The 56,903-nt window shown below is 62.7% G+C and carries 52 protein-coding genes and 2 pseudogenes (1 of these 54 running past the window's edge); 27 read left to right on the top strand and 27 right to left on the bottom strand.

The window, feature by feature from the left end; all coding sequences use genetic code 11:
* The 3 genes from repC to repA all read right to left on the bottom strand — a co-directional run.
* Window positions 1–1,084: the 5' portion of a plasmid replication protein RepC gene (gene repC, locus GTK01_RS17010; protein ID WP_252928237.1), read on the bottom strand. The gene continues 233 nt to the left of window position 1, outside the view; only the first 1,084 of its 1,317 coding nucleotides appear in the window; the start codon lies at window positions 1,082–1,084; the stop codon falls past the left edge of the window.
* Window positions 1,085–1,249: 165 nt separating this feature from the next.
* The gene (gene repB, locus GTK01_RS17005; protein WP_252928235.1) at window positions 1,250–2,260 is read right to left on the bottom strand and encodes a plasmid partitioning protein RepB; all 1,011 of its coding nucleotides are present in this window, start codon (window positions 2,258–2,260) and stop codon (window positions 1,250–1,252) included.
* A gap of 75 nt (window positions 2,261–2,335) precedes the next feature.
* Entirely contained in the window at window positions 2,336–3,523 is a 1,188-nt protein-coding gene (gene repA, locus GTK01_RS17000) for a plasmid partitioning protein RepA (protein ID WP_252928233.1), read from the bottom strand.
* 480 nt (window positions 3,524–4,003) lie between these two features.
* Between repA and trbB the strand changes: the two genes are divergently transcribed.
* The 12 genes from trbB (at window position 4,004) to GTK01_RS16940 (ending at window position 14,276) form a co-directional block, all read left to right on the top strand.
* Window positions 4,004–4,975: a P-type conjugative transfer ATPase TrbB gene (trbB, locus tag GTK01_RS16995; RefSeq protein ID WP_252928232.1), complete on the top strand. Its 972-nt coding sequence runs from the start codon at window positions 4,004–4,006 to the stop codon at window positions 4,973–4,975.
* Entirely contained in the window at window positions 4,965–5,342 is a 378-nt protein-coding gene (locus tag GTK01_RS16990; protein WP_252928231.1) for a TrbC/VirB2 family protein, read from the top strand. The genes trbB and GTK01_RS16990 overlap by 11 nt, the downstream gene beginning before the upstream one ends.
* Window positions 5,335–5,634 carry a conjugal transfer protein TrbD gene (locus GTK01_RS16985; RefSeq protein WP_252928229.1) on the top strand — a complete coding sequence of 100 codons (300 nt, stop codon included), beginning with the start codon at window positions 5,335–5,337 and terminating at the stop codon, window positions 5,632–5,634. Before GTK01_RS16990 ends, GTK01_RS16985 begins: the two co-directional genes overlap by 8 nt.
* Before the next feature lie 5 nt (window positions 5,635–5,639).
* Entirely contained in the window at window positions 5,640–8,087 is a 2,448-nt protein-coding gene (locus tag GTK01_RS16980) for a conjugal transfer protein TrbE (protein WP_252928227.1), read from the top strand.
* Window positions 8,059–8,859 carry a P-type conjugative transfer protein TrbJ gene (trbJ, locus tag GTK01_RS16975; RefSeq protein ID WP_252928225.1) on the top strand — a complete coding sequence of 267 codons (801 nt, stop codon included), beginning with the start codon at window positions 8,059–8,061 and terminating at the stop codon, window positions 8,857–8,859. Before GTK01_RS16980 ends, trbJ begins: the two co-directional genes overlap by 29 nt.
* The gene (trbK, locus tag GTK01_RS16970; RefSeq protein WP_252928222.1) at window positions 8,856–9,065 is read left to right on the top strand and encodes an entry exclusion protein TrbK; all 210 of its coding nucleotides are present in this window, start codon (window positions 8,856–8,858) and stop codon (window positions 9,063–9,065) included. Before trbJ ends, trbK begins: the two co-directional genes overlap by 4 nt.
* Complete coding sequence (trbL, locus tag GTK01_RS16965) at window positions 9,046–10,212, top strand: P-type conjugative transfer protein TrbL (protein ID WP_252928221.1); 1,167 nt, start codon at window positions 9,046–9,048, stop codon at window positions 10,210–10,212. Before trbK ends, trbL begins: the two co-directional genes overlap by 20 nt.
* Window positions 10,213–10,214: 2 nt before the next feature.
* Complete coding sequence (locus tag GTK01_RS16960; protein WP_252928259.1) at window positions 10,215–10,877, top strand: conjugal transfer protein TrbF; 663 nt, start codon at window positions 10,215–10,217, stop codon at window positions 10,875–10,877.
* A gap of 20 nt (window positions 10,878–10,897) precedes the next feature.
* Window positions 10,898–11,722: a P-type conjugative transfer protein TrbG gene (gene trbG, locus GTK01_RS16955; RefSeq protein ID WP_252928217.1), complete on the top strand. Its 825-nt coding sequence runs from the start codon at window positions 10,898–10,900 to the stop codon at window positions 11,720–11,722.
* Between the two features lie 3 nt (window positions 11,723–11,725).
* Window positions 11,726–12,193, top strand: coding sequence for a conjugal transfer protein TrbH (gene trbH, locus GTK01_RS16950; protein ID WP_223006676.1), 468 nt, complete (start codon window positions 11,726–11,728; stop codon window positions 12,191–12,193).
* Window positions 12,190–13,491 (top strand): IncP-type conjugal transfer protein TrbI, encoded by a 1,302-nt coding sequence (gene trbI / locus GTK01_RS16945; protein WP_252928215.1) that lies wholly within the window; start codon window positions 12,190–12,192, stop codon window positions 13,489–13,491. The genes trbH and trbI overlap by 4 nt, the downstream gene beginning before the upstream one ends.
* A gap of 80 nt (window positions 13,492–13,571) precedes the next feature.
* A complete protein-coding gene (locus tag GTK01_RS16940) occupies window positions 13,572–14,276 on the top strand; it encodes an autoinducer binding domain-containing protein (RefSeq protein WP_252928213.1) in 705 nt (234 codons plus the stop codon).
* A gap of 15 nt (window positions 14,277–14,291) precedes the next feature.
* Here GTK01_RS16940 and GTK01_RS16935 read toward each other — a convergent pair whose 3' ends face one another.
* The 6 genes from GTK01_RS16935 to traA all read right to left on the bottom strand — a co-directional run bounded on the left by GTK01_RS16935 (window position 14,292) and on the right by traA (window position 22,220).
* A complete protein-coding gene (locus GTK01_RS16935; RefSeq protein WP_256483922.1) occupies window positions 14,292–14,684 on the bottom strand; it encodes a transcriptional repressor TraM in 393 nt (130 codons plus the stop codon).
* A gap of 291 nt (window positions 14,685–14,975) precedes the next feature.
* Window positions 14,976–15,635, bottom strand: a complete 660-nt coding sequence (locus tag GTK01_RS16930; RefSeq protein WP_252928210.1) for an acyl-homoserine-lactone synthase — start codon at window positions 15,633–15,635, stop codon at window positions 14,976–14,978.
* Between the two features lie 83 nt (window positions 15,636–15,718).
* A complete protein-coding gene (locus GTK01_RS16925; RefSeq protein WP_252928209.1) occupies window positions 15,719–16,468 on the bottom strand; it encodes a LuxR family transcriptional regulator in 750 nt (249 codons plus the stop codon).
* A gap of 760 nt (window positions 16,469–17,228) precedes the next feature.
* Window positions 17,229–18,395, bottom strand: coding sequence for a carbon-nitrogen hydrolase family protein (locus tag GTK01_RS16920; protein WP_252928207.1), 1,167 nt, complete (start codon window positions 18,393–18,395; stop codon window positions 17,229–17,231).
* On the bottom strand, window positions 18,385–18,918 hold the full coding sequence (gene traF / locus GTK01_RS16915; RefSeq protein WP_252928206.1) for a conjugative transfer signal peptidase TraF: 534 nt from the start codon (window positions 18,916–18,918) through the stop codon (window positions 18,385–18,387). The genes GTK01_RS16920 and traF overlap by 11 nt, the downstream gene beginning before the upstream one ends.
* Window positions 18,915–22,220, bottom strand: a complete 3,306-nt coding sequence (gene traA / locus GTK01_RS16910; RefSeq protein WP_252928204.1) for a Ti-type conjugative transfer relaxase TraA — start codon at window positions 22,218–22,220, stop codon at window positions 18,915–18,917. The genes traF and traA overlap by 4 nt, the downstream gene beginning before the upstream one ends.
* A 253-nt stretch (window positions 22,221–22,473) precedes the next feature.
* Here traA and traC point away from each other — a divergent pair, with 253 nt between their 5' ends.
* The 4 genes from traC to GTK01_RS16890 all read left to right on the top strand — a co-directional run bounded on the left by traC (window position 22,474) and on the right by GTK01_RS16890 (window position 25,237).
* On the top strand, window positions 22,474–22,737 hold the full coding sequence (gene traC, locus GTK01_RS16905) for a conjugal transfer protein TraC (protein ID WP_252928202.1): 264 nt from the start codon (window positions 22,474–22,476) through the stop codon (window positions 22,735–22,737).
* Window positions 22,738–22,741: 4 nt separating this feature from the next.
* A complete protein-coding gene (traD, locus tag GTK01_RS16900) occupies window positions 22,742–22,957 on the top strand; it encodes a conjugal transfer protein TraD (RefSeq protein WP_252928200.1) in 216 nt (71 codons plus the stop codon).
* Entirely contained in the window at window positions 22,944–24,857 is a 1,914-nt protein-coding gene (gene traG / locus GTK01_RS16895; RefSeq protein WP_252928198.1) for a Ti-type conjugative transfer system protein TraG, read from the top strand. The genes traD and traG overlap by 14 nt, the downstream gene beginning before the upstream one ends.
* Window positions 24,858–24,970: 113 nt before the next feature.
* Complete coding sequence (locus GTK01_RS16890) at window positions 24,971–25,237, top strand: WGR domain-containing protein (protein WP_252928197.1); 267 nt, start codon at window positions 24,971–24,973, stop codon at window positions 25,235–25,237.
* Window positions 25,238–25,325: 88 nt separating this feature from the next.
* Here the strand turns inward: GTK01_RS16890 and GTK01_RS16885 are convergent, their stop codons facing one another.
* From GTK01_RS16885 to GTK01_RS16870, 4 genes are all read right to left on the bottom strand, one after another.
* Entirely contained in the window at window positions 25,326–25,643 is a 318-nt protein-coding gene (locus GTK01_RS16885; protein WP_119396933.1) for a DUF736 domain-containing protein, read from the bottom strand.
* Window positions 25,644–26,232: 589 nt separating this feature from the next.
* Complete coding sequence (locus GTK01_RS16880) at window positions 26,233–27,174, bottom strand: hypothetical protein (protein WP_252928195.1); 942 nt, start codon at window positions 27,172–27,174, stop codon at window positions 26,233–26,235.
* Window positions 27,174–28,106: an ArdC family protein gene (locus GTK01_RS16875; protein WP_252928192.1), complete on the bottom strand. Its 933-nt coding sequence runs from the start codon at window positions 28,104–28,106 to the stop codon at window positions 27,174–27,176. The genes GTK01_RS16880 and GTK01_RS16875 overlap by 1 nt, the downstream gene beginning before the upstream one ends.
* Window positions 28,107–28,339: 233 nt before the next feature.
* A complete protein-coding gene (locus GTK01_RS16870; protein ID WP_252928180.1) occupies window positions 28,340–28,525 on the bottom strand; it encodes a hypothetical protein in 186 nt (61 codons plus the stop codon).
* Between the two features lie 867 nt (window positions 28,526–29,392).
* On the opposite strand from GTK01_RS16870, the gene GTK01_RS16865 reads away from it, so the two are divergent.
* Together GTK01_RS16865 and GTK01_RS16860 are read left to right on the top strand one after the other, a co-directional pair.
* A complete protein-coding gene (locus GTK01_RS16865; RefSeq protein ID WP_252928178.1) occupies window positions 29,393–30,370 on the top strand; it encodes an AAA family ATPase in 978 nt (325 codons plus the stop codon).
* Window positions 30,371–30,378: 8 nt separating this feature from the next.
* Window positions 30,379–32,865, top strand: coding sequence for a S8 family peptidase (locus GTK01_RS16860; RefSeq protein ID WP_252928176.1), 2,487 nt, complete (start codon window positions 30,379–30,381; stop codon window positions 32,863–32,865).
* A gap of 264 nt (window positions 32,866–33,129) precedes the next feature.
* Here the strand turns inward: GTK01_RS16860 and GTK01_RS16855 are convergent, their stop codons facing one another.
* The 4 genes and pseudogenes from GTK01_RS16855 to GTK01_RS16840 form a co-directional block, all read right to left on the bottom strand.
* Entirely contained in the window at window positions 33,130–33,717 is a 588-nt protein-coding gene (locus GTK01_RS16855; RefSeq protein WP_252928174.1) for a hypothetical protein, read from the bottom strand.
* Between the two features lie 503 nt (window positions 33,718–34,220).
* Complete coding sequence (locus GTK01_RS16850) at window positions 34,221–34,538, bottom strand: hypothetical protein (RefSeq protein ID WP_223006695.1); 318 nt, start codon at window positions 34,536–34,538, stop codon at window positions 34,221–34,223.
* Entirely contained in the window at window positions 34,535–34,735 is a 201-nt protein-coding gene (locus GTK01_RS16845) for a hypothetical protein (RefSeq protein ID WP_252928172.1), read from the bottom strand. The genes GTK01_RS16850 and GTK01_RS16845 overlap by 4 nt, the downstream gene beginning before the upstream one ends.
* Window positions 34,735–35,049 (bottom strand): annotated as a pseudogene (locus GTK01_RS16840) (hypothetical protein); the annotation flags it as partial. The pseudogene GTK01_RS16840 and the gene GTK01_RS16845, both read right to left, overlap by 1 nt.
* Window position 35,050: 1 nt before the next feature.
* Between GTK01_RS16840 and GTK01_RS21115 the strand changes: the two are divergent.
* Entirely contained in the window at window positions 35,051–35,362 is a 312-nt protein-coding gene (locus GTK01_RS21115; protein WP_371924383.1) for a hypothetical protein, read from the top strand.
* 133 nt (window positions 35,363–35,495) lie between these two features.
* Here GTK01_RS21115 and GTK01_RS16830 read toward each other — a convergent pair whose 3' ends face one another.
* Window positions 35,496–37,163, bottom strand: coding sequence for a ParB N-terminal domain-containing protein (locus GTK01_RS16830; protein ID WP_252928170.1), 1,668 nt, complete (start codon window positions 37,161–37,163; stop codon window positions 35,496–35,498).
* A 283-nt stretch (window positions 37,164–37,446) separates the two neighbouring features.
* A complete protein-coding gene (locus tag GTK01_RS16825; RefSeq protein ID WP_252928257.1) occupies window positions 37,447–38,181 on the bottom strand; it encodes a competence protein CoiA in 735 nt (244 codons plus the stop codon).
* A gap of 522 nt (window positions 38,182–38,703) precedes the next feature.
* On the opposite strand from GTK01_RS16825, the gene GTK01_RS16820 reads away from it, so the two are divergent.
* Window positions 38,704–39,054 carry an MbcA/ParS/Xre antitoxin family protein gene (locus GTK01_RS16820; protein ID WP_223006698.1) on the top strand — a complete coding sequence of 117 codons (351 nt, stop codon included), beginning with the start codon at window positions 38,704–38,706 and terminating at the stop codon, window positions 39,052–39,054.
* 2 nt (window positions 39,055–39,056) lie between these two features.
* Window positions 39,057–39,557: an RES family NAD+ phosphorylase gene (locus GTK01_RS16815; protein WP_223006699.1), complete on the top strand. Its 501-nt coding sequence runs from the start codon at window positions 39,057–39,059 to the stop codon at window positions 39,555–39,557.
* Window positions 39,558–39,569: 12 nt separating this feature from the next.
* Here GTK01_RS16815 and GTK01_RS16810 read toward each other — a convergent pair whose 3' ends face one another.
* From GTK01_RS16810 to GTK01_RS16790, 5 genes are all read right to left on the bottom strand, one after another.
* A complete protein-coding gene (locus GTK01_RS16810; protein ID WP_252928168.1) occupies window positions 39,570–44,657 on the bottom strand; it encodes an N-6 DNA methylase in 5,088 nt (1,695 codons plus the stop codon).
* A gap of 86 nt (window positions 44,658–44,743) precedes the next feature.
* Window positions 44,744–45,142, bottom strand: a complete 399-nt coding sequence (locus GTK01_RS16805; protein ID WP_252928165.1) for a DUF3085 domain-containing protein — start codon at window positions 45,140–45,142, stop codon at window positions 44,744–44,746.
* A gap of 7 nt (window positions 45,143–45,149) precedes the next feature.
* Window positions 45,150–45,749, bottom strand: coding sequence for a DUF1419 domain-containing protein (locus GTK01_RS16800; protein ID WP_252928163.1), 600 nt, complete (start codon window positions 45,747–45,749; stop codon window positions 45,150–45,152).
* A 123-nt stretch (window positions 45,750–45,872) separates the two neighbouring features.
* Window positions 45,873–47,108 (bottom strand): DUF3991 and toprim domain-containing protein, encoded by a 1,236-nt coding sequence (locus GTK01_RS16795; protein WP_252928161.1) that lies wholly within the window; start codon window positions 47,106–47,108, stop codon window positions 45,873–45,875.
* A 300-nt stretch (window positions 47,109–47,408) separates the two neighbouring features.
* The gene (locus tag GTK01_RS16790; protein ID WP_252928159.1) at window positions 47,409–47,822 is read right to left on the bottom strand and encodes a helix-turn-helix domain-containing protein; all 414 of its coding nucleotides are present in this window, start codon (window positions 47,820–47,822) and stop codon (window positions 47,409–47,411) included.
* 80 nt (window positions 47,823–47,902) lie between these two features.
* Here GTK01_RS16790 and GTK01_RS16785 point away from each other — a divergent pair, with 80 nt between their 5' ends.
* The 4 genes from GTK01_RS16785 (at window position 47,903) to GTK01_RS16770 (ending at window position 51,923) form a co-directional block, all read left to right on the top strand.
* On the top strand, window positions 47,903–48,340 hold the full coding sequence (locus GTK01_RS16785) for a mercuric transporter MerT family protein (RefSeq protein ID WP_371924382.1): 438 nt from the start codon (window positions 47,903–47,905) through the stop codon (window positions 48,338–48,340).
* Window positions 48,341–48,355: 15 nt separating this feature from the next.
* Window positions 48,356–48,694: a cation transporter gene (locus tag GTK01_RS16780; protein WP_252928157.1), complete on the top strand. Its 339-nt coding sequence runs from the start codon at window positions 48,356–48,358 to the stop codon at window positions 48,692–48,694.
* Window positions 48,695–48,924: 230 nt separating this feature from the next.
* A complete protein-coding gene (merA, locus tag GTK01_RS16775; RefSeq protein ID WP_223006707.1) occupies window positions 48,925–50,349 on the top strand; it encodes a mercury(II) reductase in 1,425 nt (474 codons plus the stop codon).
* A 218-nt stretch (window positions 50,350–50,567) separates the two neighbouring features.
* Window positions 50,568–51,923, top strand: a complete 1,356-nt coding sequence (locus tag GTK01_RS16770) for an NAD(P)/FAD-dependent oxidoreductase (protein WP_252928155.1) — start codon at window positions 50,568–50,570, stop codon at window positions 51,921–51,923.
* A gap of 704 nt (window positions 51,924–52,627) precedes the next feature.
* Here GTK01_RS16770 and GTK01_RS16765 read toward each other — a convergent pair.
* Window positions 52,628–53,371, bottom strand: a complete 744-nt coding sequence (locus GTK01_RS16765) for a Bax inhibitor-1/YccA family protein (protein ID WP_223006709.1) — start codon at window positions 53,369–53,371, stop codon at window positions 52,628–52,630.
* A 438-nt stretch (window positions 53,372–53,809) separates the two neighbouring features.
* Here GTK01_RS16765 and GTK01_RS16760 point away from each other — a divergent pair, with 438 nt between their 5' ends.
* Window positions 53,810–54,439 (top strand): carboxymuconolactone decarboxylase family protein, encoded by a 630-nt coding sequence (locus tag GTK01_RS16760; RefSeq protein WP_371924381.1) that lies wholly within the window; start codon window positions 53,810–53,812, stop codon window positions 54,437–54,439.
* Between the two features lie 141 nt (window positions 54,440–54,580).
* Window positions 54,581–55,465: an MBL fold metallo-hydrolase gene (locus GTK01_RS16755; protein ID WP_252928153.1), complete on the top strand. Its 885-nt coding sequence runs from the start codon at window positions 54,581–54,583 to the stop codon at window positions 55,463–55,465.
* A 523-nt stretch (window positions 55,466–55,988) separates the two neighbouring features.
* Here the strand turns inward: GTK01_RS16755 and GTK01_RS16750 are convergent.
* Together GTK01_RS16750 and GTK01_RS16745 are read right to left on the bottom strand one after the other, a co-directional pair.
* The gene (locus GTK01_RS16750) at window positions 55,989–56,420 is read right to left on the bottom strand and encodes a plasmid pRiA4b ORF-3 family protein (protein ID WP_252928150.1); all 432 of its coding nucleotides are present in this window, start codon (window positions 56,418–56,420) and stop codon (window positions 55,989–55,991) included.
* Window positions 56,417–56,635 (bottom strand): annotated as a pseudogene (locus GTK01_RS16745) (transposase domain-containing protein); the annotation flags it as partial. The pseudogene GTK01_RS16745 and the gene GTK01_RS16750, both read right to left, overlap by 4 nt.
* Window positions 56,636–56,903: the final 268 nt, after the last annotated feature.

Raw genomic sequence — 56,903 nt, 5'->3', positions numbered from 1 at the left:
GCTGCAGGATCGCCGCGAGCGTAATCGCGGCCTGAACCTCGCCCATGGCCTCGCAGGCTTCTCGCCAGGCGCTGGGGCTGACCCCAAGCAGTGGCCGGGCCACCTCCGCGGCCGCCAGAAAGTCCCGCCAGTGGCGTATCTCGCCCCCTGGCACCAAATCCTTCACGTCCGGGCAAGCATCAAGCACGATCCCCAAGGGCAACTCTCGCTTCGGCAAGCTCCGCAGGTTGTCGTTTTCCGCGGCGCTGCCGCCCGCTTCATTCTCTTTTCGAGAGCCCTCTTCAGATTCAGATATGGAGTCTGGGTTTGAATTCTGTATGTGGCGACCAGAATGGGACTCATTGGCATCCGGATTCTGTGTTTTTGCGAATGATTCCAGTATCTCGAGGATCTCCGTGTAGAGACCGTGGAGATCGCAGCAGATATCCTCAATGAGTTGCCGGGGGGCCGATCGCGGCAAGCGGCTGACAATCGCCTGGTAGGTCTGCTGTACCCTGCCCCAATTGCCCGGAACGTTCTCCTCGATGCCCGTCTCGATGAGCTTGACGACGTCGCGGCGCAGCAGCGTGAGACGTTCCTTGGCAAGCCGAAAGGCATTCTTTTCGGCCCGAACCGCGTCCGCCAGTTCCTCGAACTCCTCCGCTCGGGCAACGATCGGGGACAGATCGAACCCATATGCCTGCTCGACCTGCCCTCCTCTGCCCTTGCGGGCATAGCGTTTGCCGTTCGGACTATCGCGACGAATGATCAGCCCGCAGTCGACCAGGACGGCCAGGTGCCGCCGCAGCGTTGTCGCCGGCATTCCGTTTGCACGGGCCATGAGCTGCTCGTTCGACGGCCAGACAATCAGTTCACCGTCGCCCGAGAGCTCCGCTTCCGGATGGAACGAGAGCAGGGCGTTGAGAATGGCGAGTCCGCGGTCCGTGGCGCCGATCAGATCGCGTGCCTCCCGGATCGAATGGAACACTTTCCATTTCTGGACCTGCGCGCCTTCCGGCACGGTCTTCGCCACAGCCTGGCTTGCCATCATGCCAAGCGACATCGTTCGCCGCCCAAAGGGTGTCGTTGGGGTATGCGTCTGCATTTCTCTTCACCTATCGCTAGGCAAAAGAAACCTGCTCGCCGAATTGGCGCTCAAACCGACCTGAATGGTCTTGACTATGATTCGCGGAAGTGGGATTCTCTCAGTCGCCAAACTTAAAGAGAAGGTCTTCCGGAATGCCGTTTCGGGGGCCTTTTTCTTTTGCGCTCAATCTCCGTTTGTGGTTGCTCGTTTTTCCCGACGGAAAGCCTCATACAACTCGCTGAGATTTTCCGAGAGGTAGTCACCGAACGCTGTTGCGTCGGTCCCCTTCGCCTTCAGGGCGATGGTGAATTTCTTGCCACTGGCCACCATCTCCGCGGTAACACGCCCATCAGACGGCGCCCAAGTGCGTTTAGATGGTGCCGGCGCGGCACGGCGCCGTGGCTTTGAGGCTTTCAGCTTCGCGACGATAGCTTCGAACCGCGCTTCGCTTGGCATCCCTTGAAAATCGGAATTCGACGTCAGAGCCAGGGCAGCGTCGACATTGCCCGGCTTGCCGAGGAGGAGCTTGAGTTCGTACCAGCGATCACGACCGACGGCTTTGGCGCGGCCGATCGCTTCGAGCAGGTCCTTGGGTATCGACGCGACAGAGAGCATCTTCGAAAGTGTCGGCCGATCGACACCGATCGCGGCGAGGGCGGTCGCGTTGTCCTCGTCGAATTTCCGTTGAACGATGTCGGCGGCAAACAGCGCTTTCTCGATGAAGGACGTGTTCGCTCGTGCGTTGTTTTCCTGTCCCTGGGCGATCACATGGTCGCGCTCGGAGATCTCTTTAATGACAGCGCGAAGCTTGACACCAAGCTCCTTAGCGGCGCGCCAGCGGAGGCGACCGAAGACAAGCATGTATCGGCCGGACCGCTCGGGATGAGGGCGAAGGAGGGCCGGGGAGTTCTGACCGGAACTGCGGATCGACTCCAGCACCTGGGCGTAGTCGGCCTCGTAGTCTTCCTGATCAACGTTGAGCCGGTCGTTGGCGAAGGATTGGTCCACCAAGTCGGGGTCAACCTCGATTATCGTCTCGCCCTCGAGCAGCTTGCCTGCCTGCGCTGCCATTTCGTCGATCGAGCTTATAAGCGAGCGTGATGCACCCTTGAAGGCGTAGTCTCGCGCGACCGGGCGCTCGGCGGGAACGTTGCCGTTGTCCATAATGCTCGCAAAGGGATTTTTCCGCGCCATTTGACTAGCACCCCCTTATCCGACTTATGCGCTTGAAACCGCGTACTTTTTTGGCGGTTTTGACGGCAGTCAACATCACAGCCGCCCCCATGCCTGGTGAATCAGTCCCTGAATCTCGAAGTTCACGGCATCCATGCTGTCGATTGCACGATCGTAAGTATCCCGATTGAAGTTCGATCGCTCGACCTCATAGAGCGTCTGCTTGGTGAGGCCGGCGTCGGAAATCGCCGTGGATTTGAGCATCGGGTTCTTCAGGATTTCCTCGGCAAGCATCGACTGCATGAAGCCGACCATCTGCGCCTGGGGAATGTCCGTGGGTTCGTATCGGGTGATGAGATAGCGCAGCCAGTCCAGCTGGACGTGCGCGCCAGCATTCTTGATCGACTTCATGATGTTGCCCAGCATCAGCAGAAACTGACTCATGGACATCAGGTCCAGCATCTGCGGATGGACTGTAATTAGAACCGACGTGGCGGCCGAGAGTGCCGAGAGCGTCAGGTAGCCAAGCTGAGGAGGGCAATCGATGACCACGACGTCATAGCGGTCACTGACCGAATCCAACGCCTTGGCGACCCTTGTGAAGAACCGCTTTCCTTCTTGAGACGGAGACTGCATCGCAAGCGGCGTCTCGTACTCATATTCCTGCAGTTCAAGGTTCGCAGGGATGATGTCGAGCAACGGGAAATTCGTCTTGCGAATAACGTCTTCGACGGGCGCCGCATCCTCATATCGGATCGCATCGTAGAGCGAGGGGTTCTTGTCGAGCTCGGGCTGGAAGCCATGGAGGGCCGATAGCGAAGCCTGCGGATCGAGATCCACCGTCAGGACCCTGTGACCCGTGAGCGCAAGGTGCTGCGCCAAATGTGCCGTGGTGGTGGTCTTTCCCGACCCGCCTTTGAAATTGACGACCGCAATGACCTGCAGCTTTTCGCCGGGTTTGCGGTAGGGCACATACTTCTTGGAATCCGATCGCCCGTGCTTATCGAGATAGTCCCGCAGCTCGGTCATCTGCTCGGCCGAGTAAAAGCGCCGTCCGCCGGCAACGACGAACGGCTCGGGGCCTTTCTTTTCGAGATGGAGGCGTTTCAGATTGTTTGGACTGATCCCGAGATAATGGGCGACCTCGGCCATCGAGAACCGCCGAAGCGTCTTCTGCCCTTCGGTCGGAAACTTCTCGACCCTCAGTTGGTCGAGCTTGCGCGAGATCTCGGCCCCTTGGGCGAGGATCTTGTCGTCAAACTCAAAACTTGGGAGAAATGCCATCTCCGCTTTGTCCCCCGAACGAGAAAATAGCGCCATATTCAGCCATTCGGCCAATCTGGCGCCAGTATGAGCGATTCCCGTTCTCTGGCAAGCGATTTTAGGTTAACAGAAGGTTGCCAGAAGGGCGACCAAGAACGGCGGAAGCCGTGACTTTGGCGGCCTTTTCCCTTTTCTCTCAGTCACTTAACAACTTTGCCCGATGATACCTGGAGCAAATCCTGGCCCGGCAGAATTGCCGGGGCCGAACCCGGCCGTTGGGCCCGGGGAAACCAAATATCCTCCAATCCGCCGTCCGGAACCCGACTCACCCCAACCAAACCCGGCAATTCTGCCGGGCTGACGGAACGTAGTTATCCATGATCGATAGGCCCGTCGATCGCATTTGTAGGACGGAAACATGCCATGGAGACGAGAGCGGTGCAGAGCCGCTCGATACGAGACATCTGCGTCTAGCGAGGTCCAGTTTGTGGAAGTTGCCGGATGAGCCGGGCGCGATCGCACGACCGGCTCGTGCGCAAACTGCAGGACGCGCTCGGCGAGGCGATCTGCGGGGCACTCGAGGATCCGCTGGTCGTCGAGATCATGCTCAATCCCGATGGCCGGCTGTTCGTTGAACGGTTGGGGCAGGGGGTCGGGCCCATTGGTGAGCTCGCGCCCGGCGCAGCCGAAATCATTATCGGCAGCGTGGCCCATGCGCTGCAGACCGAGGTGGATGCGAGCCAGCCGATCATCTCGGGCGAACTCCCGATCGGCGGGCACCGCTTCGAGGGTCTGCTCCCACCAATCGTCGCTGCGCCCACGTTCACCATTCGAAGGCGGGCATCCCGGCTCATTCCGCTCGAGGAATATGTGCGCGCAGGAATCATGACTCACCGCCAGGCAACCGTGCTGCGGAGCGCCGTTGCCTCGCGCATGAACATCGTGATCAGCGGCGGAACCGGATCGGGCAAGACTACGCTTGCCAACGCAGTGATTGCTGAGATCGTCGCCCGGTCGCCCGATGACCGTCTGGTCATCCTGGAAGACACCGCGGAAATCCAGTGCGCCGCCGAGAACGCGGTTGCCCTTCATACCAGCGACACAGTGGACATGGCCCGGCTTCTCAAGAGCACGATGCGGCTGAGGCCGGACCGGATCATTGTCGGCGAGGTTCGCGACGGTGCCGCGCTCACCCTCATCAAGGCATGGAATACCGGCCACCCGGGCGGCGTGACGACTATTCATGCCGACAGCACCATCTCCGCGCTTCGCCGCCTCGAGCAATTGACCGCAGAGGTCAGCCAGCAGCCGATGCGAGAAGTGATCGGTGAAGCCGTCGACCTCGTCGTTTCGATCGAACGCGCCGGCCACGGGCGGCGGGTGCGTGATGTCATGTATGTCACCGGCTTCGACGGCGCGCGCTACGCGACAGATCACCATCCCCAGATCGACGAGGAAAGTCATGCCGCGTAACAGCCGCGCTCTGGCCGCCATCCCGGTTGCGGCAACGCTCCTACTTGTCGCTCTTGCAACGCCGGCGCTCGCCTCAAGTGGCGGCGGTCTGCCCTGGGAGGGGCCGCTCCAGCAGATACAGCAATCGATCACCGGTCCGGTTGCGGGGTTCATCGCGCTGGCCGCCGTTGCGGTCGCAGGCGGCATGCTCATCTTTGGCGGAGAGCTCAACGATTTCGCGCGCCGGCTGATGTATGTCGTGTTGGTCGCCGGCATCCTCCTCGGCGCCACGCAGATCGTTGGCCTATTCGGCGCGAGCGGCGCCTCGATCGGCTATCCGGCCGACGAGGCGCCGCCGGCCGGGGCAGGGGAGGGGAGCGATGGCTGAGCCAGGCGTTGCTCTCACACGATCCCGCATCCATCGGGCGCTTTCGCGCCCGAACCATTTGATGGGGGCCGATCGGGAGCTGGTGTTGCTGACCGGTCTTGCCGCGGTGATCCTGATCTTCGTGGTCCTGACGTGGTTTTCCGTGCTGCTCGGGATCGCTATCTGGACCGCCGCGTTGGCTGCGCTTCGCATGATGGCCAAAGCCGATCCGATGATGCGGCAGGTCTATCTGCGCCATATTCGCTACCGCGCGGGCTACCGTCCGACCGCCTCACCATGGCGGAGGCCCTGACTGGAATGGTCGCGCTTCGTCAGTTCCGCAACACCCGGCCGTCCTTCTCCGACCTTCTGCCCTATGCGGGCCTGGTCGACGACGGCGTGATCCTGCTCAAGGATGGGTCGGTGATGGCCGGCTGGTATTTTGCCGGCCCGGACTCGGAAAGCTCGACCAATCTCGAGCGCAATGAGGTGTCGAGGCAGATCAACACGATTCTGTCCCGGTTCGGCTCGGGCTGGATGATCCAGGTCGAGGCGGTGCGCATCCCCACCGTCGCCTATCCCGCACGCGAGGACTGTCATTTCCCTGAGCTTGTGACACGCGCGATCGACAACGAACGCCGGGCGCATTTCGAGGCCGAAAGCGGGCATTACGAGAGCCAGCACGCGATCATTCTCACTTACCGGCCGCCCGAACGACGGCGGTCGGGCCTCGCACGCTATGTCTATTCTGACAGTGACAGCCGCTCGGAGACCTACGCCGATGTGGTCCTGGAGACCTTCCGCACGTCTATCCGCGAGTTCGAACAGTATCTGGCCAATGTGCTTTCGATCCGGCGCATGGTGACGCGCACGGTCGCCGACCCTGAGACCGGCCGCGAGATCCAGTACGATGAACTCTTCCAGTTCATCCGGTTCTGCATCGTGGGAGAGAGCCATCCGGTTCGACTGCCGGCGATCCCGATGTATCTCGACTGGCTGGCCACGGCCGAGTTCCACCATGGCCTCTCGCCGGTGGTCGACGGGCGGTATCTGGCCGTCGTCGCGATCGACGGGCTTCCGGCCGAGAGCTGGCCGGGCATTCTCAATTCGCTCGACCTGATGCCGCTCACTTACCGGTGGTCGAGCCGCTTCATTTTCCTCGACGACCAGGAAGCGCGTGCAAAGCTCGAACGCACCCGCAAGAAATGGCAGCAGAAGGTGCGGCCGTTCTTCGACCAGCTTTTCCAGACCCAGAGCCGCGCGGTCGACCAGGACGCCATGACGATGGTCGCCGAGGCCGAGGACGCCATTGCCGAGGCCTCTTCCCAGCTCGTCGCCTTTGGCTATTACACACCGGTGATCGTCCTCTTCGATACCGACGACGCGCGGTTGCGCGACCAGGCCGAGGCGGTGCGCCGGCTTGTCCAGGCCGAAGGGTTCGGCGCGCGCATCGAGACACTCAATGCGACCGAAGCCTATCTCGGCAGCCTGCCGGGCATCACCTATGCCAATGTCCGCGAACCGCTCGTCAACACGCGCAATCTGGCGGACCTCATTCCTCTCAACTCGGTCTGGTCAGGCAGCACGACCGCGCCGTGCCCGTTCTATCCGACCGGATCCCCACCCTTGATGCAGGTCGCTTCGGGCTCGACGCCCTTCCGGCTGAACCTTCATGTCGACGATGTAGGGCATACGCTCGTGTTCGGTCCGACCGGTTCGGGCAAGTCGACATTGCTCGCGCTGATTGCGGCCCAGTTTCGCCGCTACGAGAACGCGCAGATCTTCGCCTTCGACAAGGGCCTGTCCCTGCGCCCGCTCACGATCGCCGCGGAGGGCGATCATTATGAGGTCGGGGCAGGGGAGGGGACTTCCCTGTCGTTCTGCCCGCTGGCCGAGTTGTCGACCGAGGGAGATCGGGCCTGGGCAAGCGAATGGATCGAGACGCTGATCGCTATGCAAGGTGTTGCGATCACACCAGATCATCGCAACGCGATCTCGCGGCAGGTCGGCCTCATGGCGTCGGCGCGCGGCCGCTCGCTCTCGGATTTCGTGAGCGGGGTGCAGATGCGCGAAATCAAGGACGCGCTCCACCATTACACGGTCGACGGGCCGATGGGGCAACTTCTCGACGCCGAGGAAGACGGGCTGGCGCTCGGCGCGTTCCAGACCTTTGAAATCGAGGAGCTGATGAACATGGGCGAGCGCAATCTCGTGCCCGTGCTCCTCTATCTCTTCCGCAGGATCGAAAAACGCCTGACGGGCGCGCCCAGTCTCATTGTTCTCGACGAGGCCTGGCTAATGCTCGGCCATCCCACCTTCAGGGACAAGATCAGGGAGTGGCTCAAGGTGCTGCGCAAGGCGAACTGCGCGGTGCTTCTGGCGACACAGTCGATATCCGACGCCGAACGGTCGGGCATCATCGACGTGCTCAAGGAAAGCTGTCCGACCAAGATCTGCCTGCCGAACGGCGCCGCGCGAGAGCCGGGCACGCGCGAATTCTATGAGCGCATCGGCTTCAACGAGCGCCAGATCGAGATCGTCGCGACGGCAACGCCGAAGCGCGAATACTACGTCGCAAGCCCCGAGGGCAGGCGGCTATTCGACATGGCGCTTGGCCCGGTCGCGCTCGCCTTCGCTGGCGCCTCGGGCAAGGAAGACCTCAATCGCATCGATCAGCTGCACAAGGATCATGGTCCGGACTGGCCGGCTGCGTGGCTTTTGGAAAGGGGTATAGGCAATGCCGAAGCCATTCTCACACGCGATTAGGATCACCGCCGCCTCGGTGGTGAGCGCCTGCCTGGCTTTCACGGGCCCGGCGCATGCCGGCGCGGTCACGGGGAACGCAACCGAATGGACGCAGCTGCTCAACAACGCCGAGCTGGTGGGGCTCACAGGCCAGTCGGCCGAGCAGATCCAGAACCAGATGACGCAGATCACGCAACTTTCCGAGCAAATCCAGAACCAGATCCGCATCTACGAGAACATGCTGCAGAACACGTTGCAGCTGCCCGATCACATCTGGGGGCAGGTCGAAAGCGACCTCATGCAACTCCAGAGCCTCGTCAACCAGGGCGAGGGCATCGCCTTTGCGATGGGCAATATCGACGACGTTCTCAAGCAACGCTTCGAGAGCTTCGCCGAGTTCGAGACGGGGCTCGCGAACGGCGAGGATTTTTCCTCGAGCTATCAGTCATGGTCGGACACCAACCGCGAGACGATTTCGGCGACGCTGCGGGCGGCCGGGCTGACGGCCGATCAGTTCGCCAGTGAAGAGGCGACGATGAGCCAACTTCGCTCGATGTCGCAGAGCTCCGTCGGACAGATGCAGGCGCTTCAGGTCGGCCATCAGATTGCCGCGCAACAGGTGGCGCAGACGCAGAAACTGCGCGGCCTCGTCTCCCAGCAGATCACGATGATGGCGACCTGGCATCAATCCGAGCAGGCCGCAAAGGATCTCGCGCAGACACGTCGAGAGGACTTTTTCAACTCGAACGCGCCGTCGACATCGGGCGGCCAGGTCATGGAGCCGCGCTGGTGACGAGAACACTTATCATCGTGGCGGCGGCCACTGTCATTGTCGGAATCGCTGTTGCGATCTGGGTCGTCCCGAACCTTGGCGGGGAACCGGACCGGGCACGCAGAGTCCTCGACAGACCGACTGAGTATGACACCACCGGCGGGCAGGAGATGCGGCCGCGCTGGGGCAACGGAGAGGGGCAGGGCGATGAGGCCCCCGAGAACTAAACTCGCCCTTGCCGTATTCCTCGGGGCCCTGCTTCTTCTCCAGCCCGCCCTTGCACAGGATGGCTCGCTCCTCACGACGCTGGAAAACGAGGTCGCGGACGCCGCGCAGGGTTGGGAGACGACCGTCATGCAGGCGGCCCGCTCGCTGTTCTGGATCCTTGCCGGCATCGAGGTTGGCATCGCTGCGGTCTGGCTGGCCCTCGGTGCGGCATCGCTCGACACGTGGTTCGCCGAGCTGGTGCGGCGCATCATGTTCATCGGCCTGTTCGTCTTCATCCTTGAGCAGGGACCGGACTTCGCACGGGCAATGGTCGACAGCCTGTTCCAGATCGGCGCAGGGGGCGGATCGGCCTCACCGGCGAACGTCTTCAATGCCGGCCTGCAGGTCGCCAGCCAGATGTCGGAGAAAGCGCAGTTCGGGCTGTTCGAGGACAACGCGCTGGCGATCGCGGCGGTGTTCGCCATGGTGATCGTCGTCATTGCCTTCAGCCTGGTGGCCGCGATCTTCGTGGCCGTGATGGCCGAGATGTATGTCGGGCTGCTCGCCGGGATGATCATGCTGGGTCTCGGCGGCTCGAGCTTCACCAAGGACTTCGCCGTCCGGTATCTCGTCTATGCGTTCTCGGTCGGCATGAAGCTGATGGCGCTGGTGATGATCGCGCGCATCGGTTCTGAAGTCCTCATCAATCTCGCCAACTCCCCCTCGGGCGCCGACGAGTTTCTCTCCACGCTGGCGATCGGCGGCATTTCCGTCGTGGTGTTCGTCATCGCCATGTACGTACCCAACATCGTCCAGGGTGTCGTGCAGGGGGTATCGGTGACCGGCGGCATGGAGACGATCCGCCACGGCGGCCAGGCCGCAACCATGGCCGCCGGCAGCGCCGCGCTGGCCTGGGGCGGCGCGAGGGCAGGGGCCTCGGCCTATTCCGATGCACGGGCCGCTGGCAGCTCGTTCGGAGCCGCGGCGCTCAAAGGCATGACCAGCGGCGCGACGGCAGCCGGCTCCGCGCTCGCCTCGGCCGGGCGGGACAAGGCGATCGGCGTTCCCGGCACCTGGGGGGCATCGACGCTCGGCCTTGCCAATTCCAAGCTCGATCAGAGCCAGGGCCGCCCCACCACCAGAAAATCAGCAGACGACAAGGCGTGACCATGGCCGCAAAGAGCCCACCGGAAAATCCCTACCTTGCCGCACGCCAGGAATGGAACGAGCGCTACGGCTCGTATGTGAAAGCGGCCGCGTCCTGGCGCATCGTCGGCGTGACGGGGATGCTGATGGCGGTGATTGGCTTCTCCTATGCGCTTTATCAGAGCACGCAGGTGCAGCTGGTGCCCTACATCGTGGAAGTCGATCGGCTCGGCACGGCGGTGAGCGCCGGCTTCCCGCAACAGATCGAATATGCCGACCCTCGCGTCGTGCGTGCCACGCTTGGCAGCTTCGTAAGCAATTTCCGTTCGGTCACGCCCGATGCCGTGGTCCAGAAGCAATATATCGACCGCACCTATGCGCACTTGCGCGCCGCCGATCCGGCGACCGAGAAGGTCAACGCCTGGTTTCGGGGCAACTCTCCGTTCGACCGCGCCCGCACGATGACGGTGGCCATCGAGGTCACGAACATCGTGCCGCTTTCCAACCAGAGCTACCAGGTCGACTGGACGGAATATGAGCGCGACCGGCAGGGCAGGGAACAGGACGTAAAGCGGTTTCGGGGCGTCGCCACGGTCACCCTGACGCCGCCCCAGGACGAGGCAGTCATCCGCCTCAACCCGATCGGCCTTTACCTCAGAGATTTCGACTGGACGGCGCAGCTGTGAGTGCCCGGAGGATCCCTTTCATGAACATACCCAGACTCCGGAGCGCAGCATTCTGCACCGGGCTTGTTTTCTCGACAATTGCAGTGCCGGCCCTGGCACAGCCCCTGAGTGTCAACGAACAGCGTGGCACGAGCCTCTCCAGCCAGTGGCAGCAAGGGCAGGGGGTCGTGACGCGCGGCCCCGACGGTAAGGTCATCTTCCTCTTCGGCCAGGTTCAGCCATCGGTGGTCTGCTCGCCGCTGCAGGTGTGCGACATCGAACTCCAGCCGGGCGAAATCGTGCGCGACGTGCTGCTCGGCGACACTGTGCGCTGGAAGGTCGAACCGGCGACGTCGGGCGCGCCGGGCAGCCAGGCAGTGCATCTGATCGTCAAACCATCGGAACCCGGCCTCGTCACCTCGATGGTGGTGACGACCTCGCGGCGCACCTACCACATCCAGCTCAAGTCCCATCAGACGAATTACATGGCGCGGGTGGGTTTCGAATATCCCGAAGACGTCAATGCCCGCTTTGCCGAGATTGCCACGCGCATGGAGGCGAGCATCGTGCCCGGCGCAGGCGTGCCGGCCGAGCAACTCAATTTCTCGTTTCGTGTGAGCGGAACGGCGCGGTGGCGGCCGACCCGCATCTACAGCGACGGCCAGAAAACCTACATCCAGTTCCCCTCGTCGCTGTCAGGCCAGGATGCGCCGGTGCTGTTCGTGATTTCCGGCGGCGAGAACCGGATCGTCAACTACCGCATGAACGGCACCATGATGGTGGTCGACTACTACGTCGACAGCGCGATCCTGGTCTCGGGCGTCGGACGCTCCCAGGAGAAAGTCACGATCAGGCGGGGAGGGTAGGAGATGCACAAGTCTATTCTCCAACCTCGCCTGGTGGTTTTCGTCCTGTTCGCGGCCCTGTTGGCCGGGTGCCAGACCCTGGGCGGGGCGGGTCTAGTCACGAGTTCTGCGACCGCAGAGCTCACTCCGGAGGCGGCGTCCTCGATCGCAGGGGACATGGTCGGGCGATTTGCCGAGCAGGTTGGTCCAGGCACGACGACGATCCAGCTTGAGCCGGACGGCTCCATATTCGGCGAGGCGCTCGAGTCTTCGCTGAAGGGTTGGGGCTATGCCGTCGCCACGGACCAGACGACAGAGGGCACGGCTACCGTTCCCCTCGCCTACGTCGTCGACGCATTCGAGGGTAGCATCCTGGTCCGGTTGTCGACCCGAACACTCGACCTCACGCGCATGTACCAGATGGGCGGAGAGGGGGCGACGCCGATCTCTCCACTTTCGGTCATGCAGCGCGCGGCAAGAGAACCGTCATGACCGAGAGTCTCAAGCTCGGTGGCTCCGATCTGACTGGCGGGCCGCGAATCCGGCGCCTCAATCGCCTGCCGATCGTCGTAGCGATCATGCTGGTGGTGCTCTTTCTGGCCGCGATTTTCTATGGCCTGTCCTCGCGCGGCATTCGCCTGGGCGATGACGATGCAGCGTTCACACCTGGCTCCCGCCCGGCCTCGACGCATGCCGACCAGCTCAAGGAGGGTGTCCCGGACGGCATCATCGGCGAACCGGCGCAACCGCAACCGCAACCGATTCCGATTGAGCCGGCGGAGCCAGAGGAAAACCCGTTCATGCCGGAGCCACCGGATGCGTCCACGGCCGAACAGCAACGGGCGGCTCTGGAGCCCGAAGAGATATGGCGAGCCAGACTTGAGCGAGAGCAAGAAGAACAGCTCATGCGCGAGCTCCACCGTCAGCGCATGGCGCGCTATCAAGCCAATGACGCGGCGTTCGATTCCCCGATCGCCGTTTCGCTGGGCGGCTTTTCGGCTGACGCCAACGACGGCAGAGCCACGGTGCCTGGCCAATCGCAATCGTCGACAACGCGGCCGCAGAGCGCGCTTGACCTATACGCCGCGGCCATGGAGGCGGGGCTTGGTGGCGCCAGGGACGCGAACGGGCAAGCGGCCAAGGAGCGCTTCTTCAATCAGGACATCCGGGACCTTGGTTACCTTCCCAATCCCGTCGTCGGCCAGATTTCGCCCTATGAGCTCAAGCGCGGGTCGGTCATCCCGGCCACGCTGATTACGGGCATCAATTCGGACCTTCCCGGGCGGATTACGGCTCAGGTCTCGCAGAATGTCTATGACAGCGCGACGGGTCGGCACCTTCTCATCCCGCAGGGATCGAAGCTCTTCGGCCGCTACGATTCCGAGGTCACATTCGGGCAGGACGGCGTACTTGTCATCTGGACCGATCTCATCTTTCCGAACGGATCGACGCTGCAGATCGGCGGCATGGCGGGGACCGATGCCGCAGGCTACGGTGGCTTCCGGGATCAGGTCGACAACCATTATCTGCGCACGTTCGGATCGGCGATCCTCGTCGCCCTGATCGGGGCCGGGACCGAAATGATGCTGCCGCAGGACCGCAACAGCTTCGGCACGGCCAACAGTGCCGAGGACGCCGCCCGGCGCTCCTTCGCCGAAACCTTCGGGCAGATCTCCGAGCAGACGGTCTCGCGCAACCTCAATGTCCAGCCGACACTCGAGATCCGTCCAGGCTACCGGTTCAATGTCCTGGTCGACCAGGACGTCGTCTTCCCCGGGTCGTATCGATAGCTATGACCCCTTTCGTTTTCAACGCACCGTGCAGAAGGGTCGCCTTCTGTCGCACGGCTTGCCATTGGACCCGCCCACCATTGAACGCCAATCTGCTCAATCTCATCGACAGGCTTTCGCTGCCGCTCGACGAGCGTGCGGCCCGTCGGTCTTTGCGGGATTTCGCGGAAGATACGGGCTTCGACTTCTTCGCCTACCTCTATCTTCGCGGTCCCGAGAGTTTTGCGGTCTCGAACTACCCGCGCGCGTGGCAGGAGCTCTATGTGCAACGGGAGTTCATTTGGGTCGATCCGGTGGTGACCAAGGCAAAGCACGGACCGCCGTTGTTCTCATGGTCGGCGGATGAGGCGAGGCGCAACGGGCGGCGGGACGTGATCAGGTTCTGCGTTGAGGCGGAGCGGTTCGGCATCAGGTCCGGGATCTCCATCTCGATTCCTGTCGGATTCAGGGACCGCATGGTGTTTACGCTCGCGAGCGGGAGGGCTGTATCGACGCTGAGCGAGGACATCGATCCGGTGACCGCTGCGGTTGCGGTCGCTTTCGTGCACTCGCGGTTGGGAGCGGCGAGCGGAGACGTGTCGCTTGCCTCCGGCATCCGGCTCTCACCGCGCGAGGCGGAGTGCCTGCGCTGGTTCGCGGAAGGGATGGCGATGCAGGACATCGCGCACATGCTGGACATCTCGTATCGGTCGGTGCGGTCCTACATCGACACCGCTACAAGCAAACTTGGCGCCGCGAACAACCGACAGGCAGGCACTATTGCCACGCGAATCGGGCTGATCTAATCACGACCAAGCCGGCTAATTGAGTACCGGGCGCTGTCCGTCGACCTCGGGCACGAATCCGAGACGTTCGATCACCAGGCTCACTATTAGATGCTGGGCGTGGAGGTTGAGCATGGCGATCCAATAGTCGTGCCCCAGATGCCCCAGATGCCCCAGATGCCCCAGATGCCCCAGATGCCCCAGATGCCCCAGATGCCCCAGATGCTCGTCTCTCGAACCGGCGGCGTCAAGCCGGCTGACCTCCTCGAATAGCTCCTGTGCTTTCTGGAGCCGGCTCCTGTTCTCCCGGATAACCGCGACGGCCACCTGCTTCAGCTCGTTCTCTGACAGCTCAGCCAGGAGAGCCTGAATGACACTGGATGTCGCCGCCCGGCCGGGTCCTATGTCGACGTCTGGTTTCCTTCGCATGCAATCCCTGCGGCTTGGTTCGCGGTGCGCCCCCGCGAACGATAAGATCTCGACCCCAAGCCGGGGGTTAGAAAACCGCCACAGACGGTCCCTACGACCTTTAGCACGAGTGCCTGGACATACGCCGCAGGCCCCCGGCCGATGGCCAGAGGATCCTTTGGTGTCGCGATAGCCGACACCTGCTCTGTGGTGGGGTTTCTAAGCCCCAAGGCGGCGCGTACCGCCTCGGGGCCGTTATAGGACATGATTGCCGCGTCGACCAGAGAACCATTTGACAAAAGCGGTGGTCAATCAGACGTGGCGGGGACCCGGAATCTGCTGCGGCTCAAAGGTCGCCAGCACAGGCGCGAGAAGCCTGCCTGCTTCCCCCAATCGCTCTCGCATGTCGTCCGACATGTCGAACACGCCGGCATAGGTCATCGTCCTACCGATGCGGGTCGGAGTTCCGATGATCTCGAAGGCGCAGTCGATCGAGCGAAAGATCCGAGCCATCCGCGCGTCGAAGACCGACACAACGTGCTCGATGCCGGCACGCTGGCAAACCTCGACGATGCCGCAAAGAAGCTCGATCGTTGTGCGGTTCACGACATGGTTGGCTTCCGCACGTTCGCATGCGTTGAGCGCGGCAGGATTTACGGCGAACCGGGAGCTTTCCCAGATGAGGGGGCTCGCCGGCGCCCCACCCGGCACAAGAACCGGAAAGACGTCACGCAGCATATTCGGGCCGGTGGTCGGCAGCAGTCGGACCGCCCCCTGCAGCGCCCCGGTCCGGTCGTCGAGCGAAAGTAGGTAGAGGGGATCTTCGGCGTCGAAGCGGTCGATCTCCCTGCCATCGGTGACGGCGACGTCCCATTCGAGCCGGTCGGCGAAGACCGCTGCTCGCATCCGAAACATTTCATCGATCAGGGTGGAGTGACGCTCGCGTTCCGCGCCTTCGACGATGGTGATCATGGTGTTGCTCCTTGCGTTTGTTGAAAACGCTGAAGCAACTAACCCCCGGGAGAAGGACCCTAAATCCGGTGTATCTGCCGGATTTACGGTATTTGGCTGAGCAGACTAGCCTTGCCGGCTTTGTTCACCGCATGGGTGTTGTTGGCAGCTCCGAGCTTATGTCTGGCGCTCTCGAGGTAGCAGCGCACCGTGTGCTCCGACAAACCCAGGATGATAGCGGTTTCCCACGCCGTCTTCCCCTCGGCGACCCACAACAAACATTCCCGCTCGCGCGGAGACAGGCTGGCGGTCTCCACTCTCTGGCCCTCCAGCCGCAGGATGGCCTGATGCATATGGAGGGCCAGCATTTGGAAGTCGCGCATGTAGTAGAGGCGTAAGTGTCTCCAGTCCCGATCGCTGGCGTCGCTCGTGATCGAGACCAAGGCCCTGTCACCATGCTGGCCGTGGACGGGAAGAGAGATGCCGCGGCGGCCGAGTCCGAACTCAGCGGCCTCACCGAACAGACGCCGCACGTTCTTGTCTCTCCGATCGAAGGTATCCCAGTCGATCGGCAGCATGCGTCGCATGCCGATCTGCACAGCAGGATCAACATCGACGAAGCGCTGGGCCTTGTAGTGATCGACCCAGTCGTCCGAATAGGTTACCGCGAGGTATGGACCTTGCCCAGGCTGCGCCGCGAGCCCAGAGCCCAGATAAGCGACGGACTTCAGTCCATAAATCTCGAGTAGCCTGCACAAGAGCGCGGGAATCCGAGTCGCTTCTGCGATCTCCTCTAGGTTTGCGAGCAGTTCGAACAGTTCTAGATCATCGTCATGTCGATCGCGCCGTCTCATGCTCAATGCTCCTCCTGCAGTGCTGTAGTGCGTACGACCGCTGATCGTTGATCAAGGAAGACTGGACCAAGCGACATTCCTGCCCCGTGATGCACGAGGATTCTATGCCGGCCCCAAGGCAACTTCTGAGGCCCAACCGAGAGGAACCCAAGAAAGGAGCCGCAATGCTCAACCATCGAATCTCCTCGTAACCGCCGCAGCGGCGACAATCACGCGGCCAGCCACCGTTCGGGCGCCCGAACCGCTCACGTTCTGGGGCTGCTGGCCGCGCCTCCATCGTGCTCGTCCAGGCCGTAGCGAACGGTACGCTCGAAGCGATCGCCCGTCGGTCGCATTCAAGACCTGGCCTACGCCCGACGAAATGGCGCCGGGATCAGCTCCGGCTCAATGAAGGCGATCATTGTCCCGAGCTATGTGGTCGCAAATCTCCACCTGACGCCCTGTTTTTGCTGCGTGAGTTCGAGGGCTAAAAGATGACTTTTTTGTTCATCTTTTAGATGCACAACGGCTGCAGAAAATCAAGGAGCATGCGTGATCAGATCCGAGCCTTCGCAAATGCTCTTCATGATCGGGTTGTACTTTCCATTTCGGCTTGGTTCGCGCCATCTAATTTCTGCGAGAAGACATCGCCGCAGGTAGCGTGGTCCCCTGATGCGAACCGTACAGCCCGAAAAAACAGAAATTCGCAGTTCCTTGAGGCTGAGGCAATTTGCATAGCGACACGGGGTGCGGATAGCTCAGCGCCCATTGTCTGCTCCTCTCAGATGTTGAACGCCATGATAAGTGGAAGATCGAAGAGCCGCGCCCAGGCAATGGTTGCTGACTTCTGAATAGCGACGATGCTTGTGCCGTCTGTCCACCAGCCGTTTCCCGTCGCCACAATGATGTCGGGTGCGTAGAGTGCCGATTGCAGGACGGGCCAGACAATCAGCTGCTCATAACATATCAGCGGCGCCAACCGCACACCGCCGGTTTCGACGATCGGATTGGCGAAGAAGTGCGCGCGCGCGCCGCCGGACTCGCCAATCAGCGTTAGCCAGGGCTGCCACATTGAGATTGGCACCGGCATTCTCTCTCGGTAGAGGATGCGCGCTCCTTCGCCCGAGATTTCGACCATGACATTGTCATAGCCCTGCCCGTCAACCAGGATCGCTCCGGCATTGACGGTGACGTCGACTCCCTTGAGTTCACGGACCCAAAGGCGTTCAACGGTCGGCGACCACACACCGGCGGCACCCTCGGGCAGTACCACGATCTTGTTGCCCTGGGCCGCTGCCGCCTTTACTGCGGCGATCGTCTCGCGATGCTGGAACAACTCGGCATATGTGCCGCGCTCACCCCCGAATTTCGTATCGACACCGATCCAGCCCTGGGGCAGGCTGGGCTCCGTCCAGGTTGCGGCGGACCAGACAAACGCTCCTCCCCAGACGAGCGTTGCGATCGGCCAAAACTTCGTTGTCATGGCGAGGAGGCCGATCGCGGCCGCCACGAGGCCCCACCATCCCCAGCCCGGGAACACGATCCCGGCCGCCGTGATCGGATGCGCCCAACCCACGATTCCGAAGGGCGGCACGCTCATGAGGATTACCGCGGCGGCATATCGAAGGGTTCGTCCCGTCCCGGGCCGCGATGTCCACAGCACAGCATGCACGGCGACGAAGGCGAGCGATGCGCCAAGCCAGAGCGCGAGACCTTCGGCGATCCCGCTGCCAAAGTAATTGACAACACCCTGTGGCAGACCGCGTGACGCGGCGAGGAAATATCCCGCCGACACAATTCCGGCCGCGATCCGGGAAGGAGAATTGGCCCACAGGACGGGAAAGGCGAAGGCGAGCGGGAGGGTGAGGGGATTGCCGCTCCATGCGATTGCTCCGGCGGCAACGGCAAGCACCGCGAGCCCGATGGTCTTTGCGGCGTTAGGGATCACTGGTAAGGACCGGACGCGCCAGGCCGAGGACACCGGCGATCGGGACCGGCCCGAAATATCTCGAGTCATATGAACCTGCGAAATCAGAGTGGAGAAAGATGTGATCGGGCGGGACGATGCCGCCGGGGTAGCGAAGAAGCGCCCTTCCCTCGGCGTCCGCCGCGCGCAGCTCGGAGCCTGCGAGCGGCATTCCGTCGACGGAAACGGAACCGGCGATCTCCACGCGCTGTCCCTGCATCGCAGCGATGGTCTTGATCAGCGGGCTCAGCCATCCCGGGCATAGCCCCGAATGCAGATATCCCCGCAGCCGCGCGAGTGTGAATGCAGACGTTGGCGGCGGACAGATGATGACCAGGTCGCCGACAGCAACCTCGCGATCGAGTGGCACGATCCGCCAGACTCCGAGCGGATAGCTCGGCGTAAGATTAATGCGCAGGCCGCCTACATAGCCGAGGGCTAACAGGCTGATCACGGAAGTGGCGCCGATCCCGAGAATTGCGAGCGCGCGACGCCTGCGGGTCATTTGAGCACCTGGGACTGACGCTGGCTCTGACGCAGCGCCTCGGTTTCCTTGAGCGCCTGGACGGTGCCCTCGTGGGCCGCGAGCTGCTGCGCCGTGCGCATCATTGGCCAGGCCGCTGCGAGCTTTTCGCGTTCGGCCGCTGGCAGGCCGAGAGCTGCCTTGCTGAACACGGCGCCTTCGGTGTCCCGCGCGGCATTCGATAGCAATGTGCGTTCCCCGAACCGTTCGGAAACCGCCTTGTTGAAGCCGTCGATTTCGGCTTTGGCCATGCGATCGGCCAACGCGAACCCAAGTGCTGCCGAAAGATCATTGCTGTCGATCGCGTCGCGCACCTTTTCGAGCACGACGCGCGCAGCGGGTGAAAGCGCGGGAATATCGATAGAGACGCGATGGCGCAGCGCCGTTTCATCGGCCTCGAGCCTGCGCGTGGCCGCTTCACGCAAACGCAGGTAGCGCTCAATCTCGCGCCCGAGTGCCGGGATATTGGCCTCGGCCTCACGTCGTGCCTCCCGTTCCGCCCGGCCCGCCAGCAATCCTTCACGGCCACGCAGCGAACCGATCGAAGCGGGTTCACGCGCGAGCTGTCCGAGACGCTCCGATGCTATTGCGGGATCGGCGAGAATGGCATCGAAGCGCAAGGCGCGAAACGCCGCCTCCGGATCGGAAAAGACCAGACGGAACCGGTCGGAGACCTCCTCCCACTGTCTGGCAACCTCCTTTTCCGCGTGGACCCTCTCGGCCGCGACGTCGGTAATGGATTTGGCGAATGTGGTGACGCCCTTGACCATCGGCGCGGCCTCCATTTTCGATTGGACGGCGGACAGGGTGGTGTCGAAGAGGCCGATGCGGGTGCCGACGGCGCGAAGCTTTCGGCCGAGATCGGCAAGGCGCCGCTTCTGGCGCAGCGTCCATTCCAGCCGGTCGCGAGCGAGTGTGCGGGCGACCCGCATAAGATGAAGTCCACGGCTGTTGGCGAAGCTGAGCGCCTGCCGGTAGAAGCGTCCGGCGGCATAGTCGAGCGTGGTTTCCTTGGCGTTGCGCCGCGACAGGAGCCTGTCGAGCCCACCCGCGATCTGGAACGACCGCGCGCCGTAAAAGAGCTGGAGGTCCTCCCTATGCCGGGTCATCGCCACATAGGTCAGATGCCGGTCCAGCGAGAGCGAGGCGAGCACTTTCACGCGATCGACGGTCGCGCCCTGGCTCTTGTGGATCGTGGTGGCGTAGCCGAGATCGAGATTACGATAGAACCGCTCCTCGACTTCAACGCGGCGCTTGTCCGCACCCTCGCCGATCTCGGCGACGATCTTGCCTGGCCCGGCTTCGACCACCTTGGCAATCATGCCGTTCTTGACACCGAGCGCGCCCTCATTCCTGAGGAACACGATCTGGTCACCAGCGTCGAAATGCCGTGTTCCCTCTTCCGTTTGAAACGTGAAGCCCTCGCCGACGATGCCGCGCACGACCAGCTTTTCGCGGGCGAGACGGTTGAGTTCACGCACGTCGCGACGCAGATTGGCCAGGATGAGCGTGGACTTTTCGGGATCATATTCACGGTTCCAGGATGCGATCAGACTCTCGACCGCCTGGGCCTTCAGCTTCTCCCCGATCACCATGCCGTGGCCTCTATAGGCCGAGAGCGCCGCCGTCACATTGCCGCGCGCCAGATCGAGCGAGGCGGTGCGCATCCAAGCGTCCTTCTGGCGGTAGATCGTCTCGAGTTCGGCATAGCCGGTACGCTCGACGATGGCGCGGAAGGCGGCACCCGCCTCGATCGGCTGGAGCTGTTCGGCGTCGCCGACCAGGACGAGCTTGGCGCCTGCCCTCGAGACGGTCTCGACGAATGTCGCCATCTGCTTCGAGGCGACCATGCCGGCCTCGTCCATGACGAAGATCGTCTTGTTGTCGAGGCGGTTGCGTGCCTCGTTCCAACGCAGTTCCCAGGATGCCAGGGTGCGGGACGGGATTCCCGCTTCCGTCTCGAGGCCCTCGGCCGCCTTGCCGGCAAGCGCGCCGCCGACCACGGTGTAGCCTGCCGCCTCCCATGCCTCGCGCGCCGCGCGCATCATGGTTGTCTTGCCGGCGCCGGCGCGGCCGACAACGGTGGCAATCCGCGCGCCGGAGGTCACGTGCGCGATGGCCGTGCGCTGCTCGTCTGAAAGACGGTCGTGACGCGCGAAAACGTCGGCGACAATCTTCTCCCGGACGCCGAATCCCTTCGCCTTCCCAAGCGCGGACGCGCGGGATACCATCTCCGCTTCAAGGCGGATCAACTCGCGCGTGGTGAGCTTGTCCGGCAAGCGCGCACCGGTCGCGAAATCGACGGTCCCGGTTTCGAGACGAAGACAATCCGGGCTCTGAAGAATCCGCGCCAGGAGCTGCTGGAACGCTACCGGATCGTCGATATAGCGATGAAGCACCTTGGCGATGTCGCGCTCGTCGAAGACGCTCTTTTCGCGGCTGAGGAGATCGAGCACGATCTCCGGCCGGGCCTGAATGCGCTCGGCGTTCACCGCGCGCGCAGCCGCATGCGATGCGAGACGTTCGAGGCTGGTGTCCCTGCCCTCGCGCATTGCCCTGCGCTCGATCGCCTTTGCGCCCGGGCCGATATGGGTTGTGGGCACGAGATCGATGCCGCGCTCCGCATAGGAACGTCCATCGACGCGGATCTCGAAACCGCCCAACGCGAGGTGCTGGTTCTGGAGATCGAGCCAGCGTTGCCGCTGCTCAAGGAACTCGGTCTTCTCGCCGGCCCAGAGACGATACTGGATCTTGCCGGTTTTCGTGCGGGCCGCCTGGCCGTCAGCACCGATCACGGCGACCTTCTTGCCTCCGAAGCCGCTCTCAGTCAGCGGGCGCAGCGTCGTCATCAGATGCACATGCGGATTGCCCGGATCGTCGTGATAGACCCAATCGGCGACCTGACCGCGGCCGAGCACCTGCTCTTGGACGAACTGGCGCACCAGGGCGATGTTCTGCGCCTTCGACAGCTCCACCGGCAGGGCGATGATGAACTCCTTGGCGAACTGCGCGTCGGCGCGTTGTTCGAACGCCTCGACCTTGTTCCAGAACGCTTCCGCGGCGCCCGCGACCGAACGGTCCGCGATCATCTCACGCGCCCACTTCGGCGCATTCCCAGGAAGCAGGAATTCCTCGTGAGCGAGATTGCGCTTGCCCGAATAGTCGACAGCCCTGGCCTCGGCCGCATGCTCCATCTTCGCGCAGTGGCGGTAGGCGGCCGACAGCACGGCACTGCGCCCGTCAGCGCGTCCGATGATCTGGGGCGTGAAGTGTGTGATGGCCACGGTGTCAGCAATCCCGGCAGTTGAACGACATGCGTTCCGCAGGCCACGCCTCCCCTGGACCGGGGGCCGGGCGCGGAACGTCGCGTCAGCGACGTATTACTGCGCCCTTGGAGGCATTCCTTCGGAACGCCGGGATGATCTCTCAAAGCGTCGGCTTCGCCGACCCGTCATTTCTGCCGGGTCGCGCTGCGCGCGATCCCGGCCGATCCTCACCATCGCCACAAAGCGAATGGTCGAGAAGGAGACGACCGAAATGAAGAAGCCGTCATCGAAGATCAGGGAAGAAATCGCCAGGTTGCAGGAGCAGCTCAAGCAGGCCGAAACGCGCGAGGCCGAGCGCATCGGACGGCTCGCGCTCAAGGCCGGTCTCGGCGATATCGAGATTGACGAGCGCGCGCTCGTGACTGCATTCGAGGAGCTCGCGACGCGATTTCGCAAGGGGTCCGGACGGGCGACCAGGCCCGCGTCCGCGCCGGTCGCGCCTGGCGCGGCTCGGGGGCCGTCTGGCGAGGCTTGAGCGGATGCGACAGGCAAGGCAGTCAGAGGCGCGCAAGAAAGATACGCGCGAGAAGATCCAGCTCGGCGGGCTGATCGCCAAGGCCGGGCTTCGCTACGAGAAACGCGCACTGCTGCTCGGCCTTCTGATTGACGGCGCAAGCCGGATAAGGACCGACCAAGCCGAGCGCGCGCGGCTGATGGCGATCGGGATGAAGGCGTTCGCCGATGACCCCGACTAAGCTCGCCTTGCTTCTTGCCCCGGTCATCATCATGACGGGTGCCTGTCTCGCCCTGACAGGCATAGAACACTGGCTCGCAGGCTTCGCCCGCGCGCCGGACGCGCGGCTGATTCTTGGCCGGATCGGCATCGCGCTGCCCTACGCGGCAGCAGGCGGGACAGGCGTCGTCTTTCTCTTTGCGGCCAGGGGCGCGATCTCGATCCGGCGCGCGGGCTGGGGAGTCGTCGCCGGCACGTTGGTGTTGATCGCGATCGCGACGGTCCGCGAGATCGGCCGGCTCGCCGGATTCGCCGCAACGGTGCCTCCAGGCACATCGATCGTCGAATACACCGACCCCGCTACACTGACAGGGGCGGTCGTTGCGGCGGTCGCCGGCGTGTTCGGTCTGCGCGTCGCTCTGCGCGGCAATGCCGCTTTCGCGTCGGCCGCGCCCCGCCGGATCCGGGGCAAACGTGCCATCCATGGGGAGAGTGAGTGGATGACCATCTCCGCGGCCCGACGCCTCTTTCCCGAGGCCGGCGGCATCGTCGTCGGTGAGGCCTGTCGCGTCGACAGGCAAGCGGACGGCAGGCGCGGTTTCCGCGCCGACGACCGCGAGACATGGGGTGCTGGGGGGAAATCGCCGCTGCTGTGCTTCGACGGTTCGTTCGGCTCCTCGCACGGGCTGGTCTTCGCCGGGTCGGGCGGCTTCAAGACCACCTCGGTGACCGTTCCGACGGCACTCAAATGGGGCGGCGGGCTGGTCGCCCTCGATCCATCAAACGAGGTCGCGCCGATGGTGATCGGGCACCGGCGCAAGGCCGGCCGATCGGTCTTCGTGCTCGACCCGAAGGAGCCGGGCACCGGCTTCAACGTGCTTGACTGGATCGGGCGGTTCGGTGGGACAAAGGAGGAAGACGTGGTGGCGGTCGCCACCTGGGTCGTAACCGACACCGCTCGCCAGGCATCGATCCGCGACGACTTCTTTCGCGCGTCCGCGCTTCAGCTCATCACCGTGCTGATCGCCGACGTATGCCTGTCGGGGCATACGGAAAAGGAAGACCAGCATCTGCGGCAGATGCGAGCCAACCTCTCCGAGCCGGAGCCCAAACTGCGCGAGCGGCTGCAACTGATCTACGACAATTCCGAATCCGCGTTCGTCAAGGAGAACGTGGCGCCCTTCATCGCCATGACGCCCGAGACATTCTCCGGCGTCTACGCCAATGCGGTCAAGGAGACTCATTGGCTTTCCTATCCGAACTATGCCGCCCTGGTTTCCGGCGACAGCTTCTCGACCGACGATCTGGCGGATGGCAACACCGACGTGTTCGTCAATCTCGATCTCAAGACGCTCGAAGCGCATCCCGGCCTGGCGCGCACCGTCATCGGCGCACTGGCCAACGCGATCTACAACCGCAATGGCAAGGTGAAGGGCCGCACGCTGTTTCTGCTCGATGAGGTCGCGCGGCTTGGATATCTTCGTATTCTCGAAACCGCGCGGGACGCTGGGCGCAAATACGGTATCAGCCTGCTGCTCCTGTTCCAGTCCATTGGGCAGATGCGTGAGACCTATGGTGGGCGGGACGCAGCGAGCAAATGGTTCGAGTCCGCCTCGTGGATTTCTTTCGCTGCAATCAATGACCCGGAAACCGCCGACTACATTTCGCGGCGCTGCGGCAACACGACGGTCGAGGTGGAGCAGCTCAGCCGGACTTCGCGCATGTCGGGATCGTCGCGGACGCGCTCGCGGCAGCTCTCCGCGCGGCCGCTGATCCTGCCCGAGGAGGTTCTGCGAATGCGCGCCGATGAACAGATCGTCTTCACGGCCGGCAATCCGCCGCTCCGATGCGGCCGCGCCATCTGGTTCCGGCGAGAGGATATGATCTCGGTGGTCGGGGAGAACCGGTTTCAACGGACCTAGCCAGGGACGGTTCTCAAAAAGAGCTTCCGGCATCAACGGCATGAATCGATCAGCCTTGATCGATTCAGAAAATGCGTTGGACGATGCTTCCGCGTCGAGCGAGACTTCCGGACATGAACGAACTCCATCCGGTTCATCTTCGTCGCATCGACCCATCGCAGAACATGCGGCGGTTCTACAGCCTTTCCGTTCAGCCCACATTGTTTGGAGGAGTGTCCCTCGTGCGTGATTGGGGTCGGATCGGAGCGCGCGGACAGTCGATGATCGAAACCTTCGATACACCTGCCGAGGCCGGCAATGCGATGACGCGGCTCGAACGGAGGAAGCGGCGCCGGGGCTATCTCGACCCGCATGCCTCGCGGAGCGGCAGGCGGGAGTGAAGTGGACGATTGGCGTCGAATGTGGCGGCCGCCGTTTCGTCGACACAGAAACGGCCCCGCTTTCTCGGCGGGGCCGTTTGGGACCTCGTCAGTCCCGATTGCCGTTGGGGCGGGACCAGATGAGCTGCACGCCTTCCTGGCCTTCCACCTCGATCAGTGTGGCGTAGATCGGAGCCGGGAAGCTCGGGTCGTCCAGCTTGACCGAAAGGTAGTCGCGTTCGGTCTGCTTGGCCTGTTTCTGCCACGCCGCACCCAGCTCAACTGCACCCGAGAAGATGCGGAAGTGCGGTCCGTTCTCGGAAGGGTTTTCGACGCGCTCGAAGCGGGCCTTGACGTTGAGCGTGAGGGTCTTGATCGCTCCGGTGAAGCCGTTGCGGGTGGTGGTGAAGGTGCCGATATTTGCCATTGTCGTGTTCCTTTCGAAGTTCCGAGCCGCGCCCGTCGCGGTCTCGATGGCTGTCGAAAAGATCGGGAACGACCGGCACGCACCTGGAAGGCCGCAATGAAATGGAGGACGGCCGGGAGGAACTTTCTTGGTTCGTGAGGAATGCGAACGTCAGTTCGCAGGGGAAGAAAGTTCTGGACGGGCGTTGCGAAATGCCGGGCGAGGCAGAGCTGATTCCCGGTCAGACATGCCCCATCGAGGCCGCGCCAGGCGAGGCTCCAAGACATCGAGATGAAGGGAACATGACCATGGCGCCGACCCCGGAGCCATTGCTATTCCGCGACATCCGTCGGGGGGATCAATCGCACGCTCGACGCTGGGGACGTTCACGGCAGGCCGCCACGCCTCCAACCGGGCTCTATTCGCTCGTTCTCGCGCGCGACGAGCAGTGCCGTGAGCAGTCGGCCGAAGCACATAACCATCGCCGCTACCGTCCTCCGCTGGTCAGCCAGCCTCGGCAAAATCCCGTCTTCGGCATCCGTTGGAGGTCCGCAGCCCGAGGCCCACGATATCCCGCGACCTGACGGCATTCGGAAAGATCGAAGACTGCCTAGACTCCGCACATGCCCTCGCATTCGTTCGGCCATAGGTCGAGTTGCCCGTGGTCGGACAGCGTCGACAGATCGGCTTCGTCAAGAGGGACGGCGGACCGATGGAGAAAGACCTCTCCCCGAATTCCACGCAAACCCGTCCTGATGGCTCGATCGACCTCGACCGCATCGGACCAGGCATCGGCATTATGATCGCGCATGGTACGCCAGCGCGCATTGTCGTGAAACGGACAGCCGATGCAGGCCGATTTCGGCGGTTCGGGGTAATCGTGGCGGCGCAGCCAGGCGAGGCAGTCCCGCCGGCTCATCCGCATCTCGATCAACGGCCAGCGGTTGACCTGCCAGGTTTCGCGGCTCGGCTTCACGCGCATGATCTCATCGCACGAGATTCCAATCCATTGCTCGACAACGGCATGGTCGGGCGAGCGCTTCCGGGCGAGCCCCGCAAGCTCCCTGACTTTCCGCCGGATCGGCACGATCTTGAAATCCGTGGTGCATTGACGCCGGATCATGCCGATGGAAACCGTGTCGCGTGTTGTGCGCCGTGTGGAGACCTCGACGAGTTCGCCGGCCGCATCCTCGTCTAATACGGGCACGGCGGATCCCATCGGGGTGACGGTTTTCGCGAACGCCGGAATCGATGCCCAGCGTTTACCCTTTGCCGCTCCCATGAGCTGATCACGTATGTTGCCCGCCGAAACGACATGGACGGGAAACGGCAGGACGTTGGGCGATCGCAGCCAGTCGAGATGGTCATAGACCGAATTCGGTTCCCAGCCAGTATCGGCGAATATGGCGCAATCGGGCATCGGACCGATCTCCCCATGGGCGGCCATCAGTGCCATCGTGGTCGATTGGACGCCGGCGCCGAGCGATAGCACGCGCAGCCGGATGGCGGAGGGCTCAATGCCCTCCGCAGCAGCATTCGAAAAGGAAAGCATCAGGCCGCCTCCAACCGTCCCGTGCCGGCGGCGGAGGGCTGCAGACCGTGCAGATAGGTCACGGCCCGTTGCGCATGGGCGGCGGCCTGAAAGATTGCCCTTCGGTCGTCGGATAGGACTCGCAACCAGCTCGCCAAGTAGGACGCATGGTCCGGCCGCGGTTCGAGCTCGGGGACGATACCGAGGTCCGCGCAAAGCAGTGCCGAGCCGATCTCGGCGACGAGCTCTTCGCGCGCGCGCTCGGTCTTGTCCCTGGCATAGCGGCTCAGATCGCGGCCAACCCGATCGGGCCTCGAGGTCCAGTGGACTGTTTCGTGACTGAGCACGGCGACGTAGGATTCGGTGTCCCGGAATGCCTCGAAGGGCGGCATCTGGATGTGATCGCTTGCAGGCGCGTAGAATGCCCGGGCGCCGCCATGCCGGATCACGGCCCCGGTATTGGCGAAGAACCGGTCGGCATGTTCAATCCGCTCGACAGGATCGATGACCTTCTCGGGCCGGTGGTAGTAGTGATCGGGAAGCCCGTCGATCTGATCGCAATTGAAAACCGAGTACGTCTTGAGAAACGGAATATCGCGTTCCAACTCCTCGCCCTGCGCGTCCGTCTCGGTTTTCGTGAACCGGCTCGCATAGACGACCGTCGCGCCGGTTTCGCCCTTGCGGACTTGTGCGCCGATCTGCGCCGCCTGCCGATAGGTCATCCAGAGCGGCGCGGTGAGTCCGCGCGCCAGGCTCTCCGACCAGAGCAACAGGACGTTTATGCCGGTGTACGGTTCACCGGTGTGGCGCAGCGGTCGGGTGATACGTCCGTCGGCATGGCCGGCTCTCCAGGGTTTCACCCATGGCCGCACGCCCTTTTCCAGGTCGGCAACGATCTTTTCCGTGATGCGTGCGTAGATATCGGTCTTCGCGCCCTTTTCTTTCCTGCTCATTTCAACCTCCGTATCTGGAGGCCGCGCCGATCGCGGCCCCGTCACGGGGCCGGTTCAGGCGGAGCTTCAGGGCGCGCCTGCACCCGCAGGGCCGGACCGAAGGGAAGGACGGCGCAAGCCGTTGCCGGCGCGGCCGGCTCTGCCCAGGCCACCACCGGGGCGGGCCGCGGTCGGGCGAAACAAGCGCGGCGGCGCCAGGCGCCGCCGCTGCGGACAGTGACTGGACGGCCGGTTCAGTGAACCGCGTGTCCACCGGTGTAGGGATCGTATTCGAAGAGAATGTCGACCTCGGACTCCTCGACTTCATCGGCGGGCAGCACCCCGTATGCGTCGTCGGACTGGAAGAGAACCACCGGGGTCATCAGGGTGCGGGCGAGTCTCCAGGCGTGTTTCTGGGCGAGGGAAAGATCGTGCGACATCCGAGGGCTCCATCGTTGGAGCGGGCCAATTCCCGCTCTGATGGCTCCGTCAGTGTGCGGCAAGCGGACGCGATCACCGTGAAGGCGTCAGCCAAACGGCCGCAGCCTTGCTAGCGGACCCTTTAGGGGTTGATCGTGGAAGTTCCGCGGCCGCACCAGGAATGCCATCCCTCAAGAGCAGGATTGGATCGTCCTCAAGGGGTGGAGCCCGATGCTGCGCGTTTTCGTGCAGGGGGCACGCACCGGCGCTTCAGGCGGCACCCTGCTTGCCCGACCGCTGCATCAGTTTCAGAGCTGACGTGTGGCGCTCAAATGAGAGGAGCGCATTGGCCCGACATTTAGATGCCCGGAACAACACATCGATCGTCGTCTGTGGGGCGTGAATGGACCGGCGGCTGTTCGGGAGCGAGGCTCGGACTGCAGACATTTGCTTGCCTTCGAAATACAGAGCGAGTTCGAATCTCGTCCGGCGCCATTTACGAACAAGACTGGGCACTGCGCGCGGGACCGCTCCATTTCTCAGTAAGCGGTGTCGGGGACTTTCAGGACCGGGATGCTGCGGATAACAGTAGCGTGATGGTCAGGCCTTGCCGCATGCTCAGCGTCTTGTGAAGTTCTTATATTCGGATTTGGAGGCAACGATGTTTTAATATCTATTTGTAAGGCGTTGATACAATACTACTCGCGCGGAATCTGATTTTTACATATGAACCGTATCTTAAAAATGTTCCACAACCGGAGCCGAATAGACATACCAGACCGCGATCCGCGCTTGCGCGTCAAGCGGTTTTGCGACATCAGTCGGCTGATCGTGTTCGTGGCCCGTTCCTGTCAGGCGTATGGCCGAATTAACGCAATGGACCGGATATGACGGCCTCAAAGCATCTCATAGCGCTCCTGAAGAGCCACATCGCTCGCGATGACGATCAGTTCCTGTCCATCGCGATGCAGGTGGCTGCCCATGAGGCGCGCAAAGGTCACGGTCAGGTTGCCCAGCAATTGCGGGCGCTCGTCGATCAGGCACGCAGCGGCAAGGTCGAGCGGGCGCGCAGGCCGGTTCCTATCGCACAGCCTAAAGGCGATCTCGCCGCGCTGGTATCGGTCAGTTTTTCAGAGACGCGGCTTGCCAGCATGGCTTTGACCGACGAACTGGAGCTGCGCCTCAAGAGAGTGCTTACCGAGCAGCGCCAGCAGCACAAGCTGGTTGAGCGGGGGTTACAGCCGCGGCGGAAGCTTCTCCTTGTAGGCCCGCCCGGGTCCGGAAAGACCATGACCGCCGGCGCCCTGGCCGGCGAGTTGCATTTGCCGCTCTTCACTGTCGTCTTCGACACCCTGATTACAAGGTTCATGGGCGAGACCGCCTCTAAGCTGCGGATCATATTCGACGCGATGACCGAAACGCGTGGTGTTTACTTTTTTGATGAGTTCGACGCGATCGGTTCACGGCGATCCGAGCGCAATGATGTCGGGGAAATCCGCCGCGTCCTGAATTCTTTTCTCCAGTTTCTGGAGAAAGACGACAGCGACAGCCTCATCATCGCCGCCACGAACCATGTGGAACTGCTCGACCCGGCCCTGTTCCGGCGCTTTGACGACGTGATCCAGTACGGCCTACCCGACGAAGGTGTGACACTGAAGATTCTTCAATCGCGGTTGGTCGGTTTTGAAGCCGATAAGCTTGACTGGGGCAAGGCTGTCGAGCTTACCGCGGGTCTAAGCCAGGCCGAAATCTCCCGCGCGGCTGACGAGGCCGCAAAGCGGGCGATACTGTCCGATCGCAGCAATGTCACCGACGAGGACTTGTCAGTCTCCATACAGGAGCGGGGTTCGGCAGCGCATAGGTAAGGGTACTGATGCCGAACGGGGAACAGCGGAATCTCAAGCACATTTATATTGCCGGTAACGGGCGGCGGGAGCAGTTCACGTGGCCAAGAGGCGGAGGCGGTGAAGTTGTGCTTCCGGCGCGCAATCGCGCGCAGCATGCGGCTCGGCTGGAACAGGCGTTGACATCCGCGATTGCCGCCGCAGCCGAACAGGCCGCAGCGCGCAATCCGGACATTGCCGGCGGGCAGGCCGGCTTCTATCTCGAATTTGATATAGGCAAAGAGCAGCGTGCGCTGCTCGACAAGCTCGAAGACAAGCGTGGCAAGGATCATATCGAGCTGGTGGCTGTGCGGCCCGCAGAGGCCGATCCGGAAACGCGCTTGTCGGCCACGGTGTTCGTTCCGGAGGCCAAGCGGGAACTCTACCTCAAGAAGGTCGAAGATTATCGGACGCAGGAGACGCCAACTGGCAAGCCCAAGAACCAGCCGCTGGTCGCTTCCTTGGAAGACGTGCGGCTTGCTCATGCCCGCTCGCTCTTCACGGATGACATTCAGCTGTTTCCGGCGGCAGGACAGCAGGCCTGGTGGGAAGTCTGGTTGCGCACGGGAGGCCGGCCCATCCTTGAACATGCGGCGAACATTCTCGATATCGTGCTGAGAGAGCATGTCGTTCGTTTCCCCGAGCGCGAGGTCGTGCTCGTGCTCGCGACGCCCAATCAGATCGGCATGATCGTAGCCAATACCGACGCCATTGCCGAACTCCGGCTCGCAAGAGATACGCCATCCGTATTTCTGGCGATGGACCCTGCTGAGCAGCGAGACTGGAGTGACGAACTGACCGACCGGTTGGAAGTGCCTGATGCCGACGCGCCATCAGTGTGCATTCTCGACTCCGGTTCGACGCGGATTCACCCCCTGATCGAACCGGTCCTCGATGCAGGAGACCAACAGTCATGGAACGGGGTTTGGCCGGTGGAGGACACGAGCCCCACATGGCGGGGACACGGAACGAAAATGAGCGGTCTGGCCCTGTATGGGGACCTTACCAATCCGCTTGTCAGTGCCGATCCGATCAGCCTTAGCCATGCGCTGGAGTCAGTTAAAATCTTGCCGGATCAGGGGGGCAATGATCCCGATCTGTACGGATACATCACGGCGGAAGCGATCAGCCGCGCCGAAATACAAGCACCGGAGCGTTCGCGGGTGTTCTGTCTTGCCGTCACCAGTGCGGGCGATCATTGGCGCGGGCGTCCGTCTTCATGGTCTGCGGCGCTTGATGAGTTGGCCTATGGCGAAGGAGAAGTTCAGCGCATTGTTGCTGTTTCGGCAGGCAACGTGAACGCCCTTTATCCGGCAGCCGAGTATCTCGATCAGAATGATGCGGCGCCGATCGAAAGCCCGGCACAGGCGTGGAACGTGCTGACGGTGGGGGCGGTGACTGAGAAATGCACCATCACCGGTGCGACCTTTGCCGGCTGGAGCCCGCTGGCCGCTGTAGGCGATCTTTCGCCACTCAGCCGGACATCGGTGCCATGGCAACATGAGTGGCCGATCAAGCCGGATGTTGTCTTCGAGGGTGGCAATTACGGGGTCAATCCTGCAAACGGCGACAGCGATCATCTGGATGATCTCACCTTGCTGACGACGAACAATCGTTTGCAGGCCGGTTACTTCAACGTCATCGCGGACACGAGCGCTGCAACTGCCCTAGCTTCTCGCATGGCAGCGCAGGTATTGGCCGACCGGACGGAGCTTTGGCCCGAAACGGTCAGGGGGCTGATTGTTCATTCCGCTGACTGGACTCCAGCCATGCGCGGACATCTTCCGGTTAATCCGAAACAGAATCATAAACGCGTGCTGCTGCGCCGTTACGGATACGGCGTGCCTGATTTGGCCAGGGCGATCCGTAGCCAGAACAATGATGTCACGCTTGTGATCGAGAATTCGATGCAGCCCTTCTTCCTGGACGGCTCAACGATCAAGACACGCGACATGATTTTCCACGATCTGCCGTGGCCGGTGGAAACGTTGGAGGGCCTCGGTGAGGAACAGGTCGAGCTGCGCGTGACGCTGAGCTATTTCATTGAGCCAAATCCGGGAGAGCGGGGCTGGACGAAACGCCACCGCTACGCCTCGCACGGTCTTCGTTTTGCTGTGAAGCGGCCCGAAGAGGACGTGGATACCTTCCGTGGACGCATCAATGCGGCCGCGCGTGAAGAGGAAGACAGCGCTTACGGCGGTGGACAGGACGATGGATGGGTCCTGGGGCCGCGCCTTCGGGATCGGGGTTCCCTTCACTCGGACGTTTGGGAGGGTACGGCTGCCGACCTTGCCAATCGCCACGGCATAGCGGTATATCCGACCGGCGGCTGGTGGCGTGAGAAAAAGCGTCTCGAACGCTATGACAGGGAAGTGCGCTATGCCCTCATTCTTACCCTGCGCGCGCAGACGACCATCGATCTCTATACCGAAATCGCCAATGCGATCAGCGTAGACGTCGAAGTGGAAACGGCCTAGATGGCGAGCTAGGGTCGAAACTCATCTGACCCAGAACGCGATGAAGCTTGCGAGGGCCACAGCGGACAGGAAGTTGTGGGCGAGCCTGTCGCACCAAGAGTGCGTTCATCATTGCCTCCGTCGTCGTCCACAACGGAACGAATCTGATGTGCTACACGCCTTCAAAACCCTGATTGGGTTCGGGTCAACGCACGAACGCGCCATAGAACGGGCATACACGCGGACCTGTTTTGATGGGCGGAGCCGGAGCTCCGCCCGAGCCGCTCAGCCAAGGGCGGCCATCTGCATTTCGGCCGCCTTGCGATCGACGGTCTGGCCGGGATTGTCGACATGGCGTTCGAAGGGCTTCCAAGCTTCGCCGACGACCTCTTCGTAGGCGGCCACCACACCTTCGGCGGCGCAACGGAGCGCGTGGGCCTGAATGCCCATGTCGGCCGCGAATTCGCGCTTGCGCTGGGCGGCGCTGTCGAAACCGACCGGACCGTCGAGGTCCGCGTCGCGGTCGTCATTGGCGTTTCTGGCCGTGGCATCGCGGGCTTCCGATACCGCCCGGGAATAGAATTGACCGGCGCCGTGGGCTGAGCCGACATAGGAGCCGACGATCCGCTGGAGATGGATCTGCATGGCGCGTTCGCCGAGGCCTTCGTTCAAGGAGTCGGCCGTGTCAATGATGATCTTGCGATGGAGTTCGCGGATGCCGTCGCTGTCGATGACGGGGAGGCCGAAGCTTTCGGAGATGAGCGATGCCTGAGCGCTGTCGGGACAAGCGAGGCGGACCATTTCGAGGGAGGCGCCCTTGCGGAGCTGGACGACCTTGCTGGATTGACGGCTGGAACGAGCGGTTCTGGTCATGTGAGAGTCCTTTCCTTCACGGTCTTTCCGAAGGCCCGAGCCGGCCCCTGCCGGCCCTCCCTTCGGGCGCGGTCCAAGAAAGCCGGCGGAAGAAGGAGGCTTCAGGGTCCGTGCGGACCAAAGCCGAGCGGACCAGCCTTGCGGGCAAGCAGGGCTTATTGCCCTCGCGCCGTCCCGCGGGGCTGGTTTGCCGAGGCTGGTGCGCATGGCCGCTCCGCGGCGCGCCAGCGGCCTTGAAGGCTCCGGCCGCCGGTTTAGGACCGAAGCCAAAACCGAAGGGAGGCCGGCAGGGGTGGCCTTCCACCGAAGCTGACCCATGAAGGAAATGACGATGACTCGGAACCGCACGCCCGTCATCCCGAGTGGCTGGACACCCCAGCATCCTTGCGGCCGAACACTGCTGTTCTCGCTTCTCTTCCTGACGATGGCGGTCGCACACGCCCGACGAGCGAGCTCACGTGACAAGGCATCGATCGCATCAGTTCCTTCGACATCTGCAGGTATCAGCCGACAGGCGCCTTGCATGCGGGATCGGTGCGTTGATGGGCGGATCCGAGCCGTTGATCCGCGCTTGGCTCTCGCGCGGCGTTCCATTCGGGAAATGGCGTTGCTCCCGGCATGTAGTCGGCCGGAATTACGACAGGTGCCATCGATGCGGCGAGGTCCTCGCCGGCGACGGCCCAGTCGAGTATCGTGCCGGCCGCCGGAACAGCCGCTGCACAACGGTCGAGGCGGTTCTCCAAAGCAGCTACGACAGCCGAACGGGGACTGGCGGCGCGCGTGTCGACGAGGATGTGTACCGCGACGAGATAGGTGGTCATCGGTTGGGTTTCCGTGCTGGATAGTTGAAGCGTGGCGCGCGGATCGAGACGAGCACAGCGCGCTTCCAGGCATCGGCGCCTGTGAAGCGATGGCGATGCCGCGTGTGTTGGACGACAAGACGGGGATGTGCGCCCTCCATCCCGAACACAGCCTGCCAGCCGAAGCGGACCGCCATGGCCTTCCATGGAATCGACATCACCGTCCCCAGGCGACAAAGCTCGAGGGTCCGCCATAGGAAGCGTGGCGCGCCGGATCGACGACGAAGCCGAAACGGCCGACCTCGTACTCGCTGGCCGGGACCAGAAAGCGCCGGCGCTCCATTCCCTCACCTCGGCCACCACCGAGTGTGGCGATCACCTCAACGAAACCATCGTGGTGCTGTGACCTGATCGCCGACACGACGACCCAGTCACCGGCATGCCGCGCCTCGAACGTCCGGCGATCCTTCTCGCGGGATTCGCCAGGCTGCAGAACGGTTCCGAAGATCGGCGGCCTGGCGGCTGGTCGTGACATGGACGAGCTCGGCCTCATCGCCGGGGCGGTCGAACACGAGGACGGAGCCGATGGCGGGCCGTTCGACCACCGTGAAGGCGAGGTCGCAATCGACCGAAAAGGTCTTGAAGACCCGCAGGACGATCACCGCCTTGCTGCCGAAATCCCCTTCGTGAAGCGTGATCGCGGCCGGTATCGTGGTTTCACCGATGCGTGTGCCGGCCTGTTTCCTGACGAGCCGGCCGGTGTTGTTGCGACTTTCCCAGGCCCGCAGCTTGCGCCGATGGCGCTCCGGGGGGGGGCCGCAGGCTGCCGTCAGAATAGCGGATGATCGCGCCCATCGGCACGTGGTCAAAGATGAATTGCGCGGACACAGTGTGCTCCTGTTCTTGTTTGCTGAAACGAAAGCGCCGCCGGGGTGGACCGGCGGCGGGTCAGGCATTCGAAAGAGAAAGGTGGTGGGGCTATTCGGCGGCCTCGCGGAACCCTTCCCTGTCGTCGTGGTCCGGGTCGACGGGTTCGGCGTCCGTGCCGTCCGGCTCCTCGTCCTCCTCGGTGACCGTGTTGGAGGCCAGCCATGCGGCGAGCGCGTCGCGGTCGGGTGCGAAGAACGCCGAGGGATGAACGAAAGTCTGCTCGTTGAACGCCTCGACCAGCGCCGCCCGCGTATCCTTGACCCGTGCCCTGGGCAGGACGGACGTGCCTTCGCACGATGCCTCGAGGGCGGAGCGCGACAGGCAGGACAGAAATTCTTCCGTGCCCATATTCGGCAGGAAGCCGTCGGCACCGATCACATCGCCCGCAGCGCGGGCCACGATCCCGCTATTGGTCCGGTTCTCCTGGCAGGAGAGCACCTCGATCAGCATGGAGCGGACCGCGACGCGCAGGGTCTCCATGTCGAAGGAGAGCTTGCCCTCGGTGTCGAAGAGCGACGCCGCGTGACGCGCGATCCGCCGATTACCATAGTAATAGTCGTCTCCACCCCCATTGGCGGAATCGACCCTGACATTCTGGCCGGCGAAGGCGAGGACCAGCAAGGCCATCAGCGTGTCGTCCTCGATCGGGGCACGGCCGAGCGCCTCATGAAGCGCGTCGGTGCGAAGGTCGCCGATCATCTCGATGCCCTTTCGGGTGACGTCAGGCCGCGTCCTGGGCATCACCACGGCATCCTCGCCCGAAGATCCGTTGCCCTTGGCTGCTTTCGGCTCCGGCATCCGGAAATGAACGGTCTGCACCTTACCGTCGCGGTCGAGATACATGGCTGTGTGATCGGACTTCTTCGGCTTGCCGTAGACCCGTTCGGCCTTCTTGGGCAGCTCCGGCTGGCCCCACGTATTGGCCTCGGTGATGACCCCCTTCTTGGGCAGGTTCCGCGTCATCCACTCCTGCTGGGCACCGAGATAGGCCTCGACGTCGGTGGTGTAGCGGCTGTCCTCATCGGCGGGCGCGAACAGGTCCTCGACCCAGGAAATGCCGTAGGCCTGAGCGAGCTCGTCGTCGAAACTCGCATCGCGCGCATACATGCGGGTCTTGGAAAGGCCGTTGGCCACGCTCCACCAGGAAACCTGCGGATCGCCCTTGCTGGGCTTGTGCGCCTTCCAGACCTCCTTCTGCTCCTCGAGCGAGGCGGCCGCGATCGTGCGGAGCTGGCTTTCGTTCGGCATGTCGCCCTTGGCCATATGATCGAGCATGGCCGGCAGCACATTGGCAAGCAGCCGAAGCTTTCGGATCTGGCGGACCGAAAGCGCGAGCGCCACGGCGAGCGCCTCCTCGGTCCAGCCGATGGCGACGAGGCGCTCGATCGCCCGCCACTGGTCGACCGGATTGAGCCCTTCATGGGCGAGCGTTTCGACGAGCGAACGCATGGCGCCACCATCCTCGGCGGCCTCTCCGACAATGACCGTGATCTCTTCGAGACCGGCGGCGATCGCCTGTTTGACGCGGCGATGCCCGGCCTGGATGACAAAGCCGTTGCCGCCATCCGGCTGAGGCGCCACGACTGGCGGCTGCACGATGCCGACCGCTTTGATCGTTGCGAGCAGCAGCGCATCGGCCTGGGGATTGGATTTCGAGCGGCGGGCCCTGTCGGGATTTTCGACGAGAGCGCGCGGATCGACGAGCTTGATTTCCATCGGGATGCTCCTTTCGGGGTTTGGGGAGCCGGCACCGCGCCGGTCCCTTTTTCGTCTTCTTCCCGAAGACATCCCCCGGCCCGCGGAGCAGACGGGCCGGTGCAACTGCGGCGGAGCATCCCTGTCCGGCAGGGCGAGCATGGCTCGTGAGCCATCGCGACGACCGACGGGCCGGGATCGCGAGCGGCGCGGTTGAGGTGAAACCGGCAGCGGCCTGGCCGCTCTGCGAGGGGTACTTCTTCCTCCCCTCCCTATCATGTTTACGGCTCTTGACTGCCGGTCGTCAGAACCGCCGCCGTTGCCGCGGCCTTCTCCACACGCGCCTGCGCTTCGATGGTTTTCCGGATGGGAGCCGGTGGCCCTCCTGCATTGCCGCCACGCGTTCCGCCCGGAACCGCGCCTGAAGGAAGCCGACGATCCCCACAGCGTCCAGGATCTGTGGACGCTCGCGCGCGGCCCGCACGAGAGTCTCGCGGCCGAGAGCCACGACGACGCCGTGGCCCTCCGCCCGCCCGGGCAGAAGCCCCCAAAGATAACGCTCGACCGGCATGGCACCCGGCGCAACGGGTCCCGCACCGGCGAAATCGAAAAAGGCGGGAGCCCGGCAATCGAGCCAGTTCGGCGGAAAACACTCTTTCGGGAACGCGACCGTGTAGATTCCCCTCCAGGGCGTTGGCCGCAGCATTTGCCCACCTGCAGCAAAGCGCGGCGCATCGCGCTTGAGGCGGGTGCCGTCTACGACCCATATGAGGTTCGGATAGAAAGCCTCGCGCGCGGCGCGTTCGTCGGGCCGCAGGTGGGAGTGCTGGAATTCCAGCGCCAGACCATGCCCGGTCCTGACGTCAGCAATGTGCCGCTCGCCGTCTGCGGCAACTTGGACGAACTCCTGCCAATCGGCCGGAAAGTGGCTCTTCCATTGGCGATGCCATCGGGTTTCGGGTTCCCACCAATGATCGCAGGTTCGCCTGCCGCGATGCGCCCAGTGATGGACCCGGCGGTCGCCGCATTTGGCGACCATGGGCTGCCCGCAGCCCGGGCACAGAGCAGAAAGACCGTGGCTGGCTTCGACGCGTTCGTTGTTGACCAATGCATATCGCATGTCCGGCTCCATATATATTGACGAGCATCCGCCAGCGAGGCGGGCGCCGATTGTTTGTTTTGGATGGAAGCTAGCTGCAGCATGGCCAGACGGAGCTGGTGCTGTCTTGATTATCTTCGGCGTGACGGGGCGATGCCGGTCGCCGGTTATGATGACGGAATGTCGAAGATGCCAGGCTCCGTCTTCTACTCAGGCATGTTGCAAGATTAACCGCCGACCGGTTCCGGTCAACTCCAGAAAATCGGTTCACCTCGGATAAGGCTCGTCACGCGGCGGCTCGTTCGGACCCTGTAGTTGTGTCCGCAAGCTCGGCTTCGGTCTCCGCCAGTTGCCGGCGCTTGTCTTCACTCTCTCCCGCAAAGCGACTGGCGCGGCCCTTGAATGCCGCTTTCAATGACGCTATATTGCGTCAGAAAAACTGGCAATGAATGAGGCGGCAGAATGAATCTCGCACAATATTCAGATCACGGGTTGTTCGCGCCCAACAAGATCGCAACCGTCTTTCGCACGACGAGCGAAGAGATTGCGCGCACGGTCGGTCTTGGCAAGGACGCGATCCAGCGCAAGGATCGCGTCCGTTCGGACAAGACACAGCGCCGCCTGCGCGAAATGGTGGAGATCGTCAATAAGGTCGAACCGCGGTTCGGGTCCGCGCTCATGGCCTACGCCTGGTATCGGTCCGAGCCGTTGCCTGGATTCTCCGGGCAGACGGCCATGCAGCTGGTTCGCGACGGTCGGGCCGAAGAGGTTCTCGATTTTATCGATGCCATCGACGCCGGCGTTCACGCCTGATCGTGGCGCTCACCTATTCCGGAAAGCTCTACCGGGCAATCAATCCGGTCTTCGCGCGCGAACCGATGTCGGGGCGCGGTGCGGAGCGCTATGGGGGCCGGTTCAATCCGAAGGGTGTGCCGGCCCTTTACACATCGACATCCGTGCTGACCGCCCTGAGGGAGTCCAACCAGGTGGGCGATCTGCAGCCGACAACGTTGGTCTGTTACCGTGCCGAGATCGATATGGTCTTCGACGCCTCAGATACGGCCGCCCTTACGGCGGCGGGTCTTAACGAAGCCTCACTGGCAGATCCGACCTGGCGCGACCAGATGATCGAGACAGGCGAGGCGCCCACACAGCGTTTCGCGCGCAACCTGATTGCGGAAGGCTACAACGGGCTGCTCGTTCGCAGTTTCGCGAAGGGAGCCGGTCTTGGTGACATGAATCTGGTGCTCTGGAAATGGAGCGCGAGCGGCCCGTCCCGCCTGGAGCTGATCGATGATGAGGATCGGTTGGGTTGAGCGCAACGCGCGTCATGCCGCGTTATCGACACCCGGCGCGTTGGCGATAACATCGTCGGCCAGATCCTTTTCGATCTCGGCCAATCGCCGGCGCTTGTCTTCAAGTTCTCCCGCAAAGGCGAAAGCTTCGCCCTGGCGAGCGCGGTAGGAGGAGAGCCTGCGCTCGGCGTCCGCCAAACGCTGGCGATAGCGAAGCCGCTCGTCCTCGAATGCCGCAAGCGCATGCTCGAGGCGTGAGACCGCGCCAAGCGGTGTCGTCGGGACCGGCAGGTCGATCTCGTATTCGGCGCCGGTGCGCATCAGCATGGTCGTGTAGTGATATCCGTCCTCATCGAACCGCTCGCCGGAGAATTCGACATCGAAGCCACCGATCGAGGCGATTGCGGCGTCACCCTCCTGCTGAAGCTGGATCAGGGTGAGTATCTCCTTCATCAGTGCCCTACCGGCGCGTTTCCGCTCGGAATAGGACTTGCCGGCGACCGTCATGGCGAAAGTCTCGCCCGCCGTCGGGAGACGCCGGTCGATGTCCATGCCGATGTCAGCGATGCGGCGGGTCGCGATCTCGATGTCGCGCTCGGCCTCGCGCATCTGACGGCGGACTGCATGCTGATCGTCCATATGGGCGGCGCGCAAGCGCTCCAGCCGGGCGATGTCGGCTTCGAGCCCGGCCTTCTGCATCAGACGTGGGTCGCCCGACGCGATCGCCTTGGCCATGGCAAACTGGTTGGCCTGGCCCTCGCCCATGTCCTCGAGCCTGCGGATCGAGGTGTCGCCGGAAAGTGCGGCGGCGATGAACCGGGCCTTGCGCTCGTTGTTCTGCCACATGGTGGCGTCGAGCGAGCCTTCCGTCGCATAGGCGAAGATATCGATCTCGTCATGCTGGTTGCCCTGCCGGCCGATGCGTCCCTCCCGCTGCTCGATCTGCGAGGGCAGCCACGGCACGTCGAGGTGATGTAGGGCCTTGAGGCGCAGCTGGGCGTTGACGCCGGTGCCCATGGTTTCGGACGAGCCGATCAGGAACCGGACCTTGCCGGCATTGACGTCACCGAACAGCCGCTGCTTGGCTTGCGCGCGTCTGTAGTCCTGCATGAAGGCGATCTCCGACGCCGGCACGCCCCTGCGCACAAGCTCATCCCGGATCCAGCGATAGGCAGAGAACCCCCTACTCTTTTCCACGCTTATCGTGCCGAGATCGGAAAAGATCATCTGCGCAGCGCCGGGCAAGTCAAAGCAATCGCCATCAGGCTTGCGATAGGTGTTCTGTGAGGTTTCCACCCAGATGCGGAAGGCGTTGCCGATCAGGTCGTTGAGCTTGTTGTCGGGCTCGTCTCCATTGTCGGGGTTGACCAGGCGCAGATCGATCGCGGCGTGGCGGCTGTCGGTGATCACCGACAGCAGGATGTCGTCTCCGGGCTTCGCCGGTCCCTCCCGTTCTTCTATCGCCTTGATGCGGGCGTCGAGCACACTCTGGTAGCGTTTGAAGGCGGCGGACGGCCTGGAGGTCCTGATCTGCCGCTTGCCGGTCGAAACCGCCGGCACCTTCACATACTGCCGCAAGTCCTCGGGCAGCACGACGTCCGCAAAGGAGCGGAACATCGCAATGAGCTCGGGGACGTTGACGAAGGTGGCGAAGTGCGTGACCGGCTTGTATTTACCCGACGGTTGCAACTCGAGTTCGGTCGTCACATCGCCGAAGGTCGAGGCCCAGGCGTCGAACTCGTGCAGACCACGCTCTTTCAGCGCCGCTATGCCGAGGAAGCGCTGCACCGAGAACATCTCGCCGAGCGTGTTGGTGATCGGCGTGCCCGACGCCAGAACGAGCGCACGGCCGGGGTTCTTGGTTTCAACGAAGCGGGACTTGACGTAGAGGTCCCATGCCCGCTGCGAGCCCGTAGGATCGACCCCCTTCAAGCTCGACATGTTGGTGGCAAAAGAGAGCTTACGGAACTCCTGGGCCTCGTCGACGATGATCTGGTCAATGCCGAGCTCGGATATGGTCAGAAGATCGTCCTTGCGCGTCGCGAGCGCCTCCAGCCGTTCCTTGAGCCCCTCTTTCAGCCGCTCGAGCCGCTTGCGCGACACGCGGTCGTCGCTTTCGACCCTGGTCAGAAGCTCCTCGTAGAGCCCCAACTCGTCCTGGATCATCTGCTGTTCGAAGGCGGACGGAATGGAGATGAACCTGAACGCCGAATGCGTGATGATGATCGCATCCCAATTGGCCGTGGCGGCGCGGGCGAGGAAGCGGTGCCGCTTGTCCTTGGTAAAATTGGTCTCGTCGGCAACGAGGATGCGGGCGGTCGGGTAGAGCGCCAGGAACTCGCGCGCCGCCTGGGCGAGGCAATGACCGGGAACGACCAGCATCGCCTTAGCGATCAGCCCGAGCCGCTTCTGCTCCATGATTGCCGCCGCCATTGTCATGGTCTTGCCGGCGCCGACGGCATGGGCGAGATAGGTCGAACCCGCCGAGATGATGCGCCAGATGCCGCGTTTCTGGTGCCCGTAAAGAGAAAAGGCGCCTGAGGCGCCCGGAAGCTGAAGGTGATCGCCGTTGAATTTTCGCGGGGCGATGTTGTTGAACCGGTCGTTATAGTCCCGGACAAGCCGATCGGTGCGGTCGGGATCGGACCAGATCCATGCCTGGAAGGCCGTCTTGATCTTTGTGAGTTTCTCCTTGGCCGCCTCGGTGTCGACCACATTGAGGACGCGCTTCTCGCTATCGCCCTCCTTCACGGTGTCGAAAATCTGCGGCACCCGGCTGTTGAGGGCATCGGCAAGCAGCTCGCCGGCGTGCCGCCGATCAGTGCCCCATTCCGACGTCCCGGCGGCACAAACCCCAAGCTGTCGTGCCTCGACAGTCCAGGAGGCGAGTTCCGGCATGTGGCGGATTTTGATTTCGGCGCCCATCATCTCCTTGACGAAGGCGACAATGTCGGCGGCGGGAATCCAGGGGGCACCCAGACGCGCCGTGATATCGGATGGGTTCAGGTCCGCGGGCTGGACATCACGCAGCGTCCGCACATTGCGTTCAAACGCCGGATCGAGGGCGGAAGCGACTTCCGACGCCTTGAGCTTGTCGCGCACCTTCCCCGAGAGATAGGCGTCGGCGGTCTGCCAGGACCCGGTCTCGGGATCGCGGAAAACGGCATCACCCAGTTCGGCGATGACGGTGTCCACATCGGCATGCATGAGCTCGGCGATATGATCGACATCGACATGACCGCGCTCGTTGAGCACCACGGCCAGCGCATCGGCGGCACAGGTGATGATCGGCGCCGAGGGCGGGGCGATCACCCGCTCGGTAAAGATCGGACCGGGGCGCGCCGTGTTCGACTGGAGGTCGTATTCCTCGATCGAGGCGACGAGCCAGCAATCGGGGTCGTCGAGAAAGGGCTGGAGATTGGGACGGCGGTGCGTCTCGCGGACTTCGCCGGCATCAAGATCCTCCTTCACCGATACGGTGGTGGAATTAACCGGACCAAAGGCGCGCACGAAATTCGACCAGGCAATGCGCAGCCTGACCTGGTGCTGCTTGAAGGGCTGATCGAACTCCTGAGCCTTCAAGACTTCCCGCACGGCGTCGCGGATCGGGATCAGCTTTCGGATGATCCTGGCCTGTTTGTCGGAGACGCCTTCTGCGGCACGGCCCTTGCGCACTGTGATGGTGACGGGTTCACCGTCGCGCACCTGCATCAGTGCCTGGTTCTTGCCGATAAAGAAGCTGCCCTCGCGGATGCCCTTCCCTTCAGGCTTATCGAACTCGTGGGCATCGCCGGCATCGGTTTCCGGATCGACGGCTTCCGGCTCGCCATCATAGATCGCTTCCGGAAGAAGATGGATGGCGGCGCCGAGCGCCTGCTCCAGATCGGCATCAGGCTGCGGCAGGCAGGTATAGGTCTCGCCGTAAGGTCCGGACGTCGTGGCATGGTTTCCCAAAACGTGATCCGGATGCTGCGCAAACCAGCGATTGATGCGGATGGGGCCCTCGTCCTCGGTTGCAGGCCGGACCTCTTCTGTTTCCAGCCAGGACATGTCGCCCTCGGCGTCGCCTGGCCTGCGCTTCCGGAAAAAGAGGATGTCGACCACCACGTTCGTGCCGGCCTCGGCCCGGAAACTGCCCTCGGGCAGGCGGATGGCGGCGACAAGATCGGCCTGTTTGGCGATCGTTTCCCGCGCAGTTGGATCGGCCTTGTCCATGGTGCCGCTGGAGGTAACGAAAGCCGCAAGTCCGCCGGGCTTCAGCCGGTCGATGGCCTTGACGATGAAATAGTCATGCAGCCGCAAACCGAGGCCGCGATACGTCCGGTCCGAACGCACCGTGCGATCAGAAAAGGGCGGATTGCCGATCGCCAGATCGAAATGCGCCGGCAGATCCGTACGGGCGAAGTCGCCATTGACGATCCGGGCGCGGGGCCGGAGCAGGCGGGCGATCCGCGCCGTGACCGGGTCGAGTTCGATACCGGTGACATGGCTGACCGGGCGCAGCTCCTCGGGCATCAGAGCGGGAAACAGCCCTGTTCCGATGCCGGGTTCAAGCACCCGGACGCCGCGCCAGCCGAGCCGCAGCAAGCCCGACCAGATGGCCCGGACGATGAACTCCGGCGTAAAATGCCCATATTGCGTGCAGCGGGCGAGCGAAGTGTATTCCTGCTCAGAGGTGACATCCTGCAGATCGGCGCCGATCTCCTGCCAGCCCTCGCGAAACTCCTCCTCGCCCGGGCGCGGGAACACCGTATCGGCCAGTTCCGAGGCACCGAACCCGGTGAACTTGATGAGAGCCGCCTGTTCCTCAACCGTCGCCGGACGGGCCTCGGATTCGATTGTCTGGGCGAGCGCGATGGCAGCGATGTTGTCTTTGGCGCGCTGCCTCCAGCCGCGGGCCAGACCGCGATTGCCGACAAGATGGAAATTCTCGCCGCGTGCGTTGTCCGCGGTTTTGCCAGGGCGTTGTGAAGCCGCGGGCACCGGCTCTTCCGACGCGTCGTAATCGTGATCCTCTGGCCGTTCGGTCGTCGGGCCGAACGCGGTGACGCCAAGACCGAGGCCGGATGAAAGGGAGGTGTTGCCGAAGAGATCGAGCGTGAACGGGTCGTCATTGGGCATCGGTTGTTCTCCGTGGGTTGGGGTGCGCGGCCGCCCGCCGCCGAGATGACCGGTGGCGCGACGCACGCGACAGATTCGGGATGGGGTCAGCGGGTGATCAGCGAGAACGAGATGCCGTGCTCGGTGAGCTGCACCCTCAGATGGGTGGCGCCGAAGTTCCGGTTGAAGCTCGGGATCAGCAGGTCGGCATCGATGAACTCGACGCCGTCATCGCCACCGAAATGGCGGCGCTTGTAGTCCCACCAATCCGGGTTGCCCTTCGGGTGGCATTCGGCGGAATAGACGACGAGCGGTGTCTCTCCATCGGCGAGCTTGCCGTTCGAGATGATGTAGACGCCCTCGTCGCCGACGAGCCACAGGCCGGGCTTTTCGCCCTGGCCGGGTTTCAAGCCGTAGTAGGGATCGCGGAAGCCGCCATTGGCGGCCGCGTCGGCTTCCCCGCGCGCGATGACCTTACGCACGGCCATGATCGGGAAGGTGAACATGGCGGCCTCACGCGGCCTCGAGCAGCGGCAGGTGGCGCAGATGAACGGGAAGCTTTTCCGAGATCTGCACGTCAGTCAGATGATCCAGCAGAGCGAAGCTGCTTCCATGCCTGCCATAGACGATGATGGTGCGCTGGCCGCGGTTCTCGGGGCGGAAACCCGCCCCGGCATAGCTGCGATACCGGTCCTCGGTGGCGCTCCAGATATGCTCGATCCGCTCCTCGCGGGTCATCGCCTTGACCGGACGGCGCTCCCGCTCGACGATGGCATCGCGCATCTCGACCGGCGAACCCGGCCGGGCGAGATCGCAATAGGCATGGAAGTAGCGGTCCGCCCCATTGATGCGCAGCGCATAGAACACGCTGGTGATGCTGCCGGTCAGGAATTCGCCCAGGGCGAACATCTCACCGCGCATCCAGAGCGGCGGCAGGATATCGAGCATGTAATCGTGTTCGGGCCGGGCGATCTCGAACCATTCGCCCGCGAACAGGGCGCCGTCGTCGTTCTGCCAACGGTTGGGGCGCTGGGCGTGGCGATCGAACAGACTGAACATCTGCCGGCGATCGGCAACTCCGAAATAGATCTTGCGGATGGGAGAGAGGGTCATGGGTGGGCTCCTTGGCCTCCGGGCTGGAGCGCGGCTCATCCTCTCGACGTCGCCATCGTCTTCAGCCCTTCCGGACCCCTCTCAAGCGGCCGCCTCTCCGTCCGGCCGGGTCAAGGGCCGGCGTCAGCCGGGCGAAGCGTCACCCTTGAGGCGGCCGGCGGGCATGCGGCAGCCGTCCTCCTTCGGCTTCTCCCTCCCTTTCGATTCCTCACTCCTTCCCAGCTCAGCGTTCCAATCGTCTTCCAACGGACAGATCCGCTCGAACCCGCATCCTGCCTCGGCCGCAAGGTCTCGCAGACGGCCGGCGTATGTCTCGCCCTGCGCGTTGTTGTCGGTGGCCGCCACGAGATGGGCGCCCGGCCGGTGGGCGTGTGCGCGAAGGGCCTCGGCCGTGGCCGGTGCCCAGCCGCCGCCGGTGCTGAGATAGAGGCTGTCTGATCGAACATCTTCGATCGCAGCCAGGCTCATGGCGTCGATCGCCGCCTCGGTGACACAGAGCCGGAGCGCATCGGGCCGGCCGAGACGCAACAGCACCTTGGCGCCGCCGGACGCGAAGCCGCGCCAATCGGGACCGCGCTCCTCCCAGCCGGTCACCTGACCGGCGTGATCGGTATGGCCGGCCCACATGCTGCCCTTCGGGCCTTCGCGCAGGAGGTTCGCGGCGTTGGCCTTTCGGATGACACGCTCAGGGATGTGGCGCGTGTCGCGGAGATAGCGCCACGTCGCCGAGCCGGGCCAGGGCTTGCGCCGGACGCGCCAGCGTTCCACGATCGTCAGGTCAGGCGTGCGATCTCTGGCCTCGCGTATCCAGACCGGCTCGGACGGCGTAAAGCCGACCAGCTCGGCAACGACATAGAGCGAGGCAGCAAAAGGAACGCCGTCCAGATGTTCCACCAGAGAGAAGACGTCGCCCTTCGCATCCGACAAGGGATCGAACCAGCCCTTGCCGTCATGGATCACGATGATGATCTCGCTGGCGCGGCGATACTTCATCGCCTTGCGGCTGCTCTCCTTGAGATCGAGCGCGAACCCCGCGTCCTCCAGCACGGAGTTGCAGGGCACCTTCCCTCTCAGCTCTTCCAGGTCTGCTTTTTCCATATCTCGCCTGCGCCTTCGCGCGCTCCTCTTATCCGATTCCCGCTCCCGGTCCGTGCCGGGACGAGGATCGGCAGGCCGCGAAGAGCAAGCCGGGCAAGGGCGCGGCGGGCAACCCGGCAGATTTGCGGGGCCGGACCGATCCGGCCCGCCGCGGCGAAGCCTCCCTTGCCGGGCGCAGCGCGCAAGCGGCACGCACACCCGCGCGTCAACCGCTGCGTCGCTCTTCCTCGGCGACATCCCGGTCACCTTCTCGATATCCATTTCCGCCTGCGGGGAGATGCGGGCGATTTCGGCGGCGACCTTGGCCCAGTGATAGAATTCGGCTTTCTCGCCGCGAACGCGTGCCCGGGCGGCACGACGCTGCGCCTCATAGCAAGCGTTGGCCTCATGTTCCCGCGGGTATACCGATGAAAACCACGGCCAAGTCTTGCCGCGACCTGGGGCTGTCCCGGGTAGGGGTGAAATGACACCCTCTAGGTGTTCCGCCGCTGTCGCTGAATGGGCTACCCAACCGATGATCTCAGCTACGCCGACAGCAACGTAGGGCAGCGACACCTACCGTCATGCGACGAGCGCATCGAGGATCGGGCATTCCGGCACATCTTCGCCCGAGCATTGCGCTATGGTCCGGGCCAAGAGCCGCTCGATGCGCCGGAGGTCGGAGATCTTGGCCCTGATTTCCGCCAGATGCGGTTTTGTCCGTTCCTGGATCTCGGCGCAGGTCTGGCACTTACGATCGACGAGGTCTAGCAAGCCGCGAATCTCATTAATGCCAAAGCCCAGTTCGCGGCTGCGCAGGACAAAGCGCAGGCGTCGCACGTGGGTCTCGTCATACAGGCGATATCCCTTGGAGGTGCGCGGCGGCTCCGGCATCAGGCCAATATTTTCATAGTAGCGGATTGTCTCGATGTTACAGCCGGTGCGATTGGAGAGCTGGCTACGCTGCAGCCCCTTCACCGGAACGTGTTCTGTCATGGCGCAATTTCCCTCTTGAGCCTGTAGTTGCTACAGGAGTTATGTACCATGGGACCCAAGAATTGTCGTGAGGGTTTTGGATGATGAATGATGTACGTGAAGCGATTCAAAATCGAAGATGGTCGTTGATGAAAGAATTCGGCGGCAACTCTCGGGAGGTTGCCAGTGATCGGGTTCGGAGTGAGGGCGGATTCGCAACGCTAAGCGTCATCGGCGCGTCCTTGGCATCGGCCTGTTGCGTGGTCCCCCTGCTCTTGGTGATGCTCGGCATCTCCGGCGCATGGATCGGAAGCCTGACGATGCTCGAACCCTATAAGCCCTATATCGTGGCCGCGACGCTCGTGCCGCTCGGGCTTGGCTTCTGGCAAGTCTATTTCAAGCCCAAGACCGTTTGCGAACCGGGTTCCTACTGCGCCCGTCCGCGCTCCGCCATCATCACCAAGACCGCGCTCTGGATCGCGACGGTCATCATCGTGCTCGCCATCACGATCGGCTGGTGGGCACCGCTGTTCTATTAGAATAGGAGACAACACGTGAAACACTTGCCGAAAGCTATCTTCGCCGCACTTGCTCTCGGGACAAGCACGATGATTGCGTTGTCGTTCGTCAGCTCCGCTTCCGCCCAGTCGCCGTCAGAAGCAGTTGCCGTGGCAGAAAAGACGCAGACGTTTGCCATCGAGAACATGTCGTGCGCGTCGTGTCCGATCACGGTACGCTTGGCCATGGAAGGTGTTGCGGGAGTGAAATCGGTCAAGGTAGATTTCGAGGCCAAGACGGCGACGGTTGTCTACGACCCGTCGACCGCTACGGTCGCGGCTATTGCCGCTGCTTCCACCGATGCTGGCTATCCTGCCAAGGCGATCGGGAGTTAGACCCATGCATGACCGGTCCATACCTGGCTTCGGACTGGTTGGCGCTCTGATGTAGCATTGTGCTGGTTGGCGCTGCTCCTGCCGGCGCTGTAGGCGTGATCGGCGTGGGCGCACTCACAACAGCGGTCTACGGTCTATTGCCTGTTCTCATCATGATTGTTGCTGCAGTGGGTTACCTGCTGTGGCGACATCGGCCACGCGTCGATAACAGAAATCAGTAGGAGATTTTCATGTCCGACTGCTGCAAGTCAAAAAATAATTGCCGCTATGATCTGGCGGTGATCGGTGCCGGTTCCGCGGGGTTCTCGGCCGCGATCACGGCCGCTGAGCTGGGCGCGCAGGTCGCGCTCATTGGCCACGGCACGATCGGCGGCACTTGCGTCAATGTTGGCTGCGTGCCGTCGAAGACGATGATCCGCGCCGCCGAGGCGCTGCACGGTGCGCGCGCCGCGCATCGTTTTCCCGGCCTTGCCGGCGAGGCCAATGTGATTGACTGGGCAGGTCTCATCGCGGCCAAGGATGATCTGGTCACAACCCTGCGGCAGAAGAAATATATCGACCTGCTGCCCGAATATAACGGGATTGTCTATCTTGAGGGTCCTGCGCGCCTGAACGGACAGGGCGTATTCGTGAATGGCGCCGCGATCCCGGCCGGCAGGATCATCATCGCGACCGGTTCTTCGCCGGCCTTGCCCGATATTCCCGGCGTTGCGGAGGTTCCCTACCTCACCAGCACGACCGCGCTCGAATTAACCGACTTGCCGCGTTCGCTGCTAGTGATCGGCGGCGGCTATATCGGCTGCGAGCTCGCGCAGATGTTTGCCCGCGCGGGGGTGGAAGTGACACTCGTTACCCGTCGCCGCCTGCTGCCGGAGGCAGAGCCGGAGGTTTCTAAGGCCCTGACCGGCTATCTTCGTGACGAGGGCATCACCGTCCGCACCGATCTTGCCTATCGCAGGATCGCGCGGACCGATCGAGGTGTCGAGCTGACGATTGCCATCGGCGGGGCGGAGGAAGTGATCCCCGCCGAGGAGGTTCTTCTGACCACGGGGCGATCTCCGAACACCGATGCTCTCGGGCTAGCCGACGCGGGCGTGCGGCTGTCCGGCAATGGCGGCATCGTCGTCGACGAGCGGATGCGCACCTCAAGGCCTGGCGTCTACGCGGCGGGCGACGTGACCGGCCGTGACCAGTTCGTCTACATGGCGGCCTACGGCGCCAAGCTCGCGGCGAAAAACGCGCTGAACGGCGACAGCCTCGTCTATGATAACGCGGCCATGCCGTGGGTGACGTTCACTGATCCGCAGGTGACCGGTGTCGGCTTGACCGAGCGGGCGGCTCAGGCCACAGGCTTTACGACCAAGACCTCGATAGTCCCGCTCGACCAGGTACCGCGGGCGCTGGCTGCCCGCGACACGCGTGGGCTCATCAAACTGGTTGCCGATGCCGGGACCGACAGGTTGCTTGGCGGCCAGATCCTTGCGCCCGAGGGCGCAGACAGCATCCAGACGGTGGTGCTGGCCATCAAGCACGGCATGACGACCCGGGAACTGGGCGAGACGATCTTTCCCTATCTCACCACGGTCGAAGGGCTGAAGCTTGCCGCGCAGGGCTTCGGCAAGGACGTGGCGAAGCTCTCCTGCTGCGCCGGATAGGAAGGAATAATGGAACGCCGTCACGCATCCCCTCCACGACTAGCTTGAAAAGGCCTTCGTCAGAACCGGCGGCACTCTTCGTGAAAAGGGCTGTGAATGTAACCGCTGCCACTCCACATAAGGCCAGGCAGTCGAGGAGCCCAAAACAAACCTGAAACTGTTCGTCTGGAAGAGTGTGAATGCGGTCTAACAGCCGCAACCGATCGAAAGAGGAAAACATGGGCAATACCGGAAGGTTCAATCTGATTGTGATCGGAGGTGGTACGGGTGGAAACGGTGTCGCTCGGATGGCCGCCAACGCTGGCTGGACGGTTGCCAGCATCGACAGCCTGCCCTTCGGCGGCACTTGTGCGTTGCGGGGCTGCGATCCCAAAAAGATGCTGATCGCCGTGACCGAGGGGGTCGAATGGGCCCGCAACCTCGACGGCAAGGGGCTGGTGGCACAGACCTCCGTCAACTGGCCGGACATGATCGCCTTCAAGCGCACGTTTACCGATGCGATGCCCGACCGCATCGAAGGCGGACTGGACAAAGCCGGTATTACAGTGTTGCACGGCGAGGCACGCTTCACCGGGCGTGACAAGATCGAGGTCAGTGGCGAAGTCCTATCGGCACGACACTTTCATATCGCCACCGGCGCCCGGCCAATGGCGCTGAACATCCCCGGCGAGGAATTGCTGGCGACCAGTACCGATTTCCTCGCGTTGCCGGAACGGCCCGACAGGGTGGTGTTCGTTGGCGGCGGATTCATCGCGATGGAATTCGCCCATATCGCCAAGCGTACGGGGGCGCGCGAAGTGACGGTTCTGGAAATGATGGAGCGGCCGCTGGGGAATTTTGATCCGGACCTTGTCGCGATCTTGTCCGAAGCCACGGCCGATCTCGGCGTCGATCTGCGGACTGAGGCCAAGGTTCTCAAGATCGAGAAGAATGGCACAGGTTTTACAGTCGCTTACGAGACGCCGACAGGCGTTGAGACCGTCGACTGCGATCTAGTGGTTCACGCAACCGGTCGCGTCCCCAATATCGACCATCTCAACCTCGAAGCCGCAGGCGTTGAGTATAGCCGCATGGGCATCAAGGTCAGCCCCTTCATGCGCACCACCAACCCCGCAATCTTCGCCGCCGGCGATTGTGCGGACAGTGGCCCGATGCTGACCCCCGTCTCAGCCAACGAAGGCCGGATCGCGGCTAAGAACCTGCTCGCCGGCAAGGACGAGCGGGAGGTGAATTATCCACCGATCCCGAGCGTCGTCTTCACACTGCCGCAACTGGCCTCAGTCGGACTTTCAGAAGCTGCAGCACGCGAGGAGGGATTGGATTTCGACACCCATTTCGACAAAACCGCAGGCTGGTATTCATCGCTGCGCGTCGGCGCCAAGCACACCGCCTACAAGGTTCTGGTCGAAAAGGGGACCGGAAAGATCCTGGGGGCCCACCTGATCGGCCCCGGCGCCGAGGAGCAGATCAACCTCTTCGCGATGGCGATGGCCGCAGGCCTGACCGCGAACCAGATAAAGGGCCTCATCTTCGCCTATCCGAGCTTTGCATCCGACATCAGTTCGATGATTTAGGAAGAACGGGCACATGTTTCCTGAAACTGTCGATGCGAACGTCGAGCTGATTGGCTACGACTACGACTCCGCGCGTTGCAAGTGATCACGCAAGATCACGTCTTCAACGACCAGGAGGAAAGCCGGTTCAAACCGGAGGAACGAGAGGCCGCACAGATGCCGGGATCCGAGAAATTCGCTTGTGTGGGCAGTGACGGTTCGACCCCGACGTGATACTCAGCAGAATGCTAGAGGTGGCCGGTTCTCTGGTAGGTTTGCTCAGCATGCGCAGCCGGTCGAAGCGCAACAGATTCGTGACAATCCAGCGCCGTGAGGATGCACGGATGCAGTCAGCAAGGAGATTCCAGACCGTGTACGTGCCGACCTTGGGAAGGTTTCGATTACGCCGTTGGGCACCGTAGCGGTCAAGATGATATCTGGGAAAGTCATCGGGACCAATGCCGATCAAAGACCGGGCTTCTCCGGCGGCACATACCCTTGAAACATCTCGTCATGGGATGATCGCGTATTCCTGAAAGTAGATTCGGCTGCCGACTGACGGATGCGGACGAGCGTGACTATTCACCCTCCCACAGTGACAATGATCAACGGGAGCCCTCGCGAAGCCAGTGTTGCGCTCGCTGCTCAGACGCCGACAAACCGATCGATCATGAAGGAGAGGCGGCCCTGAACCGCCCTTCGCGTGTTCATCCGGCCGAGCGCCCCTATTCGCGATTACCCAGGAACTGCAACAGGAACATGAACAGATTTATGAAGTCCAGATAGAGCCTGAGGGCGCCCATGATCGCTTTGCGGCCCGCCACCAGCGTATCGTCGCCTTCCCAGTACATCTCCTTGATTTGCTGCGTATCGTAGGCTGTCAGGCCTGCAAAGATCAGAACGCCGATTGCGGAGATGGCGAACTGCAGCGCCGAAGACGCCAGGAAAATGTTGACGATCATCGCCAGAATGAGGCCGATCAGGCCCATGAACAGAAACGAGCCCATGCCGCTCAGGTCGCGTTTCGTCGAATAGCCCCAGAGCGATAGCGCGCCGAACGAGGCGGCCGTGATGAAGAACACGCGCACGATACTCTCGCCAGTGTAGACGAGAAAGATCGAAGCGAGAGACAGGCCCATGACCGCAGCGAAAGCCCAAAAGGTCGTCTGCGCTGCCGAGACCGTCATCTTTTGAATGCGGGCGCTCAAGAAGAATACGAAGCCGAGCGGCGCAAGCATGACCATCCACCGCAATGGACTGGCGAAGATGAGCTGTCCGAACCCGGTGAGCTGCCCGCTGGAAACGGCCATCTGAGCGGTCGCGAATGCGGCCACGCCGGTGATTGCGAGGCCCAGCGCCATCAGGTTGTACACCCTGATCATATACGCGCGCAGGCCCTCGTCGATTGCCGCTTCGGTGCGAGCGCTCGCCGGTGCGGGGGTCGCTTGGATATTGCGAAGGTCAGCCATAGTTTCCCCTACTGCTGCTGTCCCGTCCGGTGTAGGGCGCAAGAGAGTTTCACGCGCCTGCGGGCCACTGGCGCAACGTCCAGCATGCCTATATACTGAAATAGGATGAAATTGCACGATGGACAAGGCCGACGGTCGGATTGTCGATCCGCCTTCGCGGTCAACACATCGCTGACTGACACGATCAGCTCTTCCCTGTTCGACAGTTGCGCCCCATACGCATGCCCGTGGTCTCGCTAAGCCGCCACCTAAGATTGCAGTACCCAAGGGAGCTCCTGGTAACTCGCAGGGGCCCGAGCTTTGGCTATGATGTTGGTGCGCAGTAGATCTGGAGACCCACGGCCCTCCTGGCGCAAGATCCGCATGTCTCTGCATTGCGTTGGTCGGAAATTTCGGTATCGTCCCGTGAGTAACACTGGCCTTCAATTGGGCAGCGCTATGCCTTTTATCCAAACCCTGACCGGAAAGAACGCTGGTGAAAAGGCAGTGGAGATGTTCACGCGAGCCATACGTGAATTCGGCTATCTCCCAAATATGGTGAAGGTCTTCAGCCACCGTCCGGAAGTCATGGACGCGTGGGACGGTTTGCTTGACAGCATAAAGAGCAACATGGATGTGCGGCGCTATGAACTCGTCACAATTGCCGCCGCGAAACAGCTGCGGAGTTCGTATTGCATGCTGGCGCACGGTTCTTTTCTGCTGCGCGACCATTTCACCGCACAAGAACTCCAAGCCGTAGTTGAAGACGCGGAGGAGCCTTCCCTTGACGCGACCGATCGGGCCGTGATGCAGTTTGCGACCAAGGTCGTGCGCGACGCTACATCGATCAGCGCGGATGATATAGAAGGCCTGCGAAGCCATGGCTTATCTGACCAGGAGATTTTCGATGTCGCGTCCGCTGCCGCTGCGAGGTGCTTCTTTAGCAAACTGCTGGATGCCATGGGCGCGCAGCCAGATAGCGCATACAACGAAATTGAGCCTGGACTGAGAAAGTCCCTCTTGGTTGGACGTCAGATCGCAAACGATGGGAGCGCAGATCAGGAAGCTGCGCAGAGTGAGCCACGGTAACGGCGGGATCAGGTTAGTGCCGCTGAAACTTGTTGCGTCGGACAATTCTCTTTATTCGGATACGTGTGAACGAAGCCCACCCGAGGTGGTCGTCGGAGTGGTTGACCAGATATTGCCTTTTTTCCAAATCGAGATTTCAACATGAGCGTTGAGTGCCCGGTCGTTAAAGCTTTTTTCGACAAGCGAACCTTCTCAGTCCAGTATGTCGTAGCTGACCCCACCACAAAGAAGTGCGCGATTATCGATCCAGTACTTGATTTTGACGAAAAGTCGGGCGCGACCACAACGAAGAATGCGGACGCCATACTCGAATATGTTCGCGAACAAGGCGTCGACGTCGAATGGATCCTCGACACCCATCCGCATGCCGACCATTTTTCGGCCGCATCCTATCTGAAGGAAAAGACCGGCGCGCCCACGGCGATTGGGGAAAAGGTCGTGCAGGTACAGGAAATGTGGAAGCGCATCTATCACTGGCCCGACTTCCCTGCGGACGGTTCACAATGGGACAAGCTGTTCGCCGAGGGCGAGACATTCTCCGTCGGCTCCATCCCCGCCAGGATCCTCTTCTCGCCCGGCCATACGCTTGCCTCGATTACCTACGTCATCGGCGATGCGGCATTCGTGCACGACACACTCTTTATGCCTGACAGCGGCACAGCGCGCTCTGATTTCCCCGGCGGCAGCGCCGTACGTCTGTGGGAGTCAATCCAGGAGATTCTGGCCCTCCCGGAAGAAACGCGCATCTTCACCGGCCATGACTACCAGCCCGACGGGCGCGAGCCCAGATGGGAATCGAATGTCGCCGAGCAGAAGGCGAAGAACATTCATATCTCGAAATGCAGGTCGCAGGCCGAGTTCATGAAGCTCCGCGAGGCGCGCGACAGGAGGTTGCCCATGCCACGGCTTATCCTGCACGCACTGCAGGTGAACATGAATGGCGGCCGCCTGCCAGCACCGGAGTCGAACGGCAAGCGGTATATCAAATTCCCGCTCGACGCGCTCGATGGGGCGGCCTGGGACTGACGCGGACGGAGTTCGATATTGGGCCGGAAACGGCCGAGGTGGTGGAGATTGCCAGCGATCGGCGGATTTCCTTGGTCTCCCCACCGCAACCTTCTGATAGTCATCGCCCGCTTCTAGACGGCGAGCGCTTGCTACTTGACCTCCAAGCCACGCTCGGTACTTGCAAAAGATCGGGAAACGCCACGAGGCACTGCCTTAAGATCTCATCGACCGTTTGAATGCGCGAAAGAGTTGATTTGGCTGCCCCAAGTTCTTATCTGCCAACAAGATATTTGCGTTTCTCATAGCCGGCAGGGAGCTTCCGTCGGCGGCCGGAAGCAGGAAAGTTCCGGAACGACTCGGTCGCATTCCACTTGAGACGTAAAAGCTAAGAACCGGCACAAGACCACCGGCTGATTCACCATGGAAGGATACGGCCATGAAGATGCCGGCCTGACCTTCCCGCGGGAGACGAGACAGAACGTGCCGGTAGGGCAGGCTGCCCGTCAAACCGAGAAACGGTCGGCGCACGGTGGAGTAGGTTTCATTCCTTCGGCATTGAAGTAAGCCTCCGGTGAGGACCGCGGCCGGCGCCGTCGATGTAGCGGGGATACTCGGCAGCGGGATCCGCGTCGGCAATTGCCTCGATCGCGATCGTGTGCCGCCAGTCGTCACCGAAGTCGTAGGTGTAGGCCAGTTGCGTGATGCCGCGATCGACCAGCGTTCCGAGCCGCATCGTCTTCGCCGAGTAGGTTTTGTCGCGCAGACTATCCCATTCGGGATCGGGGATGGCGTAGCGCTTTCCGTCGGCGCGGAACTCGAACAGGTGATAATCGTCAAACGGCATGGCCGCCTGAATGATGTCGTGCAAGGCCTTGAGCGTCGCCGCCAGCGGCACCTCGGCGCGCCGCCAGACGGCGGGCTGCCAGTCATCGAGCTGGATTCTGATGCGGGCGATGCGATCAGCGTGGCTCATGCCGCCAATCTTGCAGATTGCGCCTTCCAGTTCCACGGCAGGAGATCGGCCAGCCGGCTCTGCGGTGTGTCGGCGATGCGGGCGAGCACGTCGGCGAGCCAGGCCTGCGGGTCGACTTCATTGAGCCGGGCACTTGCAATCAGCGTATACATGACGGCCGCGCGGTCGGCGCCACGGTCCGACCCAGCGAAGAGCCACGACTTTCTGCCGAGAGCGAAGACTGATTCATTATGCACCCCTCTTCAAATGGCGGGAAACAGCGATTTCTGATTATCGTCGTGGATGATACGCGGAGATTTGCGCGCCAAATCGACCTTGATCCGTTCATCTTCAAGGTCGCTGGCGCGGATCTGGTAGGGTGATCAGCCCCCACTGACGGGTCCGGCTGGAATGTTAGTGCATTGACGGTCTTGTTGCCAGCGCGGGCGGCATCGCTGGTTGGGTTTGCAGGGCCGTCCGCGCGGCGAAGGCTGGGATGAAGAC

This window comes from Aliihoeflea sp. 40Bstr573 (genome assembly GCF_024105655.1).
Classification (GTDB): Bacteria; Pseudomonadota; Alphaproteobacteria; order Rhizobiales; family Rhizobiaceae; genus Aliihoeflea.
Note: the sequence above shows the minus strand (reverse complement) of the source record. Positions and strands in the feature narration are given on the sequence as shown.

Coding starts and splice junctions, on each gene's coding strand:
- GTK01_RS16825 (WP_252928257.1), bottom strand. CDS start 38,181: ATGGTCGCCAAATGCGGCGACCGCCGGGTCCATCACTGGGCGCATCGC.
- GTK01_RS16890 (WP_252928197.1), top strand. CDS start 24,971: ATGAACGAACTCCATCCGGTTCATCTTCGTCGCATCGACCCATCGCAG.
- GTK01_RS16930 (WP_252928210.1), bottom strand. CDS start 15,635: ATGATCACCATCGTCGAAGGCGCGGAACGCGAGCGTCACTCCACCCTG.
- merA (WP_223006707.1), top strand. CDS start 48,925: ATGTCCGACTGCTGCAAGTCAAAAAATAATTGCCGCTATGATCTGGCG.
- GTK01_RS16865 (WP_252928178.1), top strand. CDS start 29,393: ATGACGGCCTCAAAGCATCTCATAGCGCTCCTGAAGAGCCACATCGCT.
- GTK01_RS16880 (WP_252928195.1), bottom strand. CDS start 27,174: ATGCTTTCCTTTTCGAATGCTGCTGCGGAGGGCATTGAGCCCTCCGCC.
- traG (WP_252928198.1), top strand. CDS start 22,944: ATGACCCCGACTAAGCTCGCCTTGCTTCTTGCCCCGGTCATCATCATG.
- GTK01_RS16760 (WP_371924381.1), top strand. CDS start 53,810: ATGCCTTTTATCCAAACCCTGACCGGAAAGAACGCTGGTGAAAAGGCA.
- GTK01_RS16855 (WP_252928174.1), bottom strand. CDS start 33,717: ATGACCAGAACCGCTCGTTCCAGCCGTCAATCCAGCAAGGTCGTCCAG.
- traF (WP_252928206.1), bottom strand. CDS start 18,918: ATGACCCGCAGGCGTCGCGCGCTCGCAATTCTCGGGATCGGCGCCACT.
- GTK01_RS21115 (WP_371924383.1), top strand. CDS start 35,051: ATGGACGAGCTCGGCCTCATCGCCGGGGCGGTCGAACACGAGGACGGA.
- GTK01_RS16875 (WP_252928192.1), bottom strand. CDS start 28,106: ATGAGCAGGAAAGAAAAGGGCGCGAAGACCGATATCTACGCACGCATC.
- GTK01_RS16845 (WP_252928172.1), bottom strand. CDS start 34,735: ATGTCGATTCCATGGAAGGCCATGGCGGTCCGCTTCGGCTGGCAGGCT.
- GTK01_RS16960 (WP_252928259.1), top strand. CDS start 10,215: ATGGCCGCAAAGAGCCCACCGGAAAATCCCTACCTTGCCGCACGCCAG.
- repA (WP_252928233.1), bottom strand. CDS start 3,523: ATGGCATTTCTCCCAAGTTTTGAGTTTGACGACAAGATCCTCGCCCAA.
- trbJ (WP_252928225.1), top strand. CDS start 8,059: ATGCCGAAGCCATTCTCACACGCGATTAGGATCACCGCCGCCTCGGTG.
- GTK01_RS16770 (WP_252928155.1), top strand. CDS start 50,568: ATGGGCAATACCGGAAGGTTCAATCTGATTGTGATCGGAGGTGGTACG.
- GTK01_RS16985 (WP_252928229.1), top strand. CDS start 5,335: ATGGCTGAGCCAGGCGTTGCTCTCACACGATCCCGCATCCATCGGGCG.
- GTK01_RS16860 (WP_252928176.1), top strand. CDS start 30,379: ATGCCGAACGGGGAACAGCGGAATCTCAAGCACATTTATATTGCCGGT.
- GTK01_RS16935 (WP_256483922.1), bottom strand. CDS start 14,684: ATGCGAAGGAAACCAGACGTCGACATAGGACCCGGCCGGGCGGCGACA.
- GTK01_RS16990 (WP_252928231.1), top strand. CDS start 4,965: ATGCCGCGTAACAGCCGCGCTCTGGCCGCCATCCCGGTTGCGGCAACG.
- GTK01_RS16750 (WP_252928150.1), bottom strand. CDS start 56,420: ATGAGCCACGCTGATCGCATCGCCCGCATCAGAATCCAGCTCGATGAC.
- traC (WP_252928202.1), top strand. CDS start 22,474: ATGAAGAAGCCGTCATCGAAGATCAGGGAAGAAATCGCCAGGTTGCAG.
- GTK01_RS16925 (WP_252928209.1), bottom strand. CDS start 16,468: ATGAGACGGCGCGATCGACATGACGATGATCTAGAACTGTTCGAACTG.
- traD (WP_252928200.1), top strand. CDS start 22,742: ATGCGACAGGCAAGGCAGTCAGAGGCGCGCAAGAAAGATACGCGCGAG.
- GTK01_RS16755 (WP_252928153.1), top strand. CDS start 54,581: ATGAGCGTTGAGTGCCCGGTCGTTAAAGCTTTTTTCGACAAGCGAACC.
- GTK01_RS16810 (WP_252928168.1), bottom strand. CDS start 44,657: ATGCCCAATGACGACCCGTTCACGCTCGATCTCTTCGGCAACACCTCC.
- GTK01_RS16800 (WP_252928163.1), bottom strand. CDS start 45,749: ATGACCCTCTCTCCCATCCGCAAGATCTATTTCGGAGTTGCCGATCGC.
- GTK01_RS16885 (WP_119396933.1), bottom strand. CDS start 25,643: ATGGCAAATATCGGCACCTTCACCACCACCCGCAACGGCTTCACCGGA.
- GTK01_RS16785 (WP_371924382.1), top strand. CDS start 47,903: ATGATGAATGATGTACGTGAAGCGATTCAAAATCGAAGATGGTCGTTG.
- repB (WP_252928235.1), bottom strand. CDS start 2,260: ATGGCGCGGAAAAATCCCTTTGCGAGCATTATGGACAACGGCAACGTT.
- trbB (WP_252928232.1), top strand. CDS start 4,004: ATGAGCCGGGCGCGATCGCACGACCGGCTCGTGCGCAAACTGCAGGAC.
- GTK01_RS16795 (WP_252928161.1), bottom strand. CDS start 47,108: ATGGATATCGAGAAGGTGACCGGGATGTCGCCGAGGAAGAGCGACGCA.
- trbI (WP_252928215.1), top strand. CDS start 12,190: ATGACCGAGAGTCTCAAGCTCGGTGGCTCCGATCTGACTGGCGGGCCG.
- GTK01_RS16765 (WP_223006709.1), bottom strand. CDS start 53,371: ATGGCTGACCTTCGCAATATCCAAGCGACCCCCGCACCGGCGAGCGCT.
- trbG (WP_252928217.1), top strand. CDS start 10,898: ATGAACATACCCAGACTCCGGAGCGCAGCATTCTGCACCGGGCTTGTT.
- GTK01_RS16850 (WP_223006695.1), bottom strand. CDS start 34,538: ATGACCACCTATCTCGTCGCGGTACACATCCTCGTCGACACGCGCGCC.
- GTK01_RS16805 (WP_252928165.1), bottom strand. CDS start 45,142: ATGTTCACCTTCCCGATCATGGCCGTGCGTAAGGTCATCGCGCGCGGG.
- GTK01_RS16790 (WP_252928159.1), bottom strand. CDS start 47,822: ATGACAGAACACGTTCCGGTGAAGGGGCTGCAGCGTAGCCAGCTCTCC.
- GTK01_RS16830 (WP_252928170.1), bottom strand. CDS start 37,163: ATGGAAATCAAGCTCGTCGATCCGCGCGCTCTCGTCGAAAATCCCGAC.
- GTK01_RS16980 (WP_252928227.1), top strand. CDS start 5,640: ATGGTCGCGCTTCGTCAGTTCCGCAACACCCGGCCGTCCTTCTCCGAC.
- GTK01_RS16820 (WP_223006698.1), top strand. CDS start 38,704: ATGAATCTCGCACAATATTCAGATCACGGGTTGTTCGCGCCCAACAAG.
- GTK01_RS16870 (WP_252928180.1), bottom strand. CDS start 28,525: ATGTCGCACGATCTTTCCCTCGCCCAGAAACACGCCTGGAGACTCGCC.
- trbL (WP_252928221.1), top strand. CDS start 9,046: ATGAGGCCCCCGAGAACTAAACTCGCCCTTGCCGTATTCCTCGGGGCC.
- trbH (WP_223006676.1), top strand. CDS start 11,726: ATGCACAAGTCTATTCTCCAACCTCGCCTGGTGGTTTTCGTCCTGTTC.